Source organism: Streptomyces sp. NPDC085946, assembly GCF_044540485.1.
Classification (GTDB): Bacteria; Actinomycetota; Actinomycetes; order Streptomycetales; family Streptomycetaceae; genus Streptomyces.
The window spans coordinates 1-56,565 of the sequence record NZ_JBITSF010000006.1; the positions used below are offsets into that span (position 1 = coordinate 1).

Here is a 56,565-nt window from a genome sequence, read left to right on the forward strand (position 1 = left end):
GCTGTCCCGGCTCGCCGACCCCGACACCCTGCACCACACCCCGATCGGCGTCCTGCGCTCCGTCGACCGGCCCGTCTACGACGCGCAGATGACCGCCCAGCTCGACACCGCGGTCGAGCGGCACGGCAAGGGCGACCTGGCCGCGCTGCTCGCCGGCGGCGACACCTGGACCGTCGTCGGCTGATCCTGAGCAGAAGGCGGTGGCACCACCGGTCGAACCGGTGGTGCCACCGCCTTCTGTTCGCCCCGGCCGGCCCCGGGTTCCTCCCCGACGGCGGCCGCGAACGTGTCCACGTCCTCCTCGGTGGTGTCGAAGGCGGTCACCCGACGGACCTCACCGGTGCGCTCGTTCCGGACGTGGGACGGCAGCACGTCCGCTCCGGCGTCCGCCGTCATGCCGTACAGGGACACGCCGGGATGGGTTGCCGCGTTCGCGATGCGGGCGCCGTCCCCGTGCACCGGCAGGTCCGGGCCGTGGGCCTGCTCGCGGAGGGCGAGGAGCTCGACGGCGGTGCGGCAGAGCCCGGTCCCGGTGCACCGGGTGAGGGGGACGACCTCGGGCCGTGCCCGGTGCCGGTGGCCGAGGTCCGCCGCGCGGTGGGCGACCGGTTCGGGGTGGGCTCGCCGTCCGGAGCGGGGACGGGCGGCAGCCTGACGCCGCCCGCCCGCTCCGGTGCGCCGCAGTCGTTCGGCGGGGACGTCACCGCCGCAGCCCGGCTGGTGGCCGCCGTCGGCGCGGGCGATCGCCGCCGGCGCCTCGGGGCGGACCCGGGTGTGGTCGTCGCCGGCGAGACCACGCCGGGTGGGACCGTGGAAGGGGCTGTCGTCGTCGTGCGGCCCTTCCGGCCGGGAGCGTGGGGGTGGCGGCCGAAGGCCCCCGCGGTCAGAGGGCCTCGGCGCGGATGGTGCGCGGTACGTCCCGCACCTGTGTCAGGTCCCGCAGTTCCGCCACGGCCGCGGAGAGCGCCCTGTCCGTGGCGCGCTGGGTGGACAGGAACAGCCGGGCGCCGCCGTCGGCACGCGTCTGCCGGAAGTCCTCGACGGACACCCCGTGGCGTTCGAGTACGGCGACCACGGCGCCGACGACGCCCGGCCGGTCCGTCACGTCCAGGGTGATGTGGTAGCGGGTGACGACGTCCCCGATCGGCCGGACCCGGCGTCGTTCGTACGCCGAGTCGCCGGACCCCGTGACACCGGCCAGCCGGTTGCGGCACGCGGCGACGAGGTCGCCGAGCACGGAGGCGGCCGTGGGCGCCCCGCCGGCGCCGGGACCGTAGAACATCAGCTGCCCCGAGGCGTCGGCCTCCACGAACACCGCGTTGAACGCGTCGCGCACCGAGGCCAGTGGATGGCCGGCGGGCAGCATCGCCGGGTGTACCCGGACGGTGATGTCGCCGTCCGGGGCGCGGTCGCAGACGGCGAGGAGTTTGACCACCCGGCCCACGGACCGGGCGGCGGCCATGTCCGCAGCGGTGATGTCGGTGATGCCCTCGCGGTGCACCTGGTCCAGGCGGACCCGGGTGTTGAACGCGAGCCCGGCGAGGATGGCCGCCTTGGCGGCCGCGTCGTGGCCCTCGACGTCGGCGGTCGGATCGGCCTCCGCGTAGCCGAGGGCCATGGCTTCCTTCAGTGCCCTCGGGTACTCCCAGCCGGCGGTGTCCATGCGGTCGAGGATGAAGTTGGTGGTGCCGTTGACGATGCCGAGCACCCGGGTGACCCGGTCGCCGGCCAGGGACTCGCGCAACGGCCGCAGCAGGGGTACGGCGCCGGCCACCGCGGCCTCGTAGAACAGGTCGACGCCGCTGTCGCGGGCGGCGGCGTGCAGGGCGGCTCCCTCGGTGGCGATCAGGGCCTTGTTGGCGCTGACGACGGAGGCGCCGTGGGCGAACACCTTCGTGATCAGGTCGTACGGGCGGTCGACGCCGCCGATGACCTCGATCGCGACGTCGATGTCGCCCCGGGTCACCAGGGCGTCCGCGTCGGTGGTGACGAGGTGGGAGGGGATGCCGGGGCGAGGCAGGTCCGCGCGGCGCACCGCCACCCCGGCGAGCTCCACCCGGGCGCCGATGCGTGCGGTGAGGTCGGCTTCGTGAGCCGCCAGGTACCGTGCGACATCGCTGCCGACGACGCCGCAACCCAGCAGAGCTACCTTCAGAGTGCGCATGTCGGACTGCTCCGTTTCCGAGACCGAAGTGAGAAGGCCGTGGTCGGCCGGGGAGGGGAAAGGGCGTGGACGCCCGGCGGGCGGTCCCGCGTCCACGGTGGCGAGCCCGGGCGGGGCCGGCGGGGGGTGTGCCGGCACCGCCCGGGGCGTGGCCCACGGAGTGACGTGGGCGGTCTACGGGGTGATGAGGCCGGCGATCGCGCCGACGGTCGGATCGTCGAAGAGCTGCCTGATCCGCAGGCGCACACCCGAGCGCTCGTGGATGTCGTTGATCAGCCGGCTGGCCAGCAGGGAGTTGCCGCCGGAGGTGAAGAAGTGCTGCTCGACGCCGACGTCCCGGATGCCGAGAAGCTCGGTGAACAGCTCGGCCACCAGGATCTCCCCCGCCGTGGCCGGTTCACGTCCCACGCGGGCCACCCGGGACTCGGGCCGGGGCAGGGCCGCCCGGTCCAGCTTCTCGTTGGCGGTGAGCGGCAGCCGCTCCAGGACGACGAACGCGCTCGGCACCATGTAGTCGGGCAGCGCCGCTTCGGCCTGCGCGCGCAGCCCGGCCAGGTCGGGGGCCGCGTCGTTCGCGGAGACCACGTACGCCACCAGTCGCTGGTCGCCCGGGGTGTCCTCGCGGACGAGGCAGACCGCCTGGCTGAGCTGCCCGTCGCGCAGCAGGACGGACTCGATCTCTCCCAGCTCGACCCGGAATCCGCGGATCTTGACCTGGTGGTCGAGCCGGCCGAAGAACTCGATGACGCCGTCGGCCCGCCAGCGCGCCGCGTCCCCGGACCGGTACATGCGGGCGCCGGGCCCGCCGTACGGGTCGTCGACGAAGCGCTCAGCGGTCAGGTCGGGCCGGCCCAGGTATCCCTCGGCCAGCTGGACACCGGCGAGGTACAGCTCGCCGGTCACCCCGGGCGGCAGCTGGCGGCGCTGCTCGTCGAGCACGTAGAGGCGGGTGTTCCACACCGGCCGCCCGATCAGCACCGGGCCCGGCTCGGGCTTCTTCGGGCACAGCATCGACGTCACGTCCACGGCCGCCTCGGTGGGGCCGTAGACGTTGAACAGGTCGGCGTCGAGGACCGAGGAGAACCACGCCTGCAGTTCGGCGGGCAGGGCCTCGCCGCCGCACACCACACGGCGCAGGCTCGTGCAGGCGGCGGCGCCCGGCTCCCGCAGGAACACCTTCAGGCCGGAGGGCACGAAGTGCGTGATGGTGATGTTCTCGGTGACGATCGTCTCGGCCAGGTAGGCGGGGTCGCGGTGCCCGTCGGGGTCGGCGACCACGATCGACGCCCCGGCGAGCAGCGGCCAGAACACCTCGCGCACGGTCACGTCGAACCCGGCCGGCGTCTTCTGCAGCAGCCGGTCGTCCGGGCCCAGCGGGATCTGGTGCTGCATGTGGTGCAGCCGGTTGGTGATGGCACGGTGGGCGACCACCACTCCCTTGGGGCGCCCCGTCGAACCCGAGGTGTAGAGCACGTACGCCGGGGAGTCGGGGGTGAGCGGTGCGCGCCGGTCGGCGTCCGTGGGCGGGGCGGGGACGGCCGCCGCGAGCCGGGCCACGGTGTCCGGGGCGTCCAGGACCAGCTGCCGCGCGGGCACCAGGACCGAGTCCGTCAGCTCCCGCACGGTCACCACCTGGGTGACCCCGGCGTCGGCGAGGACCTGGTTGATGCGTTCCACCGGGTAGCTCGTGTCCACCGGCAGGTAGGCGGCGCCCGTCTTGACGATGGCGAGGGCGGTGACGACGTAGTCGACCGACCGCGGCAGCACCATGGCGACGATGTCCCCGTGGCCGGCGCCGTCGGCGATCAGCAGCCGGGCGATCCGGCTGGCGCGCCCGTCCAGCTCGGCGTAGCTGAGCCGCTGGTCACGGTGGCTGAGGGCGGGCCGCTCCGGGTGCGCCGCGGCGTTCGCCTCGACCAGTTCGGGAAGCGTCAGGGTCGGCACCGGGTGCGCGGTGTCGTTCCACACGTGCATGATCTGGTGGTGCTCGGCGGGCGTGAGCAGTTCGACGCCGCCCACCTCGGCCGTCGGGCCGGCCTCCAGGAGGCGCCGGGTGAAGTGGCCGAGACGGTCGGTGTGCGCGGCCACCTCCTCGTCGCTGTGGCGCTCCGGGTTGCCCCGCGCCCAGGCGTTCAGGTGGCCGTCCGCGTCGAGGGCGAGGACGAGGGCGAGGTCGTCCACCGCCACCGGGTCCGCGTCGAGGAGCACCTGTGTGCCGACGGGCGTGGTGGCGGCCTCGGCCGCGACCGGCGAGGTGCGGGCCGCGCGGACCCGCTCCACCAGCTCGGCCAGGGTCGTCGTGGGCTCGACGCGCAGCCTGAGCGGCCCGGGCAGGCCGGCCACCCTGAGCGCCACCTCCCCCTCCGAGGTCAGCCGGTGGCGGTAGGCCGCGGCGCAGGCGAGGGCGTGGTCGGCCCAGTCGGCGGCAGGCGACGCGGTGACGTCGTCGAGGAGGATCCCTCCCGCGGAGGTGGTCCGCGGTGCTTGTGTGTCGTGCACGGTCATGCGCCACGCTCCAGCAGGAATCGGTGTACGGTCTCGGCCACGTCCGGGGTGTCGAGCAAGGCCGCGGTGTCCACGGGGAAGCGCTGCACGGCGCGTGCGTGCACGGCACCCGGACCGCCGTGCGCCGAGGTCAGGGCGAGCGCCGCGGCCCAGCCCTCCTCCGGGTGCAGTTGCCGGGCCGCGTGCAGGTAGGAGACGTAGGACCGGAACAGGCCGAGCAGGTCCTCGCTGGTCTCCTCGTCGAAGCCGAGCAGGTCGAAGGCGGTGCCCGCGACGGTCTCGTAGACCTTGACGACCTGGGCCGCGGTGGCGGTGAAGTCCTCCTCGCCGGCCGCCTCGCAGACGGCCAGGACCTCGGCGACCGCGTCGGAGCGCTCCTGTTCGGGGACCACCGTGAGGGTGTCGACGGTCTTGCGGAAGTCGCGGTACAGGCTCAGCCGGTCCACCGGCTCGGGGTCGAGGAGCAGCAGCGCCGGCCGCTCCCCCTGCTCCTCGGCGATCTCGTCGGCGAGCGTGGCGGCGAACACACCGCCCACGCAGTAGCCCATGACGGTGTCGATGTGCCGGGAGCCCTGCGGGAGCCGGCGCCACCGGCGCAGATAGTCCCGCGCCGACAGCAACTCGCTCTCGGCCTCGGCGGGCTGGGTGGTCTGCCAGATCTCCCGCGGGGTCAGGCGCGCGGCGAGGCGGCGGAAGTCGGCCTCCGGCCTGCCGGTGGAGTCGAAGTCGACCGCCAGGATCGTACGGGCCGGGTCGCCCTCGCCGATCCTGCGCCAGTTGTGCGCGCTCATCGCGGTTCTCCTTCCGGTTTCCGCAGCAGCTCGGCCTCCTCGGCCGGGGTGAGCCCCGCCTCGCGCTCGCGGTCGAGACCGAGACGGCGCTCGTGGGCGAGGACGTCGCCGACGACGTCCTCGACCGGGCGGTGGACGAGACCGGCGGCGACGGCCCGGGTGTGGTCGTGGGCCATGAATCCGCGGTCCTCCGGGGGGACCCACAGCGGCAGCGACTTCGGTCCCCGCCACACCTGCACCCCGGTCCGGTCCAGGTGCTCCTCGGAGACCGGGACGAGGTCGGTGTCCGGTGCGCCGACCGTCTTGACGATCAGGTCGAGCAGCTCGCCGAAGGGCAGGCTCGGGCCGACTCCGTTGTAGGTGCCCGCGATGCCCTGTTCGCCCGCGTCGACGATCCACGCCGCGAGGTCGCGCACGTCGACCACCTGTGTGGGCTGCTCGGGGACGTCCGGTACGGCGACGCGGCCGCCGCGGGAGATCCGCGCGGGCCAGTAGCCGAAGCGGTCGGAGACGTCGCCGGGGCCCACGATGAGCCCGGAGCGCACGATCAGCGCCCGCTCGTCCAGGGCGGCGCGCACCGCGTTCTCGCAGGCGACCTTGATGGCGCCGTACAGATGCGGGTGCTCGATGCGTTCCAGTGCCGCCGCGCCGGACTCGGCGGGCTCGTGCAGGGCCGCGTCTTCGTTCTGCCCGGCGGTGACGGCGTCGGCGTACACGTTGATGGACGACACGAACGTCCAGTGCCGGGCGCGCGTGCCGAGCACCCGCAGCGCCTCCTGGACCCACGGGTACGACATGGTGGCCACGTCCACCACCGCGTCGAAGTCGGTGCCCGCCAGCGGGGCGAGGCCGTCGGGGGCGTCCCGGTCGACCTTGACGAGCGTGGCGCCGTCCGGGACGTTCCCGGAGGTGCCGCGCGCCGCGCAGAGGACCTCGTGCCCTCGGCGTACGGCTTCGGCAGCGACGGCGTGCGACAGGAAGGCCGTACCGCCCAGTACGAGGATCCGCATGGTCAGGAACCCCCGTGGGCGACGGGGCAGCCGGTCATGGCCGGCTCCTCGGAGGCGTCGGCGGCGGAGCGGGGCCGCAGACGCTCGTACGACACCGGCAGCTTCGCCAGTCCGCGGCTGACCGAGTTGTCGTACACCCACTCGGTGTCGGCGGGGTCGATGGCCAGGGTCAGGCCCTCGAGCCTGCGGAGCAGCGTGGGGAAGACGACGTGGCCCTCCAGGCGGGACAGCGGGGCGCCCGGGCAGAAGTGGGGACCGTGACCGAAGGTGAGGTGACGGTTGTTGGTGCGGGTGATGTCCAGGCGGTCGGGGTCCTCGAAGATCTTCGGATCGCGGTTGGCGGCGGCGATCAGCAGGTGGACGAACGCCTCCTTGCCGATGGGGACGTCGTCGATCTCCATGTCCTGCGCGGCGACGCGCAGGGTGCCGCGGTAGCTCGGCGACTCGTAGCGCAGGAACTCCTCGACCGCGGAGACCACCAGGTCGGGCCGGGAGCGCAGCAGGTCGAACTGGTCGCGGTGGGTGAGCAGGGCGTGGACGCCGTTGCCGATGAGGTTGGTGGTGGTGCGCTGGCCCGCGATGATCACCAGTGACATCGTCGAGGCGATCTCGTCGATGGTGAACGTGCCCTCCTCGTCGGCCGCGCGCAGGAGCTGGCTCACCAGGTCGTCGCCCAGGTCGGAGCGGCGGGTCTCCAGGAGATCGAGGATGTACTGCTCGAAGGAGGAACTCACCTGCTTGAGGCGGTTGTTGGCCTCCTCGTCCGCGTACGGGGCACCGCCGAGGATCTTGGACCAGTCGTAGAGCATCTCGCGGTCCGAGACATCCACGCGCAGGTACTCGAAGATGACCATGACGGGCAGGACGCGGGCGAACTCCATCAGGTCGATCTCGCCCGACTCCGGGAACGCGTCGATGAGGTCGTCGGCGATCTCCTGGATGCGCGGGCGCAGCTTCTCCATGCGGCGCGGCACGAAGGACTTGCTGACCAGCTTGCGCAGCCGCGAGTGTTCCGGGGCGTCCGCGATGAGCATGTTGCGGGCCTGGACGGGGCTGTTGTCGAAGAGCTGGTCGCGGAACCACTTCGGCGCGTTGTCCAGGGACTTGGAGATACGGCTGTCACCGAACGCCTTCAGCGCCATCTCGTAGTCCGACACGATGTACGCCTCGGCGCCGGGCGGATGGTTGATGGCGCGCACGGGGCAGGAGGACCGCAGCTGCGCGTAGGTCGCGTTCCGGTCGTCGATCGGGTGCGTGAAGAACTCCGGGGGCAGGGGCTCCGCCTGACCGCCCGGCAGTCCCTCGCCGGCGTCGACCGGGGTGGCCTCGGTGATCTCCTGTGTCATGGCAACTCCTTGATGGTGGTTCGGTTCACATCAGGTCCTGAGCCGAGGCCAGGCTGCGGATGCCCTTGGTCAGGGTGGGCAGGGCGCCGAGGGTGGCGACGGCGCCGATGGTGGCGAAGACCCAGGCCGGGCCCGCGGCCTCGAAGACGGCGCCGATCGCGAGGACGCCGAGGGGCGAGACGATCGTGGAACTGAAGACGATCGCTCCGAGGACTCGGCCCTGGAGCTCGTCGGGCACGACTTTGGCCGTGTAGGTGAGGAACAGCGCGTTGATGATGGGCCCGCGGATGTAGACGCAGGCGACGACGATGCCGAGCGGTACGACCCCGGGCACGGTCGCGAGGAGAACGGCGGCGACCGGCCCGATCCAGTAGCCCGCGATGAACACCGCCGACGGACGGGCTCGCTTGATGACGAACTCCGCCATCAGCGCCCCGGCCAGCCCGCCGGCGCCGGCGATCGCGAGGGTCAGCCCGATGAACGACTCGGACGCTCCGCGCTCGGTCCCGGTGGCGATGACGGCCAGGGAGATCCCGGTCGTGTTGAACGCCAGGTTGGACAGCGTGACACTGACGATCAGCGGACCCAGCACCGGGTGCTTCGCCAGGTAGCGGAAACCGCCGAGGATTTCCTTCTTCCCACCGGGCACCGCGAGCGGCCGTGGCGTCTTGCGGACGAAGAGCATCAGCACGGTCGAGACCGCGAAGGAGATGCTCGCGCCGATGAACGGCAGTACCCGTGTCACCCCGTACAGGGCACCGCCGATGGACGGTCCCGCCGTGATGGCGCCGAACCAGCGGATCTGGTTCTGCGCGGTCGCCTGCGCGAGCTGGTCGGGCCGCACCAGCTGCTTGATCATCGCCATGCCGGCGGGCATCGACAGGCCGAAGCAGGCCGCCGACACGATGGCGATGCCGAGCGTCACGACCACGTTCACCGCGTCCGCGAGGACCAGCAGGGTGAACACGCCGAGCAGTGCCGCCCGCAGCAGGCTGCAGCCGATGAGCAGCCGCTTGCGGTCTACCCGGTCGGCGAGGATGCCGCCCCAGAACGACATCAGGCCCTGGGCGAGCAACTGGGACGAGCCGACGAGTCCGGCGGAGGCCGCCGAACCCGTCGTGGCCAGGATGAGCAGCGGATAGGCGACGCCCGCGGCGTGCTCTCCGACACCGGCGAACGCCTCACTGCTCCACAGCGCCTGAAAGGACCGGTTGCGCAGCAGCTTCGGCCCGGCGGGCGGCCCGGGCGTCGACTCGGGTGTGTCGGCCGTGATGGCCGTCGTCCGGTCACTCGCCATCGTGCCGCTCCTCGACCGGGTCGTCGGCCAGCAGGCCGCCGAGCTTCGCGGCGAGATCACCCACGTGGGGCTCTCGCAGCATCGACCAGTGCTCACCGGCCACCGGCACCACGGTGACGTCGGGCCCGTACAGTCCCCTGAGGCCGAGCCGCAGCTGTCGGGCCTCCCCGGCGCCGACGCCCACCTTGAACACCGCGGTCGGGCAGCCGGCCGGACGGGGCCGGTAGCGCGTCAGGGTACGAAACTTGTCCAGCAGCAGCCTGCGCAGCGCCGGGTTGCGCCGCGCCTGCGCCCCCGCCTCGCCCACTCCGAGTGCGGCGCAGGCCATGAGCCGCAGATGCCCCAGTACGAAGGAGGGGTCGGCGCCGATGCGGCGGCCCGCCCGGCCGGGCATGTACGCGTCCAGGCAGACGAGCAGGTCGACGCGTGCCCCGCGCCGGGCCAGTTGCCTCGCCATCTCGTGGGCCACGACGGCGCCGAAGGACCAGCCGCCGACGGTGTACGGGCCCTCGGTCTGGAGCCCGGTCAGCGTCTCGACGTGGAACGCGGCGATCTCCTCGATCCGCGCCCCGTCGACGCCCCTGGGCTCCAGCCCCAGCACCGGGCGCGTCGTGTCCAGGCCGTCGGCCAGGGCGAGGTAGCTCAGCGTGGAGTCCGCCGCGTCCGCCACCAGGAACACGGGCCTGCCCGAGCCCTCGCGCAGCCGTGTGAAGCGCGGCTCGGGCGGGGTGGCCGCCTCGGTGACGGCGGTCTCGGGCACGGTCTCCCCGAGCGGCCCGTCGCCCAGCTGTTCCTCCGCCACCCGGCGCAGGTGGCCGAAGGTCGGCTCGCGCATGAACTCGGCGACGGGGACGACGACGTGGGCCTTCTCCCGCAGCTGCGTCATCAGGTTCAGCACCACCAGCGACTCACCGCCGAGGTCGAAGAAGTTGTCCGGGTCGGAGGCGGACGTCACGCCCAGCGACCGGCACCACAGCTCCTCGACCCGGCGCCGGGCCGCGGACCCGCGGTCGGCGCCGTCGGCCCGCGCGGTGTCCGTGCGCGGTGCCTCGGTCCCGGGGTCCTGCTCGGCGAAGGGGTGGCCCGGCAGCGAGCACCGGCGGGCGGTGTCCGGCGCGCCGTCGAGGGCCGCGCCGGCCTCGGCAAGGAGGGGGCCGGCGACGTCCAGGCCGCGCTCCCACAGGGCCCCGAGGCCGCGCAGCAGGCCGCGCTCCTCGTCCTGCTCCCTGCCCAGGAGCGGCACCGCGGTGCGGGCCGGGTCCCACTGGGGGGCGAGGCGCAGCGCGCCCAGCATCGTGCTGCCCGGGCCGAGTTCGACGAACGTGTCGCAGTCGGAGCCGAGCAACGTGGCCATACCGGCGTCGAGCTGGACGGGCCTGCGCACATGGGCGCCCCAGTAGTCGGGGCCCGACACGGCGTCGGGGTCGGCCCAGTCGCCGGTGACGTTGGAGACCACCCGCAGCTCGGGCAGCCGGGTGGGCATGGCCGAGATCAGCTCCGCGAGACGGTCCGCGACGGGGGCCTGCAGTTCGCAGTGGGCGGCCCGGTCGACGTTGAGCGGTTTCAGGTCGAGGCCGGCCAACGCGTCGCCCTCGATCAGCTCCGTCATGGCGTGCGCGGGACCGGAGAGCACCACGCCGCCCCGGCTGAACATGGAGACGGTCACCTCGTCGCCCAGGCGCACCCTGCGGGCCACTTCCTCCGCGGGGGCGTTGACCGCGAGCATCCGGCCGGGTGCCGTGGCCCGCAGCCCTTCGGCGCGCTCGTGCACCAGGACGGCCGCGTCGGTCGGCGACCACACTCCGGCGAGCGCGGCGGCGGCGTACTCGCCGACGCTGTTGCCGAAGAGGGCCGCCGGCTTCACTCCCCACTCCTGCAGCTGCCGGGCGAGTGCGTAGCCGAGGGTGTAGAGCCCCAGTTGCTGGTGCGCCCAGTCCTCGAACCAGGCCGTCGCCACGGCGGTCCGCGACACCACCGGGGACAGGTCGATCCCGAAGCGGGCCCTGGCGAAGCCGGCGATCTCGTCGAAGTGCTCCCGGAACGCCGGCAGCAGCCGGTACGGGACCGCACCCGCCGGGTGCCGCAGCACTCCGTGCCCGGGGAAGAGGAACGCCACCTGCGACAGCGACCGCCGCTCGGGTGCGCGCGCACCGCGCAGCAGCCGGGCGGCCTCGGTGCGGTCGCGCGCGACGAGACAGGCCCGGTGCGGGTGTTGCCTGCGGTCCGCCAGGGTCCGCGCCACCGCGTCGAGCGCCGGCGCGGGTGCGGCCTCGAGCCGCTCGGCGAGCCGGTGGCCGTACCGCCCGAGGGCTTCGGGTGTGGCGGCGGAGAGCAGCAGTGCCCGGGCCGACGGGCCCGCGGCGGGTGCCGGGAGCGGGGGCGCGGCGGCGAGGACGACATGGGCGTTGGTACCGCCCACGCCGAAGGCGCTGACCGCGGCCACCGGGGTCCGGTCCGCGGGCCACGGGCGGTTCTCGACGCACACCTCGAAGGGCGAGGTGTCCAGGTCGAGCAGGGGGTTCGGCCTGGTGTAGTGCAGTGTCGGCACCAGTTCCCGGTGTTCGATCATCAGCACCGACTTGATGAAGCCGGCCACGCCGGCCGCCGCGCTGGTGTGGCCGATGTTGCTCTTGACGGAGCCCAGCCAGGTCGGGTGGTCCTGCGCGGTACCGAACACGTCGGTGAGGGCGGCCACTTCGACCGGGTCGCCCATCGGGGTGGCCGTGCCGTGGCACTCGATGTGGTCGATGTCGCCCGGCTCGATCCCGGCGATCCGCTGGGCGTGCCGGATCACCTCGCTCTGGCCGGGGATGGAGGGCGCGGTGAAGCCCAGCTTGTCCGAGCCGTCGTTGTTGAGGGCCGATCCCCGGATCACCGCGGCGATCCGGTCGCCGTCCCGCAGCGCGTCCTCCAGTCGCTTGAGGACGACCACTCCCACGCCCTCGCTGGGCACGGTGCCGGCGGCCTTCTCGTCGAAGGGGCGGCAGTGGCCGTCGGGCGAGAGGATGCTTCCCTGCTCGTGCAGATAGCCCCACTCGCCGGGCGGCGACACGGTGACACCGCCGGCCAGTGCCGCGTCGCACTCGCCGGTCAGCAGCGCCTGGCGCGCCATGTGGATCGCCGTGAGCGACGTGGAGCACGCCGTCTGCACGGTGATCGCGGGGCCGCGCAGGCCGAGTTTGTACGCCACGCGGGTCGCCACGAAGTCCTTCTCGTGGCTCACCATGCGGACCAGCGGGCTGAGTTCGCCGGAGCTGTCGAGCAGGGTCCGGTCGGACCCGGCGTACACCCCGACGCGTCCCTCGAACCGGCCGGCGTCGAGTGCGGCGTCGTCGAGGGCGGTCGCGGCGCATTCGAGGAACACCCGCTGCTGCGGGTCGATGTGCGCCGCCTCGGCCCGGTTGTAGCGGAAGTACGTCCAGTCGAAGTTGCGCGAGCCGTCGAGGACGCCCTTGGCCGGTACGAACTCCGGGCGCAGGACGAGTTCGGGGTCCGCGCCCTTGGCGAGGAGGTCGTCGACGTCGAACCGCGTGATGCCTTCGCGCCCGTCGCGCAGCAGCCGCCAGAACTCATGTACGTCAGCGGCGCCCGGGTAGCGGCACGCCATCCCGACGACGGCTATCGCTTCGGTGGGCCGGGCCACCGCCGCCTCCCTGTTCACCGGCCGTCCGCCCTTCCGCGTTCCGCCACGAGGTGGTGCACATGGGCGGCGGTGGGCGTGAGCAGGAAGTCACGCAGCCGCAGTGTCAGGCCGAACTCCTGCTTGACCAGTCGGATCAGCTGGACCGCGCCCAGCGACGTGCCGCCCATCGCGAAGAAGTCGGTGTCGGCGTCGACCGGTCCCGCGGTCTTCCCGGGGCGGTTGCCGGTGCGCTCGATGGCCGTGGTGAACAGCTCGGCGATCCTCGTCGCCGGGTCGTCGGCGCTCGGCGGCGCGGCGGGTGCGGCCGGGACGGGAGCCCGCCCCGCAGCGGTGGCCACGGCGGCCAGCGCCTTGCGGTCGACCTTGCCGTTCGCGGTCACGGGGATGCGGTCGACGACCGCCCACAGCGTGGGCACCATGTAGTCGGGCAGCGAGGCGGCCAGATACCTGCGCAGCTCGTCCGTGCCGGGGGTGGCCCCGGGATCCGGCACCACGGCCGCCACGAGCCGCTTCTCGGCGCTGTCGGCCCCGGTGACGACCACCACGCAGTCCTTGACCTGCGGGTGCTCCGTCAGCACGTCGCTGATGGCGCTCAGTTCGATGCGGTAGCCGCGCAGCTTGACCTGGTCGTCGGCGCGGCCGAGGAAGGCGAGCCGGCCCCGGGTGTCGAGGCGTACGACATCGCCGGTGCGGTAGAGCCGCTCGGGCACGTCGGGCGAGAACCGTCCGAAGCGCCGCCGGGTCTCGGCCTCGTCGCCGATGTATCCGTCGGCCAGGCCCTCGCCGCCGGTGTACAGCTCGCCCACGGCGCCGGGCGGAACGAGCCTGGCCCGCTCGTCGAGGACATGGACGTGGGTACCGGGCATCGGGGTGCCGATGGGGAGCGGTCCCGACACGTCCTCGGGGCGGGTGACCGTGTGCGTGGTGGTGAACGTGGTGTTCTCGGTGGGCCCGTAGCCGTTGGTGATCACCAGGTGGGGGTGGCGGGCCAGGGCACTGGCGACATGGTCGTGCGGTACGACGTCACCGCCGGTCAGCAGCTGCTTCAGCGCGCCGAACGAGTCCGGCGCGAACTCCTCGACCAGCCGGAACAGGCCCGCCGTCAGCCAGGCGACGGTCACCTCCCGCTCGACGAGGAAGGCGCCCAGCTCGCTCGGGGAGGGCAGCGAGTCGGCGGGGTAGACCTCGAGCGTGGCGCCGGTGAGGAGCGCGCCCCACAGTTCGAGCGTGGAGGCGTCGAAGGGCAGCGGCGACAGCCGCAGCATCCGCTCGCCGGGGCCGGTGCGCACGTAGTCGGCCTGGTGGACCAGTCGGATGACGGCGCGGTGGGGGACGCTGACGCCCTTGGGCTGCCCGGTGGAGCCGGAGGTGAAGGCGACGTAGGCCCGGCGTCCGTTGTCGGCGGCGGGGCGCTCGGTGCCGTCCGCCGCGTCGGCGGAGTCGGCCCAGGTCGCCTCCCAGGGCGCGACGACCGCCACGTCCCGCAGCGCGGCGTGGTCCGCCTTGTCCGCCGGGACGATCACGGCCGCCGGCGCGGCCTTGCCCACGATCAGTTCGGTGTGGGCGAGAGGCAGAGCGAGGTCCACCCCGACGTAGGCGGCGCCGGCGAAGAGCACGCCGAGGACGGCCACGGCCTCGGCGACGGAGCGCTCCACCCCGACGAGGACGGTGTCACCGTCGCGGACACCCTCCTGCCGCAGCAGCCGGGCCTGCCGTTCGGCCGCCCGGGTCAGCTGCGCGTACGTCAGTTCGACGTCTCCCTCGCGCACCGCGACCGCGTCGGGCGAGCGCCGCGCCACCTGGCGGAACAGCTCGTCCATGGAGGTGGCCGGGAACTCCTCGCGTACCTCGTTGACCGCGGACAGCTGCGCACGGCGCTCGGCGGACAGGCAGCGCACGTCCTCCAGCACCGTGTCCGGGGCGGCCGCCAGCGCCTCGGTGGCGGCGCGGAAGTCGGCGATGAACCCGTCGGCCTCGGTCCGTGTCCACACGGCGGTGGCGTACTCGACATGGCCGGCGAGCGTCGGTTCGGCCTGTCCCACCAGCAGGGTGAGGTCGAACTGGGCGCCGCCGCCGTGCCCTTCCTCGATCCGGACGTCGAGCGCGGAGGTGCCCAGACGCCGGGGAACCAGCTGGTCGTGCATACCGAAGCACACCTGGACCAGCGGGTGGCAGCCCACGCTGCGCTCGATGCCGAGACGGGCGACCAGTTCCTCGAACGGCAGCTGACCCGCGTCGATGCTGAGCGTCAGCGAGTGCTGCACGGAGCGCAGGTAGCCGGCGACCGACGCCGAGTCGTCGATGTCGATCCGTACCGGGACGAGGTTGCCCGCCACTCCGACGAGACCCTCGAGCTCGGAGGTGTCCCGGCCGAGCAGCGGTACGCCGACCAGCAGGCTGCGCGCTCCGGTGGTGCGGCCGAGCGTCAGCGCGAACGCGCCGAGCAGCAGGGCGAACGGGGTGATGCCCAGCGCGCGGGACGTCTCGGTGACGGCGGCGCTGGCCGGGCCGCCGAGGTCGAGGGGCCGGCGGTCGCCCGCCGCGTCCTGCACCGCGGGGCGCTGCCGGTCGGCGGGCAGCTCCAGGACGGTCGGCACGGTGTCCAGGTGCCGGGTCCAGAAGTCGGTCTGCCGGTCCCACAGGCCGCCCGCCCGCTGCTCCTCCTGACGCCGGATGAGGGTGGCGAGGGGGACGCCGGGGCCGAAGCCGGCGGGGGCGCCGCCGGCCAGTTCCTCGTAATGGGCGAGCAGTTCCCTGAAGACCAGGCCCACGGCCCAGCCGTCCAGGACCATGTGATGTGCCGTCAGGACGACGGCCCGGCGTCCCGACGCGTGGGTGAAGTACAGGAAGCGCACGGCGGGCGCGGCCTTCAGGTCGAAGGGGCGCCGCGTGTGTGCCTGCGAGGTGCGGCGCACCTCGTCCTCGAAGCCGGCGGCCTCCCCGGTGCAGACGATGCCGGTGAACTCCGGGGTGTGCTCGTCGAGGACCGTGCGGACGACGGCGCCGGTGGCCTCGTCCTCGGTGAAGACGGTGCGCAGCCCTTCGTTGCGGGCGACGGTGCGGCCGATGGCCTCCCGGAGGACCTCGACGTCCAGGTTCCCCTTCTCGACGAAGGCGGTGAACACCAGGTTGTAGGGGGAGCCGCCGGTGATGCTCTCGATGAGCCACATGCCCCGCTGGGTGCGGGACAGTCCGCTCTCGTGCGCCGCCGCGTCGGCGGCGGGCACGACCTCCTGCGCGGCGGCCTCGACCTCGGCCCCGGCCAGGGCGGCGGCCAGCGGCTCGCCGCCGAGCAGGGCCTTCATCGGGATTCTCACGCCCAGCTGTTCCCGGGCCAGGGCGGCGAGCCGCATCGCGCGCAGCGAGTCGCCGCCGAGCTCGATGAAGGTGCGGGCACCGAAAGCGGCGCTGTCCGCGTCCGTGTCCAGGACCGCAGCAGCAAGGTCGTCAAGCGTCATTGATCAGTCTCTTCCCACGGGTACGAGGAGTGGTCGCGGTCGGCGCGCTACGGGAACCGGGGGTCAGCCGCGGGCGGCGCCGAGGATGCGGTCGCGGGCACTGGACGCGGCGGCGGACGTGGTGGGCCCGGCCGGTGCGGCGAGGAGTCCGGCGTGACCGCGTACGGTTCCCGCGCGGAAGAGGTCCATGGTCCTCAGGGTCTGGCCGGAGGCCTGGCTGAGCCGCTCGACGAGCATGATGAGCAGCAGGGAGTCGCCGCCGGCGTCGAAGAAGCTGACGTCGTCGCCCACCTGGTCGTCGGTCTTGAGGACCTCCTGCCACAGGGAACGGACGAGCTCGATACGGGCCTCGGGCGTGGACAGGTCTACGGCAGCGGACTGGTCGGTCACGGTTTCCTCCGGAGAGTCGACGAGTTGGATGGCACAGCGCTGAAGGTCTGCGAGGAGGGCGGCGACGTCGCCCCGGTCGTACAGGGCCTCGATGAAGTCGGCGGACAGCTCCAGTCGCCGGGAGCCCGACTCCTCGGCCAGGGTGACGAACAGGCCCAGGTCGTACTTCATGTGCAGGGAGGGCAGGGGCTGGATGCGGCCCACCACGTCCTCGGCCAGGTGCAGGTCCGCGGGGACCTCCGCCATGTTCACCAGGACCGCGGACAGCGGCGGCCAGATGACCTCCCGCTCGGGCCGCAGTCCGGTGGCGACGGCGTCGAGCGGCACGTCGGCGTCGACGAAGGCCTCCATGGCGGCGAACCGGGTGGTGCGCAGGAGTTCGCGCCAGGTGGTCGTCCCGTCGAGGGTCACCCGGATCATGGCGGTGTTCATGAACATGCCGATGGCGTCGGCGTGGGCGGGGTCGTCACGGCCGGGCCACCCGAAGGCGAAGAGGAAGTCCCGCTGGTCGCCCGTGCGTGCCAGGGAGGCGGCGAACAGGGCCGTGCCGACCATGAACGGGGTGCAGCCCTCGGCCTCGGCCACCGCCAGCAGGTCCTCGGTGAGGCCGGCGTCGAACCGGAGGGCGGTGCTCGCCCCGGACAGGGAGGGGTCGTCGGTCTGCCGGCGGAAGGGGATCCGCACGTCGACGGGAACACCCGTGAGCCGTTCGAGGACCGCGGGCAGCCGTTCCTCCGTCTCCTCGGGTCCCGCCATGGTGACCACTTCGCTGGGGTGCGGGGGCGTGCTCAGGCGGGGTTCGGCACCGGCGAGGCCGGCCCGGTACACCTCGGCGATCTCCGCCATGAGCAGCGTGCGCGACCAGCCGTCGCAGACGATGTGGTGCACGGTGAACACCAGCAGCGTGGTCCGTGCGTCGACGCGGATCACCTCGGCGCGGGCGGGCGCCTCGTCGGCGAGGTCGAAGGGCGTGTAGCACAGGAGGTCCACGAGCCGGTCCAGCTCCTGCGCGGACCAGCCCTCCGCGGCGGCGTCGAGGAAGCCGGCCTCGGCGGGCGGGGCGTCCGTGCGGTACTCGATCCGCTTGTTCCAGGCGTCGAGCCGGAAGCGGGAGCGCAGCGCGGGATGCCGGCCCAGGACCCGTCGTACGGAGGCCACGAGCAGGTCGTGGTCCACCGGTCCCGAGAACCGCACGATGGTGGGGATCAGGCTCGTGGGGCGCAGATGTTCCACCCGGTCCAGGACCCACAGCCCCTTCTGCGCCGCGTTGGCTTCGTACCACTGGGGTTCCGCGGCCGGCCGGGCGGGCGGGAGCGTGTCTTTCGCCGTTTCCATCGGATCCCCTCAGGAGCGCCGACGCGCGGTGATGGGCACGTGCTTGTAGCCGGACGCGAAGTTGGAGATGAGCCGCTCGGGCTTGCCCGCCGGCTCGAAGTCCTCGTAGCGGGCGAAGAGTTCCTCGAACAGGACGCCGACGGTGATGCGGGCGACGCTGTGCCCGACGCAGTAGTGCGGGCCGATGCCGAAGGCGAGGTGTTTGTTGGGCCTGCGCCGGATGTCGAAGGTCTCGCTGTTCTCGAACACCTCCTCGTCGCGGTTGGCGGAGCCGAGCCAGGCGACGACGGCGTCACCGGCGGCGATGCGCGTACCGCGCACGACCGTGTCCCGGGTGGCGTAGCGCAGGACGTGGTTGACCGGTGAGGCCCAGCGCAGTGCCTCCTCGTAAGCCGTCCCGTTGACCTCGGGGTGGGCCGCCCAGTCCGCCATCACGTCGGTGCCGGTGAACTCGGCGAGGAAGAAGGTGGGGGCGTGCGGGGTGGTGACGTTGGCACCCAGCAGCAGGCTGTAGCAGTTCGCGACGATCTCGCTCGCGGACATGTGCCGGCCCTCGAAGCGGGTGGAGATCAGCACGCTGAGCAGGTCGTCACCGAGGTTGTCGCGCCGGTGGCGCATGAGGTCCTGGAAGTAGCCGAACAGCTCGCGGTGCGCCGCCTGCAGCGTCGCCTCCTTGCCGCCCGGGTCCTGGAACTCCGGGTCGTCGGCGGCGATGCACACGGTGGTCAGCCTGCTCAGCCAGGCCCAGTCCGCCTCCGGCAGCCCCATCATCGTGCCGGTGACCGACATCGGCAGCGCCAGCATGGCCGTGCCGAAGTCGAACGCCTGGCCCGAGCCGAGCGGTTCGAGGAGGTCGACGACCTTCCCCCGGATCGTCTCCCGCTGGCGGTCCACCGCCTTCACGGCGAGGGCCTTCTTCAGCCGGGCCTGCCGTTCGGTGTGCCGGGGCGGGTCCGTGACGGCCAGCTGCTGTCCGCCGGCGGGGTCGTCGGTGCCGAGCAGGTCGAGCAGGGTGCCCCGCTCGGAGGTGAAGGTGGCGGAGTCGCGCAGCACCAGATCGGTGTCGGCGTACTTCACCACGGACCAGAAGCCGCGCTCGTCGTCCACCTGGTGCCAGCTGAGACCGTCCTCCTGACGCAACCGGCGCCAGATCTCGTAGGCGTCTCCGCTGCTGTAGAGGGTGGGGTCGATGAGGTCGGCTGATGCCGTGTCGACTGGGCAGCCGGAGGAACGATTTTCGTGCCTGGAGATGGCCCGACTCCTTTCACGGAAGCATCGCGGTACGGACGGCGGACGGCACAGGCCGGCCCGGGCGTCGGACGGAGAGAAAGCACGCCGCCTGCGCATTCGACAGGGAGCGGGGGCGAGTCGCGAGAATCGAGCGGTCTGCCGCCCGCGACCGACATAGCTGGACCGTATCCCCTGGCCGCCCGCACCGGGCAAGCGGCGACGATCCATGCCCCTCCTACTTAAGGAACTTGCCACTCTGGTTCCGGGGCACCGGCCATGTGCTGAACCCGGCCGCGCCCCCGCGTAAGCTCCCGATCCAGCTCGCACACCCACTTTCCCGGATGCTGCCGCACAACCCGCGAGCTGCACGTTCGCATCCGGAGAAACTCCGGACCATTTCGGCAAGTCGACCTTGCAAGGGAGCATGACCATGCGTTACCGCACGCTCGGCGGGACCGGCATGGAAGTGAGCGCGTACTGCCTCGGCACCATGAATTTCGGCTTCGTCGCGAATTCCGACCACGAATCCTGTATTCGCATCGTCCATACGGCCCTCGACCAGGGGATCAACTTCGTCGACACCGCGGACATGTATGCGGCGGGCGAATCGGAGATCATCGTCGGAAAGGCACTCGAGGGACGCCGCGACGACGTGGTGCTCGCCACGAAGGTGCACTTCCAGATGGGTGAGGGCCGCAATCGCAGCGGCAATTCACGGCGCTGGATCACTCGGGCGGTGGAGGACAGCCTCCGCCGGCTGCGGACCGACTGGATCGACCTCTACCAGGTGCACCGCCCCGACTACTCCACCGATGTGGAGGAGACCCTCGGGGTCCTCACCGACCTCGTCCGCCAGGGAAAGATCCGCGCCTTCGGGTGTTCGTCCTTCCCCGTGGAGGACATCGTCGACTCGCACCACGTGGCCGAGCGCCGCGGCCTGATGCGCTTCCGCACCGAGCAGCCTCCGTACTCGCTGCTCGCCCGCGGCATCGAGGCCGATGTGCTGCCCGCCTGTCAGCGCCACCGGATGGGCGTGCTGACCTGGAGCCCGCTCGCCTTCGGGTTCCTGTCCGGCAAGTACCGCAAGGGCGACGCCATCGACCTCACCCAGGGCCGCCCCGCGGTCGTGCCCGCGCGTTTCGACCCGGCGCTGGCCCAGAACGCGGCGAAGTTCGACGCCCTGGAGCAGTTGATCGACCTCGCCGGCGACATCGGCTGCACGCTGCCCGAACTCGCCCTGGCCTTCGTCACCGCGCACCCCGCCGTCACCTCCGCGATCATCGGCCCGCGCACCTTGGACCACCTCGACGGCATCCTCAAGGGGGCTTCGCTCACCCTCGACGACGCGGTCCTCGACCGGATCGACGAGATCGTCCCGCCGGGAACCGACCTCTACGCCCCCCTCGCCTCCTGGCCGCCGCCGGCCCTCGCGACCCCCGCGCTGCGCCGCCGGCCGCCCGGGGACCGGGCCGCGGCCTGACGCGCCACCGCCCTGCCGCGTTCCGGCCGCCGGCCCGGTACGCCGGCGCCGTCACGTCCCTGCGCCCCTGGGGCGTCCATCCCACCCACACCGACCGAAAGCCGAGGTCATCGCAGATGAGTCAGGACGAGCAGCCGTCCGGCGACCACCCCGCCACGCCCGCGCGCACTCCCCTGGGCCCCGTGGAGACCTTCGAGTCCTCCGCAGGGCGCTCGACGCCGTGCCACCACCACACCTGGGACTACGTCCCGGACGGAGAGAGCTGCTCCTTCACCGATCCCATCTCGCTCGGACTGTGACGCGCGGCGGACCCACGCCACGCCGAACCCCACACCAAGGAGATTCCATCGTGAGCCAGGACGAACTCTTGGCGCGCTTGGAGACGGCCGTGGTCGACGCGTACTCCCTGTACCGCATCGCCCTGGGGCACACCCCACGCGGATCCGTCCTGCGAGACGCGGCCCTGACCGGCGACATCCGCCTGGTCGTGCCCGCGTTCAGCTTCGGCGTCGCCTGCGCCATGCGTACCTGCTGGGACGAGGAGTGCGACGAGCGGCACCCGCCCGGCGCCGGGGCGGCGATCCGCCGGTTCCTCGGCGGCCACGGCGTCGAGGCCGCCGAACCCACGCCGGAGGCGACGGTGGCGGCCGGGCAGTTGTACGCGGACTGCGCCCAGCACCGCGTCACGGGCGCCGAGGTCCTCGCCGCCTGCCACACGGTGGTGCTGGCCGGCGACCGCGGGACGCCTCTGGTCTCGGCGGCCCGGGCGTCGTACTGCTACCTGCCGCTGGCCGACCGACGGCCGAGCCTCCGCATCGACTACGTCTGACCCGGTCACCCGCCCCGGTCCGACCCGCCACCACTGAACGGGAGAAGCAACCCCCATGTCGTACGTGATCGCGCAGCCCTGCGTCGACGTCAAGGACAAGGCCTGTCTCGAGGAGTGCCCCGTCGACTGCATCTACGAGGGCGAGCGCGCGCTCTACATCCAGCCCGACGAATGCGTCGACTGCGGCGCCTGCGAGCCGGTGTGCCCCGTGGAGGCCATCTTCTACGAGGACGACGTCCCCGCGGAGTGGCAGGTCTACGTCCAGGCCAACGCGGAGTTCTTCAGCGAGCTCGGATCGCCCGGCGGCGCCTCGAAGCTGGGTCTGATCGAGCACGACCACGCCCTGGTCGCCGCGCGGCCCCAGCAGACCCCGGCCTGAGAGGAAATCGCGAGCATGACTGTCCCGTCCCCCTGGCTCAAGCGCATCGGAGGGCCCGCCCGGGCCGAGGGCGACACGCCCGAGCTGGTGTGCTTCCCGCACTCCGGCGGCGCCGCGAGCTGGTACCGGCCCCTCGCCGCCGAGCTCGGCGACGACGTCCTGACCGTCGCGGTGCAGTACCCGGGCCGGCAGGAACGCCACGACGAGCCGGCCATCACCGATCTGCACGAGCTGGCCGACCGCACCGCCGAGGCGCTCGGCACCGCCGGCACCGGCGTGCCGCGGATCTTCTTCGGCCACAGCATGGGCGCCATCCTCGCCTACGAGGTCGCCCGACGGCTCGGCGAGCGGGGCCCGGCCGCGCTGCTCGCCTCGGGCCGCCCCGCCCCCGACCGCGTCCGGCTGACCACCTCGTACCTCCTCGACGACGCGGCACTGGTCGAGCAGATCTCCTGGCTCGGCGGCACCACGAAGGAACTGCTCGACGACCCCGAGATGCGCTCGCTCCTGCTGCCGGTCATCCGCAGCGACTACCGGGCGAGCGAGACCTACCGCCCCCGCCCGGGCAGCGGTCCGCTGGACTGTCCCCTGATCGCGCTGGGCGGCGACGCGGACCCCGTCGCGCAGCTCGACGACGTCCGGGCCTGGTCCCGCCACACGACCGGCCCGTTCCGCCTGGAGCTGCTGCCGGGCGGCCACTTCTACCTGCTGGACCACTGGGCGGCCGTCGCCGGCCTCGTACGGACCTGCATTCGACCGCTGACGGCGGTGCCTGGGATCCTGCCCGGATGAGCGACACGAACTCCCCGAGCCGGCGCGTCGAGCCGTTCCGCCTGGACATCGCGGAAGCCGATCTGGACGATCTGCGCCGGCGCCTGGACGGCACCCGCTGGCCCGACGAGCTGCCCGGCGCGGGCTGGGACTACGGGGTGCCGCTCGCGCATCTCCAGGAGCTCACCCGGTACTGGCGGCACGACTACGACTGGCGTGCCGCCGAGGCCCGGCTCAACGAGTGGCCGCAGTACACCACCGTGATCGACGGCGCCCGCGTCCACTTCGCGCACATCCGCTCTCCCGAACCCGACGCCACGCCCCTGCTGATGACCCACGGCTGGCCCGGCTCCCTGGTCGAGTTCACCTACGTCGCCGGACCCCTCACCGATCCGGCGCGATACGGCGGGGACCCCGCCGACGCCTTCCACCTGGTGCTGCCGAGCATTCCGGGCTTCGGCCTGTCGGGTCCCACCCGTGAGCGCGGCTGGGAACCGCGCAGGGTGACCGCGGCCTTCGCCGAACTCATGCGCCGGCTCGGCCACGCACGCTACGGGGTGCAGGGCGGGGACTGGGGCGCCGCGATCTCCCGCGAGCTCGGCCGTACGCGCCCCGAGGTGATCGGCGTCCACCTGAACCTCCTGCCCAACGGCTACATGGCGCACGAACCCGGCGACCTCTCCGGACTCCCCCCGCAGGAGGCCGAGAACACCCGCCGGTCCTGGGCCCGCTTCCAGTCCTGGGTACGCGACCGGCAGGGCTACGCGGACATCCAGTCCACCCGGCCGCAGACCCTGGCGTACGGCCTGACCGACTCGCCGGTCGGCCAGCTCGCATGGATCGCGGAGAAGTTCCACGAGTGGGCCGAACACACCGTGGACCGTGACCTCCTGCTCACCAACGTCATGCTGTACTGGCTGACCGCCACCGCCGGCTCCTCCGCGCGCATCTACTACGAGCGCGCGCACGCGGACTACTGGGGCGCCCCGCCCGAGCCCTCCACGGCACCGACCGCCGTCGCCCACTTCCCCCACGACAACTTCGTCCTCCTCAAGCACGTCGCGCAGGAGACGAACAACGTCGTCCAGTGGACGGACCACGACCGCGGTGGCCATTTCCCCGCGTTGGAGGAGCCGGACCTGCTCGTCGACGACATCCGGAGGTTCTTCCGCACCCTGCGCCCCGGAGCGGACGGCAGCTGAGCGTCAGTGCCGCAACGGTGCCCGCCGTGGCGGTACTAGGCTGCTCCCACCCGTCCCAGGTTCACGGAGGAGCCGTCATGCCGCGCGCCGGCCTCACCGCCGACCGTCTCGTCGCGGCCGCCGCCGACCTCGCCGACGAGGCCGGGTTCGAGAACGTCACCCTGTCGGCGCTGGCGCGCCGCTTCGGCGTGAAGGACGCGAGTCTGTACGCGCACGTCCGCGGCCTGCGGGACCTGCGCACGCGGGTGGCGCTGCTCGCCGGCGGGGAGCTGGTGGAGCGGATCGCGGCGGCGGTCGCCGGGCGGTCCGGGAAGGACGCGCTGGCCGCCTTCGCCGGCGCCTACCGGGAGTACGCGCTCACCCGGCCCGGGCGGTACGCGGCGACCCAGATCCGCATCGACCCGGAGCTCGCCGCCGGTTCCGCCGTCCTGCGCCGCACCACCGAGGTCACCCACGGCATGCTCCGGGCCTACGGCCTCCGGGAGCCCGACCTCACCGACGCCGTACGGCTGTTGCGCAGCACCTTCCACGGCTACTGCGCCCTGGAGGCCGCGGGCGGCTTCCAGGCCCCCCGCGACGTGCGTGTCTCCTGGGACAAGGCGATCGACGCCCTGCACATCGCGCTGGTCAACTGGCCGCGCGAGCCGGGCGACGGGCGGGCCTGACCCCCGGCCGGTCACCACGCCGGGGCCCGGTTCGCCCGGCGGCGGGCCGGGTACCCGGCGGGACGTCGAGATCCTCAACTGCCCGCCACGGGGGTGGACATGGACAGCGGAAAGGGAAACGGCGGCGACCGCCCGGAGCGGCGCCCCCAGGACAGCTTATGGGCCATCGGCCTGCTCGCCCTGGCCGTCGGATTCGTGCTGCGGCTGGCCTTCGACGGCATGTCGGCGTGGCCGTACGCCGCCGTGAGCGCCGTGTTCTTCGCCGGCTGGACGGTGTGGCTGGTGCGCCGCCGGCGCCGGCACGACGCCTCGGCCGCGGGGACGGAGCCGGACGACGTCCCGGCCATGGAACGGCAGGTCCTCAAGGGCGAGCCGCCGCCGCGGGACCCGGAGCGGCGGCGGGCGATGGCGGCCTTCGTCGCCTCGCGGCAGGAGCGGCTGCGCCGCGGCCGCTGGTGGGCGCTGCCCCTGCTGGCCGTCCTCTTCTTCGGCATGTCGGCCCTGTGGTTCGCGGCCGGTTCCGTCACCGCGGGCGGCCTGACCCTGGTCCTGGCGGTGGTGTTCATGACCTGGATGACCTGGTGGAGCCGCCGTTACGACCACCGGCTGACCCTGATGCGGCGCCGGCTGCAGAGCTGAGCCGCGGCCGGCGCGAGCGGGTTCCGTCCGGCGGCCGGACGGGGACCGCTCGCGCCGGCCCGGCCCGGCATCCGGCCGCGGCCCGCTCCCCCACCGCCCCGGTCCGGCCTCCCGCGGCACCGGCCCCTCACCCGGTCTCCCGCGACATCGAACTCCTCACCCGGCGTTCCCGGCCCTGGGCCCTGGGCTCCCGGCTTCTGGTCCCCAAGCCCTGGCTCCCGGCTCCTGGCTCCCTGCTCCCTGCTTCCGGCTCCCGGCTCCCGGCTCCCGGCTCCCGGCTCCCGGCTCCCGGCTCCCGGCCAGCCTCGTGCCGACCCCCTCACCCACCGTCCCGGCCCCCAGCCCACCACCGCGCCGGCCCGCTCACCCGGCCTCCCCGTCCCCGGCCCGGTCCCGTGCCGTCCCAGGGCCGGGCGTGTCCCCGCCCCGCACCTCCGCCTCGCCGTCGCCGAGCCGCACCCGCAGCGTGGGCCCGCCGTGCCAGGACACCTCCAGCTCGCCCGGACCCGCGACCCGGACCCGTGCCGCCTCCTCCAGCGGGGCCGGGTCCGGGTCCGCGGTGAGCCGGGCCAGGACGACGAAGAGGCCGTCGCCGCCCTCGCCGGTGACCCCGGTCGGCCCGGCGTCGAGCCCGGCGGAGGGGAGCAGTTCGGCGCGGACGCCCTCCCCGGCCGCCCACCCGGTCACCCGCACCGGCGTCCCCGGAGCCGCTCCGGACACGAGGTGGGCCCGTACCTCCGCGGCCCCGTGCGCCAGCACCGCGCTGGTCACCCGCGCTCCCCCGCCCGCCGTGTGCCACGAGGCGGCCCAGCCGTCGCCCACGCCCAGCGGGACGATCCGCGTACGGCTCGCGTCGCCGCCGACGATCACGCTGTTGTCGCAGGACGGGGAGGGCCGCGTCGCCGTCGAGTACGCGAGCCGCGTGTAGTAGGGGTCGTAGCGCACGTCCTCGCTGCCGTGGTTGTGCAGGCGGACCAGGCCGTCCGAACGGGTCGACTGCAGCAGCCAGTTGGGCGCCGCGACCGGGGTGACCGCGTCGGCGCGCTCCGCCGGGCCCGGTTCCTCGGGCGCCGTCCACACCGGGTGGTCCGGCGGCAGGAGCAGGCCGAGGAACCCCTTGCTCGCCCAGTACGGGGAGGCGGGCCCCGAATACGCCTGAAGCACCGTCTCGTCGGGGCCGTGCCAGCCGAGTGTCAGCAGGCCGCGGTCGTCGACCGCGCCCCGGTCGAGGAAGTGCCTCAGCGCCCCGGAGGCCAGCCGGCGGGTCTCCCCCGGCGGGAGGGGCGTGTGGCCGGTCAGCGCGCCGAGCCACAGCGGGGCCGCCGTCGCGAAGCGGTACGTCAGCGAACGGCCCTGGTGGAGCGGGGCCCCGTCGCCGCCGAACAGGCGGGCGTAGTCGGCGAGGTGGGCCGACAGCCGCGTGCCGTACCGGGACAGCAGCTCCCCGTCGCCCGCCAGCCACGCGTGCAGCACCGGGTACAGGTGCATCGCCCAGCCGTTGTAGTAGTCGAACTTGCGCCCGTCGCCGTCCGTGTACCAGCCGTCGCCCACGTACCACCGCTCGATGCGTTCCAGACCGCGGTCGACCGCCGCCCGGGAGGCGTCGGGCTCGTGGCCGACCTCGGCCAGGAAGCCGCCGACCGTGACCGGGAACAACTCCCAGTTGCAGGGCCAGGGTTCGGCGGTGAGCGCGTCGCCGAGCCAGGCCGCCGCGCGCTGCCGCACGCCGTCGTCCAGGCGGTCCCACAGCAGCTCCCGCGTCAGCCGCAGCGCGAGGGCGACCGACGCCGCCTCCACCAGGGGCTGGCTCCGGTCCGCGACGCGCGGCCAGACGCCGGACACCCCGGCCGCGAGGCCGTCCGCGTACCGCTCCAGGGCGGTGCCCTCCCGGCGGAAGGCCGCCAGCAGCAGGGTGCGGGCGTAGCCCTCCAGGCCGTCGGAGAGCCGGCCGGACCGGCTCACCCGCCCGCCGGGCAGGTGGTACAGCGCGCGGTCCTCGGTGGCGTACGGCTCGACGGCGGCGAGCAGCGCGTCGGCGGCCGCCTCCCAGTGGGCCCGGGTGAAGCCGGTGCGGGGGCTGCGGGCGCGGTCGTCGGGGGGCAGACGCATCAGCGGCGGTCTCCTTCGGGCGGGGCCCGGTGACGGGCGGCGGTCGGTGCGGAACCGGGGCGCCCCGGTTCCGGCCGGGGCACCCGGGGGTTCGTCCCTGTCAGGGGTTCATACCTGTCGGGAATTCATGCCGGTCGGGGTTTCATCCCTGTCCGGGGTTCATCCCTGTAGGAGGTTCATCCCGTCCGCACCTTGCCCTCCGGCACCAGGCCCTGGGCGACGAGCGCGTCGCGGACCAGGCCCGCGTAGACCGTGGCGCCGTGCACGGAGGTGTGCGTGTTGTCCCGCTTCTCGTCGGTGAGGTAGAGCGCCTTGGAGCCCGCCACGCCGAGCGACTCCACGAGTTCCTTCGTGGCGGCCGTCAGGTCGATCAGCGGGACGTCCCCGGCGGCCGCGACGGAGCGGACGACGGCCGGGTGGTCCACGCCCAGGCCGTTGACCAGCAGGGCGGTGCCGTTGTTCAGGGTCCCGTCGGCGTTGAACCAGCGCCGCACGACCGGGGTGACGAGGACCGGCCGGCCGCCCCTGTCCCGGACGCCGGCCACCAGCGCCTCCAGGTTGGCGCGGTAGGTCGCCTCGTCGGTCGTCTTGTCGTTGTGGGCGAGCTGGACGAGGACCAGGTCGCCGGGGCGGATCCGCTGCTGGACCGTCGCCCACAGCAGCGGGTTCTCCCGGTAGGTGACCGTGGACTCGCCGGAGTCGGCGTGGTTGGCGACCGACAGGCCCTTGCGGAGGTACCGCGGCAGCTGCTGGCCCCAGCCGGCGTACGGGGCGCCGGGCTGGTCGCAGACGGTGGAGTCGCCGACCAGGAGGATCCGGCGGGCGTGGCGCGCGGGGGTCACCCTGATGCCGGCCAGCGCGGGGGCCGCGCCGCCGAGGGTCAGGTCGAGGCCGGGCGTGCCCTCGGGACCGGTGGGCTCGCCCTCGGGGGTGCGGACGTCCACGGTGAAGCTGCGGGCGGTCCGTTCGCCGGCCGGGACGGCCGTCTCGCCCAGCAGCGAGCGGCGGGTCTCCCCGCCGATGCTCGTGCTGGACGCGGCGTCGCCGCCGAGCAGGACCGTCACGTCGTACGTGCCGGGCGGGACGTCGAAGTGGCAGGCGGTGGCGGTGCAGTTCTCCGGGCCCGCCGCCGGACGGCCCGGGTGGGCCTGGGCGGGCACGGCGGTGAGGCCGGTGCTCAGGGCGACCGCCGCCAGCAGGGCGGGGGTGAAACGTCTCATACGGCTCCTCCGGCGGGACGACGTGGCCTGGCGGACGGACCGTACCGCGTATGGCAAGCGCTTTCTAGCCCTCGGGCCGTCGCCATGGGACAGGCGCCCTCCTGCCGTGCCGGTCCTTCCGTCGAATCGGTTCAACGGTCGTCGGCCCGGACGTGCGGCCCCCTTGCGGTCGGCCGGCCCGCCCGGGCCGGGGCCTCATGTCCCGCGGTTCCACTGCTGGTTGGTGCCTCCGTTGCAGGGGTGGGTGATGACGGCGGCGGAGTCGGCGGTGGACGCGCCGTTCACGTCCAGGCACTCGCCGGTGGCGCGGGAGCGGACGGTCACGAAGGAGCCGGTGGCGGTCAGCGACCACTGCTGGCCGGCCGCCGAGGCGTCGCAGGCCTCCTGGGTGACCGTGGTCGCGTTCTCCTGGAGGCACAGGGAGCTGTGCCGGGTCACCAGCTGGTGGTGGCCGCCGCCGACGGCCCTGGACCAGTACCGCTGGTTCGCGCCGCCGTTGCAGCCGTACTGCTTGACCTGGGCGCCGGGCCACTGCGACTGGCCGGTGACGTCCGCGCACCTGCCGCTGTGCCGGGCGATGAGGGTGGTGTACGCGGCGCTGGTGCCGGTGACGGTCCCGGCGGCCGTGTCGACCGTGACCTCCGGGGACCAGGACATCGCCATCGACGTGGCGCTGGGGAAGGTCAGCGGCAGCCAGACGTAGCGCGAGTCGTTGACCGTCCCGCCGAAGGAGTTGCCCCAGCGGTCGCCCAGGTAGAGGTACGAGGTGCCCGAGGTGCCCTGCACCGGCAGGACGTACGCGGTCTGCGAGCCGTAGGCGGTGGCGTCGCCGACGGCGCGCATCGCCGACCAGGGGCCGGCGAGGCTGGTGGCGGTGGCGTACTGCTGCTGGTTGGGGCTCCAGCCGGTGGCGCCCGACGTCAGCATGAAGTACACGCCGTTGCGCTTGAACAGGGCGGGGGCCTCGCGGTGGCCGCCGGGCCAGGGGTTGGCGACCAGGGCGGCGACGCCCGTGTGGTCGGCGGTCAGCCGGTAGATGTGCAGGTCGTAGTTCTCCCGGGCGGCGGACACCAGGTAGCCGGTGCCGTCGGTGTCGGTGAACACCGTGAGGTCGCGGGACATGTGCTGCCCGAGCGGGCGGAAGCTGCCGCGCCAGGTGTAGTCGCCGTCGACGGTGCCGGAGACGGCGACGGCGGCGCGGGCCTCGCTGTAGTCGGTGCCGTTCTCCTTGTGCATCCACATGACGAACGTGCCGGTGGACGCGTTGTACATGACCTTGGGCCGCTCGATGTTGGCGGTGGCCAGCTCCGGGTCGCTCGCCTCGGTCAGGACGTGGCGGCGGAACTCCCAGTTCCTCAGGTCGGTGGAGCGGTAGGCGGCCACGGACCGGAAGGTGTTGTCGGCGTTGCGGTGTTCGCCGAACCAGTAGTAGTACGCGCCGACCTTGAGGACGCCGCCGCCGTGGGCGTGCACGGGGTTGCCCGACGTGTCCCGGAACTGGGTGCCGTTGAGCAGCGTCTGCGGTGCGGCGCCCGCCGGGGCCGCGGTCGCCAGGGCGCCGGCGAGCGCGCAGCACAGCACGAGGAGGAGCGCGTACGCGCGCCTCACGTCACATCCCCCGCGCCGCGGTGTCGGCGACGGGGACGCCGAAGTCCGGGGTGCCGTCCGGCTTCCAGCCGAGCTTCTGGACGCGGGTGTGGCGGTTGGGGTCGTCCAGCGGGTCGCCGGTGATCTCCTTGTACGGGCGGGCGTGGTAGACGAGGACGTCGGTGCGGCCGTCCTCGGCGACGGTGAAGCAGTTGTGGCCGGGGCCGTACTGCCCGGTCGCCTCGCTGCTGGTGAACACCGGCACCGGGGACTTGGCCCAGCTCGCCGGGTCCATCAGGTCGCCGTCCTCCCGGGCGGTCAGCAGGCCCATGCAGTAGTGGTGGTCGGTGGCGCTGGCCGAGTACGTCAGGAAGACGCGGCCGTTGCGCCGCAGGACGTACGGGCCCTCGTTGACCTTGAAGCCGACGCACTCCCAGTCGTACTCCGGGGTGGAGAGCCGGATCTGAGGACCCGTGAGGGTCCAGGGGTTCGCCATCTCCGACAGCCACAGGGCGGTGTTGTTGTCCATGCCGGGCTCGTGCTGCGCCCAGCACAGGTAGCGGGTGCCGCGGTGGGTGAAGGTGGTGGCGTCCAGCGAGAACGTCTCCCAGGCGGTCTTGACCTGGCCCTTCTCCACCCAGGTGCCCCGCAGGGGGTCGGGGTGGGCGTTCTCCAGCACCCAGATGCGGATCGCCCACACGTCCTCGGCGGGCGCCGCGGCGAAGTAGACGTACCACTTGCCGCCGATGCGGTGGAGTTCCGGCGCCCAGATGTGCGCGCCCATGGCGCCGGTGGGGTGCGCCCGCCAGATGACGGACTCGGGGGCGCCGGCCAGGCCGTTCAGGGTGCGGGAGCGGCGCAGCACGAGGCGGTCGTACTCGGGGACGGTGGCGGTGAAGTAGTAGAAGCCGTCGGTGTGGCGGTGGACGTGCGGGTCGGCACGGTTGCGGACGAGCGGGTTCACGTAGGGGGCTGCCTTCGGGGATGCGGCGGGGGCGGCGGCTTCGGCGACGCCGGGTACGGCGGCGAGGACGCCGGCGGCCGCGGCGCCCTTCAGCAGCGTGCGTCGGCCGGGGACTCGGGGCAGTTCGTGCTCGCGGCTCATGCGGCCTGCCTCTCGGGGCGGGGACTCGGCGACTCGTTCGAGATACCGGACTGCATCTGTGATTACGAACGGCTGAAAGGTAAGCGGGTGCCCGGGGAAGGTCAACGGGTACGACAGGACAAAGAGTCGGGGGTTCCCGGCGGCTGCCCGGCGCCCGCGGGAGGAGGCGCCGGAGCGGGACGCCGGCGGCTCGACTACCGTCGGCGTCATGACCGGCACCACCTCCTTCGCCGACGCCCTCGCCGCCGGCACCCTCGTCCTCGACGGCGGCATGTCCAACCAGCTGGAGGCGGCCGGGCACGACCTGGGCGACGCGCTGTGGTCGGCACGGCTGCTCGCCGAACGGCCCGAAGCGGTCACCGAGGCGCACCTCGCCTACTTCGCGGCGGGCGCGGACGTGGCGATCACCGCCAGCTACCAGGCCACCTTCGAGGGCTTCGCCCGGCGCGGGACCGGCCGTGAGCGGACGGCCGAGCTGCTGGCGCTGAGCGTGGCGGCGGCGCGCGAGGCGGCCCGCCGGGCCCGGGTCACGCGGCCGCTGTGGGTGGCGGCCTCGGTCGGCCCGTACGGGGCGATGCTCGCGGACGGCTCCGAGTACCGGGGCCGCTACGGGCTCACCGTCGACGAGCTGGAACGCTTCCACCGGCCCCGCATGGAGGTCCTGGCCGCCGCCCGTCCCGACGTCCTCGCCCTGGAGACGGTCCCCGACGCCGACGAGGCCGCGGCGCTGCTGCGGGCCGTGCGCGGGCTGGGCGTGCCGGCCTGGCTCTCGTACACGGTCGACGGCCGCCGCACCCGCGCCGGCCAGCCCCTGGAGGAGGCCTTCGGCAAGGCGGCCGACGTGGACGAGGTGGTCGCGGTCGGCGTCAACTGCTGCGCGCCCGAGGACGTGGCGGACGCGGTGGGGATCGCCGCGCGCGTCACCGGGAAGCCCGTCGTCGTGTACCCCAACAGCGGCGAGTCCTGGGACGCCCGGGCCCGGGCCTGGGACGGCCGCGCCACCTTCGACGCCGGGCGGGTGCGCGGCTGGCGGGCGGCCGGGGCACGGCTGATCGGCGGGTGCTGCCGGGTGGGACCGACGGAGATCGCACGGATCGCGCGGACGCTGGGGGCGCAGTAGCGCGGGGCGGGCGGTACGGAACCGGGCAACCGGCATGGGGCGGCAGCGCGGAGCCTGGGCATCCGGCACGGAGCCAGGACATCCGACACGGGGCCGGCAGCGCGGAGCCTCGGTATCCGGCACGAGGCCAGCGGCACGGAACCGGGCAACCGGCACGAGGCGGACGGCACGGAGCCGGGACATCCGACACGGGGCCGGCAGTGCGAAGCCGGGGCATCCGACACGGAGCCGGCAACGCGGAACCTGGGCATCCGGCACGGGGCGGGCGGCACGGAGCCAGGACAACCGGCATGGGGCCAGCAGCGCGGAACCTGGGCATCCGGCACGGGGCGGACGGCACGGAGCCAGGACAACCGGCACGGGGCCAGCAGCGCGGACCCCGGGCAGCCGGCACGGAGCCGGCACCCGGCACGGTGCGGAGCAGCCGCGGTGCGAGCAGCCGTGGGTCGGGGGCGCGTCAGCCCGAGGTCCCGGCCCTCCAGGCCCGCAGTTTCTCGGGGTTGCGGACGCCCCAGATGCGGCTGATCCGGTCGCCCGTGACCTCGAACGCGATCACCGTCAGGGTGCCGTCGGCCTCCCGGGCCACCAGACCGGGCCGGCCGTTGACCGTGCGCTCCAGGATCGTCACGCCGGACGTCCCGTCGAGGACCCCGGCGAAGAAGCGCGCGATCCGCTCGCCGCCCCGCACCGGGCGCGGCTGGGCGTCGACCAGCCCGCCGCCGTCGCCGACCGCCGTGGCCTCCGGGTCGAGGAGGGCGACGAGCGCGTCGATGTCCCGGGCCTCCCACGCCCGCCCGAACGCCCGCACGACGTCGGCGTGCCGGGCGGACGGCGCCTCGGGCGTGCGGGCGGCGCGCATGCGGCGGCGGGCCGAGGAGGCCAGCTGGCGGCACGCCGCGGGCGTACGGCCGACGATCGCCGCCACGTCGGCGAAGGGGTACCGGAAGACGTCGTGCAGGACGAACGCGACGCGCTCGGCCGGGGTCATCGACTCCAGCACCACGAGGAAGGCCATGGTGAGCGACTCGTCGAGGGTGACCCGGTCCGCCGGGTCGGGCGCGCCGCCGCCCGACCACCCGGTGATCCACTCCCCGCGGCCGGGCAGCGGCTCGGGGATCCATTCGCCCACGTAGCTCTCCCGCCGGGCCCGCGCCGAGCGGAGCAGGTCGAGGCAGACGCGGCCGGCGACCCGGGTCAGCCAGCCGCCGGGCGAGGCGACGGCCTCCCGCTGCCCCGGGGACAGGGCGTACCAGCGGGCGTACGTCTCCTGGACGACGTCCTCGGCGTCGGCCAGGGAGCCGAGCAGCCGGTAGGCGAGGCCGGTCAGCTGCCGCCGCTCGCTCACGATCGCGGTCAGGCCCGGGTCGAGCGAGCCGTCCCCCGGCTCGAAGTGGCTGGTCATGGTGTCGACGGCTCCTTCGGGTCACCTCTGGGCACCTCTGCCCCCACCGGTACGACGAGACGGCGCACCGGAATGTGAGGCGCCTCGGCCCCGGGACGCGGACCAGCGGTGTTCCGCCGCCGCGCGGGCCCCGCCGCGCGCCCTCACATTCCGGTGCGCCGTCTCGTCGTACGTCCGGGACGGGTTCCGCATCCCCGTCCCGCACCCGTACCCGCCCTCGGACAAGGAGTGACCCGGCATGACCACCACGACCGGACTCGGCGAGCTGACCGGCGACTACGTCCTCGACCCCGCCCGGACCCGGATCGGCTTCGTCGCCCGGGCGGCGCTGGTCGCCCGGGTGCGCGGGCACTTCGGCGACGTCGAGGGCAGCGCGCACCTGGACGGCGAGGACCCGGCGCGGTCCGCCGTCCGGCTGAGCGTCCGGGCCGGGAGCGTCGACACCCGCAACCCCAGGCGCGACGCCCACCTGCGCGGCGGCGCCTTCCTGGACGCCGACTGTCATCCGGCCCTCTCCTTCGCCTCGACCGCGGTGGAACGGGTCGGCGCGACGGCCTTCAGGGTGACCGGCGACCTGACCGTCCGCGGGGTGACCGGGCCGGTCACCGTGGACCTCCGCCTGACCGGTGCCGAGCACGACGGCCGGGGTGCCTCCCGGGTCCGCTTCGAGGGCGGGGCGACGCTCTCCCGCGCGGACTGGGGCGTCGGCGGGGGCCGGGGCCTGGTCGGCGGGACGGTGACGGTGGAGTGCGTGGTCGCGGTCGTCCGGCGGTGACGGCCGGCCGGGCCCGCCTGCCCGGTCCGTCCGGACGGCGAGCCGCCCGGTCGGGTGCGCGGGTCAGGGCCGGCGGAGCGCACCGGGGCGGCGGAGCCGCCGTACGACGGACCGTGGTTCCGTCCCGCGCGGGGGCGGACCGCCGGCCGGGCCCGGTGCGGATCCCGCGGGCGGGACGGAGGCGGCCCACAGGGCCAGCTCGGCGTCCCGCGGGCCGTACGCCGTGTACGGCCCGGCGGCCTCCGCGCCCTCCGGTGCGGGGCCGCCCGGCCCGGGCCCGTCGCCGAAGACCCGCACCGGATGCCGGGCGTCCCAGCGCTCCCAGCCCGGGTCGCCCTGCGCGGCGAACCGGACCCACGCCCCGTGCAGGGCGTCGGCGAGCTCCTGCGGGGCGCCCTCCCCGGCCAGCTTGCGCGCCTCCGGGGCCCGCCCGGTGTCGAAGACGAAGCCGAGCTCCAGGGCGTGGCAGGCTTTGAGACCGGGCCGCCGCGAGGGCCAGGCGAACTCGTAGACGTACGACGCCTCCGTGCGGGCGCCGGCCAGTCGGTGCAGCGGGAGCCGGAGCAGGTGGTCGGTGATCATCTGGCCGACCGTCTCGGCGGTGCCCGCCTCCGGGTGCAGGGCGCGGTAGCCGCGCGGGACGTCGCCGCCGCAGCGGCAGCGGGCCATGGCGCCGGCCAGGGCGAGGCCGCCGAGCCGGTCGACGCGTTCCAGCAGCCCGCCGGGCACCAGCCACAGCCGGTACTCGTCGCGGGTCCAGCCCATGAGCAGGCCGACACCGGCGGCCGCGCCGTCCGTGAGCGCCTCCAGCGGATCGCGCGGCACGAGGTCACCGTCGACGACGATGCCGAAGGCCGGTCCGCCGAGCACCGGGCCGGCGAGCCGCCCCGCCTCGGCCTGGGTGCGCAGCAGCAGCCCGCGGTCGACGGCGGCGAAGGCCTCGGCGGTGGCGGGCACCTTCAGCCGGGCCGCCATCCGGCGCACCACGCGCCGTACCCGGTCCCGGTCGCCCGCCTCGGGCGGCCCGCTCTGCAGCACGGCCCGCCGGACCAGGCCGCGGGTCTGCGGGGCAGCGATCAGGGCGGCGGCGCCGATCGCCCCGGCGGACTGGCCGGCCAGGGTGATCCGGCCGGGGTCGCCGCCGAAGGCCCCGATCGCCTCGTGCACCCACAGCAGGGCGGCGAGCTGGTCGCGCAGGCCGGGGTTGGCGGGGGCGTCCGGGAAGAGCCCGTACCCCTCGACGCCGAGCCGGTAGTTCACCGAGACGAGGACGACGCCGTCCCGGGCGAAGGCGTGCCCGTCGTACACGGGCACGGCCGAGGACCCCCGGGTGAGCGCGCCCCCGTGCAGCCACACGAGGACGGGGAGCCGGGCTCCCGGACCCGGCTCCGGTGTCCACACGTTCAGGTTGAGGCAGTCGTCACCGGGCACCACCGGGTCGGACAGGTACGGGGCGAAGGCCTCGGAGTACGGCGGTTTCGGCGCCGTCGGCCCGAAGGAGCCCGCGTCGCGCACGCCGTCCCAGGGCTCGGGCGGCTCGGGGGGCCGGAAGCGGCGGGGGCCGAACGGGGGTGCCGCGTAGGGGATGCCCCGGAACACCGCCACGCCGTTCTCGTACCGCCCGCGCACCGCCCCGTACGGGGTCGCGGCCACCGGGTCCGCCCGGTCACCGGCCAGGGGGTCCGTCCGGTCCGCCGTCATGCGCCACCGCCCTTCGCCGCGTCCGTGCCGCTCGCGCCCCGGACACTCCAGAGCACCACGTCGCCGGCCGGTATTCCGGTCCGGGGCCCGGCCGGGCCGCCGTCCGGCGTACCCGCGGCCGGTCCTGCGGGGTCCGGGGGCGGCCGGTGCGCGCTCCCCCGGCCGCCCGCCGCCCCGTGCTCCCCGTGCTCCCCGGCCGGGACGACGGGCGGCGCGGGGCTTCGTCCGCTCGCGCGGACGCCCCCGTCCCCCGCCCCCGTCCCCGCCTCCGGCACCCGCCCCGCGGCGGTCGCCGGGTGCGCTCGCCTGACCGGCACCTTCCCGCCGCCGTGCCGCAGACCTAAGGTAGGAAGCGCTTTCTGTCGGTCTTGGCCGGGCGACCTCCCGGCCTTGGGGAAGCAGCGCTGGTCGAGACTTTCCACGGCCCTCGGGCGGGCCGGAGAGGTGGGTTCCCGATGGTCCGTACGGGGAGTGCGAGCGTGGCCGCCGGTCCGACGCTGGCGGTCGTGGCCCGCGAGGCGGGGGTGTCCGTGCCGACCGCGTCGAAGGTGGTCAACGGCCGGGAGGACGTGGCGCCCGAGACCCGGCGCCGGGTCACCGAGGCGCTGGACCGGCTCGGTTACGTCCGCAGGCCCCGGTTCGACGCCTCCCGGGCGCCCCGGCTGGTCGACCTCGTCGTGCACTCCCTGGAGAGCCCCTGGTCGGGCGCGGTGCTGCACGGCGTGGAGGAGGCGGCGCACGACGCGGGCCTGGAGGTGGTGGTCTCGGCGGCCCTGACCCGCAGCCGCTCCGGGCGCCCGGAGCGGGGCTGGCTGGACCGGCTGGTCACCCGGGGCTCCTCCGGCGTGCTCTTCAACCTGGCCGAGCCGAGCGAGGCGCAGTACGCCTGGCTGGAGCAGTACCGCATCCCGTTCGTCATGATCGACCCGGTCCTCGAACCGCCGCCGGGCGTGGTGTCGGTGGGCGCGGCGAACTGGCAGGGCGGGGTCACGGCGACCGAGCACCTGCTGGCGCTGGGCCACGAGCGGATCGCCGTGATCGCCGGCCGGCGGCGCACGCCGTGCGACAGCGCGCGGATCGCGGGCTACCGCTCGGCGCTGGCCTCGGCGGGGGTGCGGCAGCGCCCCGAGTACGTCCAGCACGCCGGGTCCGACCGGACGGCCGCCCGCCGCCGCACGCACGAGCTCCTCGACCTGCCCGAGCCGCCGACGGCCGTCTTCGTCTGCTCGGACGGCATGGCGCTCGGGGTCTACGAGGCGGTGGCCGAGCGGGGCCTGACGGTCCCGGACGACCTCAGCGTGGTCGGCTTCGACGACCTGCCCGAGTCGCGCTGGGTCACCCCGGCCCTGACCACGGTCCGCCAGCCGCTGTCGGAGATGGCGGCGACGGCGCTGCGGCTGCTGGTGCGGATGATGGACGGCAGCCGCCCCGAGGCCGACCGCACCGAGCTCTCCACCCGCCTGGTCACCCGCGCGAGCACGGCTCCGCCGCGCGTCCGGCGGCCGTCGGAGGACTGAGCGGCGGCGTACGGAGGCGGCCGTGCCGCTCAGTCCGCCGCTTCTCGGTCCGCCGCTTCCGGGAGGCGGGCGGCCCACCGGATCCCGCCGGACAGGTGGGCGCGGAAGTCCGGGTCGCCGAAGGCCTCGGCGGTGTGCCCGAGGGCCGTGTAGAAGACCCGGCCGGCGCCCTGCTCCCGGCACCACACCAGCGGGTGGTCCTCGCCCATGCCGCCGCCGTCGTACGACGACTCGTCGGCGCGGGCCAGCACCCGGACGGTGCCGCGGGGGTTGGTGCGGAAGTCGTACCACTCGTCGGTGAACTCCCAGACGGCGGGCAGGTGCCGGGTGGCCGGATGGCCGCGGTCCTCGATCACGGCCTTGCCGGGCTGGAGGTCGGGGTGCCGGGCGAAACGGGCGCCGAGCAGCGTGCCGTAGTACGGCCACTCCTCCTCCGTGCAGGCCGCGGCGTGCACGCCGACGAAGCCGCCGCCCGAGTCGACGTACCGGGCCAGGCGGTCACGGCCCGCCGGGGTGAGGACCTCGCCGCTGGTGGAGAGGAAGACGACGGCGGCGTAGCGGCCGAGGGGCTCCTCCAGGGCCGCGGGGTCCTCGGTGGCGGTCACGTCCAGGCCGCCGAGGGCGCGTACGGCGGCGACGCCGGCCGGGATGGAGTCGTGCCGGTAGGCGGTGGTGCGCGTGTAGACGAGGAGACGGGGGACCATGCCGCCGACCCTAGCGGGCGGACGCGGCGCGGCGCCGCCCCTTCCGGGGGTGCGGGCGCGGTCCCGGCGGCGGTGCGCACGGCGCCCGCGCCGGCCCCCCTCGCCCCGGCGCCCCCGGCCGCCACGGGGCCCGCCCTCTGCTCACCGCTCCCTGCTCACCGCCCTCGGCACCGCGCTGCCCTCGTGCCCGGGCCGGCGAGCTTCTTCCTCACGGTGGGGTCCCGTGCGGACCGGGGTCTTCGGGCGAGGCGGCGGCACCGCGCGGGGAACGCCGCCGCGTGCCCCGGCGGGTCCGATTCCTTCAAGACCGGCCGGGGCCGTGCCGCCTAGCGTGACCGCATGACCGCACGATTCGATGCCATCGGCCTCGTCGTCTCCGACATGGCCGCCTCCGTCGCCTTCTACCGCCGCCTCGGACTGCCCTTCCCGGCGGGCTCCGAGCACGCGCCGCACGCCGAGGCCGGACTGCCCGGCGGGCTGCGCCTGCTGCTGGACACCGAGGAGACCGTCCGCTCCTTCCACCCCGGGTGGCGGCCGCCCTCCGGCGGCGGCCGGGCCTCGTTGGCGCTGCGCTGCGAGGGGCCCGCGGAGGTCGACGCGCTGTACGAGGAGCTGGTCGGCGCCGGGTACCACGGGGAGCTCAAGCCCTGGGACGCCTTCTGGGGGCAGCGGTACGCCACCGTGCACGACCCGGACGGCAACGGCGTCGACCTGTTCGCGCCGCTCGCCGGCCAGTAGGTCCCGCAGCGGCAGTCCCGTGAACTCACGCACCTCACGGGAGAGGTGGGCCTGGTCCGCGTAGCCCGACCGGGCCGCCGTCTCGGCGAACGGCACCCCGGCCCGGGCCAGGGCCAGGGCCCGCCGCAGCCGCAGGATCCGGGCGAGGGTCTTGGGGCCGTACCCGAACGCGGCCAGCGAGCGGCGGTGCAACTGGCGCGCTCCCAGCCCGAGCCGGTCGGCCGTCGCGGCGACCGGGCGGCCCGCGGCGAGGGCCGCGACGACCCGCCGCAGCAGCGGGTCCGGCGGGTCCGTCCCGGCCGCCCGGCGCAGCGCCAGCTCCTCCAGCCCGGTCGCCGGGTCGGGGGCGGCGTTCACCCGGGCGGTCAGGCCGCGCACCCGGGACGCGGGCCACAGGTCCGCGAGCGGCACGCGCCGGTCGCGCAGCTCGTGCGCGGGGACGCCCAGCAGGGCGGGGGCGGTACCGGGGAAGAAGCGGACACCGGCCCAGGTCGCGGGCGCCCCGCCGGTGACGTGCGCGCGGGTGTCGGGGCCCGCGACGAGCAGGCGTCCCTCGTGCCACAGCAGGTCCATGCAGCCGTCGGGCAGTACCCGTCCCGCGCCGGGCCCGGACGGGGTGTTGGTCCAGACGACGGCACCGGCCAGCCGCGACGCCCGCTCCGCATACACGTACGCCAGGCTACGCCGCCCGACCCGGCCCTCCAGCAGTCCAGCCTGGTGCTCCCGCGGTCCAGCCCGGTGCTCCCGCCGCCCGGCCCGGTCCTCCCGCGGCCCGGTTCCGTGCGCCCGCCGGAACGCGGCAGGGCGGGTGCACGGCGCGAAGACGCCGCCGCGCCGGCCGCGGCGCGGCGATCACCGGCGGGCCGGGCGGGCGGTCCGGGACGGCGTCCGGCCCGCCCCGGCGTCCTCCCGCGGCATGAGCGGCCTGCCCCGCCCCTCGACGCGAGGGCGGGGGCGCCGGCAGGACGTCCGGCAGCCGCCCGCCCGGCGAGGGGCTCGCGCCGGCCGGCGCCCCTGTGGCGCCGCCGAGCCGGCGCCCGTCACTTCCCGGCCGGAGGCTCCTCGCCCCGGTCGCCCGGCGTGGTCTTCACGTGCGTGTTCTTCACGTGCGTGCTCTTCACGTGGGTCCGCAGCCGCGCCGTCACGTCCTCCGGCGGCAGGAAGCGGGACCACCGCTCCGGGAACTCCGACGGCATGTCGGGGTCGGCCTCCCCGGCGGCCGCGGCACGGGCCACGTACTCGGCGACCTGCGCCCGGCGCAGCCGCTCGTTGGCCTCGCGGGCGGCGGCGGTGGCGGCGGCCGGCCAGACCCGGTCGATGGCCGCGTTGACCGCGGCCCCGACGAGCACCGCGAAGGCGGACACGCCGATCCACAGCAGCACGGCGACGGCGGCGGCGAGGGAGCCGTAGATGGTGGCGCCCTCGATGGTGTTCTGGAGGTAGATCCGCAGCAGGAAGCTGCCCAGCACCCACATGCCGAGGGCGACCAGCGCGCCGGGCACGTCCTCGATCCACGGGGAGCGCACCGGCACGGAGACGTGGTACAGCGTGGTGAGGAAGGCGATCGACAGCAGGATCACCACCGGCCAGTACAGGACCTGCACCACCGTCGTCGACCAGGGCAGGATGTCCACCACCGCGTCCGGGCCCGCCACCATCAGCGGCAGCGCGACCGAGCCGATCAGCAGGGCGACGATGAACAGCAGGAAGGCCAGCAGGCGGGTCTTGACGATGCCCCGGACGCCGTCGAGGCCGTACATCACGGTGATGGTGTCGATGAAGACGTTCACCGCGCGGGACCCCGACCACAGCGCGATCAGGAAGCCGAGGGAGATGACGTCGACCCGGCCGCCCTTCATCACGTCGTGCAGGATCGGCTCCGCGATCTCGCGCACGCCGCGGTCGGACAGCACCGTGCGCGAGGCCTCCAGGAGGTTGTTGCGCAGGCTCTGGATGGTGTCGGCGCCGGTCCAGGCGTCGACGTACCCCAGCAGGCCGATCATGCTCAGCAGCAGCGGCGGCACCGACAGCAGCGTGAAGAACGCGGCCTCGGCCGCCAGGCCCAGGATCCGGTACTCGATGCAGGAGTTGACGGTGTCCTTGAGCAACAGCCAGGCGGTCCGGCGTTTGGAGACGTTCCGGTAGAGGGCTCGGGCCCGGTGGAGGCGGCCGGAGGGCCTGTCGGGGATATCGCTTGCTGGCTGCACGCCCTAAAGGTATCCGCCGCCGCGGGCCGCCCTCACCCCGCAGGCGGAGCCGGGCCGTCCCGCCCCTGGGATGCATGGCCTACCGCGGGGTACGTTCGCAGACATGGCACGCAGCACCCACTCGGTGACCAATCAGCCCCCGCCGCTGGCCGGCTACGACGTCTTCACCGCCGACCGCGCCCTGGTCGCGGCGGTCGAACGGCACCTGGACCCCGCCCTGCGCGAGGAGGCGCGGTCCGAACTGTCGGGGCTCGGGCGCAGCTGCGGCTCGGCCCAGGTGCAGGAGTGGGGGGCCCAGGCCAACGAGTTCCCGCCCCGGCTGCGCACCCACGACCGCTACGGCCACCGCGTCGACGAGGTCGACTTCCACCCGGCCTGGCACCGGCTGCTCGGCAAGGGCGTCTCGGCCGGGCTGACGGCGGCCTGGAACCGGCCGGGCGGGCACGTCCGGCGGGCCGCCGCGTTCCTGCTGTGGACCCAGGTCGAGGCCGGCAACGGCTGCCCGCTGTCGATGACGCACGCGGCGGTGCCCGCGCTGCGCACGGACCCGGCCCTCGCCGCCGAGTGGGAGCCGCGGCTGACCTCGACGGTGTACGACCGGGAACTGCGGCCCGCGCGGCAGAAGGCCGGCGTGCTGTTCGGGATGGGCATGACGGAGAAGCAGGGCGGCAGCGACGTCCGCGCCAACACCACCGCCGCCCGGCCGCTCGCCGAGGAGGGCGCCTACGAACTGACCGGCCACAAGTGGTTCTGCTCGGCGCCGATGTCGGACGGCTTCCTGGTGCTCGCCCAGGCACCGGAGGGCCTGACCTGCTTCCTGGTGCCGCGGGTGCTGGAGGACGGCACCCGCAACACGTTCCTCCTCCAGCGCCTCAAGGACAAACTGGGCAACCGCTCCAACGCCTCCGCCGAGGTCGAGTTCGACGGGACCTGGGCGCGCCGGGTCGGCGAGGAGGGGCGCGGGGTGCGCACCATCATCGGCATGGTGGCGGCCACCCGGCTGGACTGCGTGCTCGGCTCGGCGGGCCTGATGCGGCAGGCCGTCGCGCAGGCGGTGCACCACTGCGCGCACCGGGAGGCGTTCGGCGCCAGGCTCGTCGACCAGCCGCTGATGCGCAACGTGCTCGCCGACCTCGCCCTGGAGTCCGAGGCGGCGACGACCCTGGCCCTGCGGCTGGCGGCGGCGTACGACGACGGGGGCGAGCAGGAACGGGCGTTCCTGCGGCTGGCGCTCCCGGCCGCCAAGTACTGGGTGACCAAGCGCTGCGCCCCGCTCGTCGTGGAGGCGGCCGAGTGCCTGGGCGGCAACGGGTACGTCGAGGAGTCCGGGATGCCCCGGCTGGTGCGCGAGTCGCCGCTGAACTCGATCTGGGAGGGCGCGGGCAACGTCCAGGCGCTGGACGTGCTGCGCGCGCTGCAACGGGAGCCGCAGGCCCTCGACGCCTACCTCCGGGAGGTCGGGCGGGCGCGCGGCGCCGATCACCGGCTGGACGCCGCGATCAAGCACCTGCTGACCGACCTGGCCGACCTGGACGCCGTCGAGGGGCGGGCGCGGCGGCTCGTGGAGCGGCTCGCGCTCGTGCTCCAGGGCGCCCTGCTCGTCCGGTACGCGCCGCCGGAGGTCGCCGACGCGTTCTGCGCCGGCCGCCTCGCCGGCGACGCGGGCTCGTCCTTCGGCACCCTGCCGCACACCCTGGACCTGGCCTCGCTGGTGGAACGGGCACGGCCGGTGTCCTGACCCGCGCGCACGGCGGGCGCGACCGGTGCCCCGGGCACGGGTCGCGGGGGTGGTGCTGCGCCGACACGGCACCACCCCCGCCGCACTGGCCCGTTCGAGCCGTGGACGCCGCTCGGGACGGCGTCGCTCAAGTTTCAAACACCGCGGGGCCGTCCACCAGGGTTGCAGGGGGTTGCAACTTGCTGGTGACTGTGTGCGGACTGTGCCTGGCGGACCCGTGCAGACGGCAGTATGAGACGCACAGTCGGATCAGCACGGACCTCGGGGGCGGCGGCCGGCCGTGACGACCAGTGCTGCCCTCCGAGCCCTCGTTCCAGGAGGACCAGTGGCGCTCTCGCCGATGGACGTGACGCAGCTCGCCGCCGTCGACACGGCGCGTGCGGCCCGGGTGCTCAGCGACGTCCGCTCCGCCACCCTGTCCGGACGGCGCGCCCCGGTGGCGCCGCGGCCGGTGATCGGGCAGTCCTGGGCCCGGATGCTGCGCAGCGGCGTCGACCCCGACCACGACTTCCGCTCCGGACTGCTGCCCCGCGACGAGGTGCAGCGGCGGCGCGAGACGTCGGCGCTGCGGCACGTGCTGCCGGTGCTGCGCGAGGGCCTGCTGTCGGTCGCGGACGTCGCCCACCACATCATGGTGGTCGCGGACGAGGAGGGCCGGGTGCTGTGGCGCGAGGGCAGCGCGCCGGTGCTGCGCAAGGCGGACGGCCTCGGCTTCGAACTCGGCGCGGACTGGCGGGAGGACGTCGTCGGCACCAACGGCGTGGGCACGCCCGCGGTCACCCGCCGTCCCGTCCAGGTGTTCGCCGCCGAGCACTTCGTCCGCTCGCACGCCGCCTGGACCTGCGCCGGCGCCCCGCTCACCGATCCGCGCGACGGCCGGCTGATCGGCGTGGTGGACGTCAGCGGCCCGCTGGAGACCATGCACCCGGCGACGCTCGCCTGGGTCGACTCGGTGGCCAAGCTGGCCGAGGCGCGGCTGCGCGAGATGCACCTGGAGTCGCTGGAGCGGCTGCGCGCGGTGGCGGCGCCGGTGCTGGCCCGGCTCACGGGGCGGGCCCTGGTGGTGGACCGGGACGGCTGGACCGCCGCGCTGACCGGGATGCCGTACACGAAGCGCGTCGCGCTGCCCAAGTCGCCGTCCCCGGGCCGGACCTGGCTGCCGGCGCTGGGGCTGTGCTCGGTGGAGCCGCTGGCCGGGGGCTGGCTGGTGCGGCCCGCCGACGAGCCGGTGCCGCGCGGCGCCACCCGGATCGTGCTGGACCTCGGGCACGCGCGCCGCTGGTCGGTGGAGGTGTCCGGCGCCGCGGGCGGCTGGTCGCGGGAACTGAGCCCGCGGCACGCCGAGTTGCTGTACCTGCTGGCCGTGCACCGCTCCGGGCGCAGCGCCGCGGAGCTGGCCGCGGACGTGTTCGGGGACCCGGCCCGCACGGTGACGGTGCGGGCGGAGATGTCGCGGGTGAGGCGGTACCTCGGGGGACTGCTGGAGCACCGGCCCTACCGGTTCCGCGACGACGCGGACGTCGAGGTGCTCGTGCCCGACGACCCGGCGGACCTGCTGCCCCACTCGGCGGCGGTGGCGAACCGGCGGGCGGGCGTCCGCGCCCCCTGACCCGTGCCCGGCACCGGACCCGGCCCCGCACCCGGCAGGCAGGCACCCGGCGGGGAACCCGACATGGGCCCCGGCGTCGGACATGCGTACGGGGTGGCGAAGGGTGGCACCTTCGGCGTATTTGCGGGTCCGCGGCCCGGGCGCCGCCCGCCTGCCGTAGCATCCCCTACGGGTCACCCCACCTGCTCCTCGGTCAACCCGCGGATCAAAAGGCGCAGTTGGCCCGCCTCGGGAGGATGTCATGAAGCATCGCGGCAGACACCGTCGACGCAGGCGGGGCAGGGCGCTGCGCGCCGCGCTGGCCGGAGCCGCCCTCGCGCTCACCGGCGCCGCCACCCTGATCAGCACCTCGCAGGCCACCGTCGCCGACGACCCGGGGGCGCTCAAGCCGCTCACCCGGTCCACCGCGACCTCCGCGCTGCGGCTGGCCGAGGAGCGGGTGCCGGGCCCCTGGCTGGACCGGCTCTCCTCCGCGATGGGCCGGCCCGTCGACGCCGCCGCCGTCCTGGCCGGCACCGACCGCCGCCTGCGCGAGGCGGCCGACTGCCCGCGCGCCGACCGGGACGCCCTGCCCGTCGAACCGGCCGCCACGCGCGCGTACTGCTGGGCGGAGGCCGACACGCGCGGCCTGCGGCCCGGCGCGGTCACCACCTCCGGGGACGCCGACGACGACGGCCGCTGGGGCGGGAAGCGGGTGATCCTCTCCGCGTGGTCCCGCGGCGACGGCCCGGACGCCGGCGGCACGGCCCGCGTCGCGTTCATCGACGCGGACGACCCGGCGCGGCTCTCCTACGCCTGGGCGCTGCTCGCCGTCCCCGTCGACGAGGGCCGCGACTACCGGGAGCTGCGCTCCCCGGTGACCGGCATGGTCTGGTACCAGGACAAGCTGCTGGTCACGGCCGGCGGGCCGGACGGCGGGACGCTGTACGTGTACGACGTGCACCGCGTGCACCGGGCCGGCGTCGACGCGAGCGCCGTCGGCCGGGTGGCCGGCGGCTGGTCGGCGGCCGGCTCGCGGTTCGTGCTGCCCGCCGTCGCCTCCTACCGGCTGCCCGGCGGTGCGGACGCCCCCCGGCTCGGCGGCATCTCCCTCGACCGCAGCACCGCGCCCGACAGTCTGGTCGCGAGCGAGCGGGTGCCCGCGGACCACGACCGGCCGACCCGGCTGTGGCGCTACCCGTTCAGCGACGACCCGGCCCGTTCCGGCCTGCTCGCCACCGACGCGGCCGGACAGGCCCCCGCGCTGGAGGCGTACGAGACGAGGACGCCCGAGGTCGCGGGGGTGCTGTCGTACGGGTCGGACTGGTACCTGGCCCGCGCGGCCGGGGACCCGGACGGGCGCGGCACGCTCTGGCGGCAGGACACCGACGGCGCGCGGGCCGCGCGGTGCGGCGCGGACGGGACGCGCCGCTGCTGGAGCGGAGGGGCCTCGCCCCTGTCCTACTGGGAGGAGACCGGCGAGGTCTGGTCCCAGTCCGGCCGGATGCTCTTCGCGCTGCCGCTGGCCTCGGTGGGCCGGTCCCTGGACTGACGGCCCGGCCGGGCGTTCGACAGATCTCGCCGCCGGATGGTTCCCTGGCCGGCATGACCACCATCGCCGTGACCACCTGGTCCCTGGAGCAGACCGCGCCGGGCGACCTCCTGCCGACCGCCGCCCCCGAGGGGGACGTCCGGATCGTCCGCTCCGAGGTGCCCTCGCCCGAGTTCAGCCGTTTCCTGTACGCCTCGGTCGGCGGCGACATCCTCTGGACCGACCGGCTGGGCTGGCCGTACGCGCGGTGGCGGGAGTACCTGGAGCGGCCCGGCGTGGAGACCTGGGTGGCCTACGACCGCGGCACGCCCGCGGGGTACGTGGAGCTGGAGGCCCAGGACGACGGCGCGGTGGAGATCGTCTACTTCGGGCTGCTGCCCGCCTTCCGGGGCCGGCGCATCGGCGGGCACCTGCTGTCGTACGGCACGGCCCGCGCCTGGGACCTCGCGGACCGGTGGCCGGGGCTGCCGCAGACCAAGCGGGTCTGGCTGCACACCTGCAGCAAGGACGGCGAGCACGCGCTGGCCAACTACCGGCGCCGGGGCTTCGCCCTGTTCGACACCAAGGTCGAGGAGGAACCGGACGCGGCCACTCCGGGTCCCTGGCCCGGGGCCTACCCCTCCTGACCTGCGCGGACAAGACCGTCCGCACGCCTTGTGACCAAGGACACCCTTGTCTCGCCCTGCGAGACAAGGGTGTCCGCATGATGGACGAAGCTGGACTGTGTCCAGATCGCCATGCCACGCTTCCGTCATGTCTGGAACTGGAATTGCCTTGGTGAGTCGGCGGCACGTCGACCTGGGCCGCATGTCCAGCGCCATCTGTCCGGCGCGCTGAGAGTACTCCAGCCACGCCCGGCACCCCCTTTCCCGCCTCATTCCCGCGCAACGAAGCGCACGTCTGCCCGTGCGCCCGTACGCGCAGGTCAGCGCCGCATTCCCGCCTGTCCCGAAGGACGTGTCCCCCATGGCCGCCACCCCGCAGAACCCTGCCGCCGCGACTCCCCGCCGCAAGGTGAGCCGTCACCGCGGCGAGGGTCAGTGGGCCGCGGGTCACTTCACCCCGCTCAACGGCAACGAACAGTTCAAGAAGGACGACGACGGTCTCAATGTGCGGACACGCATTGAGACGATCTACTCCAAGCGGGGCTTCGACTCGATCGACCCCAACGACCTGCGCGGCCGCATGCGCTGGTGGGGCCTGTACACCCAGCGCAAGCCCGGCATCGACGGCGGCAAGACCGCGGTGCTGGAGCCGGAGGAGCTGGACGACGAGTACTTCATGCTGCGGGTCCGCATCGACGGCGGCGCGCTGACCACCCGCCAACTGCGGGTGATCGGCGAGGTCTCCCAGGAGTTCGCGCGCGGCACCGCCGACATCACCGACCGGCAGAACGTCCAGTACCACTGGATCCGGATCGAGGACGTGCCGGAGATCTGGAACCGGCTGGAGGCCGTGGGCCTGTCCACGGTGACCGCCTGCGGCGACACCCCGCGCGTGATGATCGGCTCCCCGGTCGCGGGCATCGCCGAGGACGAGATCATCGACGGCACGCCGGCGCTGGAGGAGATGAAGCGCCGGGTCCTGAACAACCCGGCGTACTCGAACCTCCCCCGGAAGTTCAAGACGGCCATCTCGGGCTCGCCGCTGCTGGACGTGGTGCACGAGATCAACGACGTCGCGTTCGTCGGCGTCCGCCACCCCGAGCACGGCCCCGGTTTCGACGTGTGGGTCGGCGGCGGCCTGTCCACCAACCCCAAGCTGGGCGTGCGGCTGGGCACCTGGGTCTCGATCGACGACGTCCCGGACGTCTACGAGGGCGTCATCTCGATCTTCCGCGACTACGGCTACCGCCGGCTGCGCAACCGCGCCCGCCTGAAGTTCCTGGTCGCCGACTGGGGCGCGGAGAAGTTCCGGCAGGTCCTGGAGGACGAGTACCTGAAGCGCAAGCTGGTCGACGGGCCCGCACCGGAGCAGCCGTCCCAGCAGTGGCGCGACCACATCGGCGTGCACCGCCAGAAGGACGGCCGCTTCTACGTCGGTTTCGCGCCGCGCGTCGGCCGCGTCGACGGCACGACCCTGACGAAGATCGCCGACCTGGCGGAGGCGCACGGCTCGGGCCGGGTGCGCACCACCGTCGAGCAGAAGATGATCATCCTCGACGTCGAGGAGGGGCAGGTCGACTCGCTGGTCGACGCCCTGGAAGCGCTGGACCTGACCGCCAAGCCCTCCCCCTTCCGGCGCGGCACCATGGCGTGCACCGGCATCGAGTTCTGCAAGCTCGCCATCGTCGAGACCAAGGCGCGCGGCTCCCAGCTGATCGACGAACTGGAGCGCCGCATCCCGGACTTCGACGAGCCGATCACCATCAACCTCAACGGCTGCCCGAACGCCTGCGCCCGCATCCAGGTGGCGGACATCGGTCTCAAGGGCCAGCTGGTCCTGAACGACCGGGGCGAGCAGGTCGAGGGCTACCAGGTGCACCTGGGCGGTGCGCTCGGTCTGGAGGCGGGCTTCGGCCGCAAGGTGCGCGGCCTGAAGGTCACCTCCGAGGAGCTGCCCGACTACGTCGAGCGGGTCCTGAAGCGGTTCCAGGCGGAGCGCGAGGACGGCGAGCGGTTCGCCGCCTGGGCGGCCCGGGCCAGCGAGGAGGCCCTGTCGTGAGCGAGCGTGCGGCTCCCTTCTACTGCCCCTACTGCGGCGACGAGGACCTGCGTCCCGGCGAGCAGGGCCACGGGGCGTGGGAATGCGCGGCGTGCAATCGAGCCTTCTCGCTGAAGTTCCTCGGGCTGCTGGCCCGGGGGCTGGAGCGAGCCGACGACGGAGGGGCACGGACATGACGGCCATGCAGGAAGAGCGCGCCACCGAGGACCTGAAGGCGCTCGCCGAGCGGGCGGGCCGCGACCTGGAGGACGCCTCCGCGCCGGAGATCCTGCGGTGGGCGGCGGAGACGTTCGGCAAGCGCTTCTGCGTGACCTCCTCGATGGAGGACGCGGTGGTCGCCCACCTCGCCTCCCGCGTGATGCCCGGCGTCGACGTGGTGTTCCTGGACACCGGCTACCACTTCGAGGAGACCATCGGCACCCGCGACGCGGTGGAGGCCGTGATGGACGTCAACGTCATCACGCTGACCCCGCGTCAGACGGTCGCCGAGCAGGACGCGCAGTACGGCCCGAAGCTGCACGACCGCGACCCCGACCTGTGCTGCAAGCTCCGCAAGGTCCAGCCCCTGGAGGAGGGCCTGGCGGGCTACCTGGCCTGGGCGACCGGCCTGCGCCGCGACGAGTCCCCGACCCGGGCGAACACCCCGGTGGTCGGCTGGGACGACAAGCGGCGGAAGGTCAAGATCTCCCCGATCGCCCGCTGGACCCAGGACGACGTCGACGCGTACGTCGCCGAGCACGGCGTCCTGACCAACCCGCTGCTCATGGACGGCTACGCCTCCGTCGGCTGCGCCCCCTGCACCCGCCGCGTCCTGGCGGGCGAGGACGCCCGCGCCGGCCGCTGGGCGGGCCGCGCCAAGACCGAGTGCGGACTGCACGGATGACGGCGTCCACAGGAACGCACACGGCGTCCACAGCTCCCGCCGGTACACCTGTCACCGACGAGACCACCGCAACCCAGGAGAATGACGTGACGAGCGGAGCCACCGTCTGGCTCACCGGTCTGCCGAGCGCCGGCAAGACCACCATCGCGTACGAGCTGGCCGGCCGGCTGCGCGCGGAGGGCCGGCGCGTGGAGGTGCTCGACGGAGACGAGATCCGCGAGTTCATCTCGGCGGGCCTCGGCTTCAGCCGCGAGGACCGGCACACCAACGTGCAGCGCATCGGCTTCGTCGCCGAACTGCTCGCCCGCAACGGCGTCCTGGCGCTCGTCCCGGTGATCGCGCCCTACACCGACAGCCGGGAGGCGGTGCGCAAGCGCCACCAGGCGAACGGCACCCCGTACGTCGAGGTGCACGTGGCGACGCCGGTCGAGGTGTGCTCGGTGCGCGACGTGAAGGGGCTGTACGCCAAGCAGGCCGCGGGCGAGCTCTCGGGGCTGACCGGGGTCGACGACCCGTACGAGGAGCCGTCGGACCCGGACCTGCGCGTCGAGTCCCAGAACCAGACCGTCCAGGAGTCCGCCGCCGCGGTGTACGCCCTGCTCAGCGAAAGGGGACTGGCATGACGACCGCCGCCACCATCTCCGAGGAGACCGCCGGCCCGTACGCCCTGTCCCACCTCGACGCCCTGGAGTCCGAGGCGGTGCACATCTTCCGCGAGGTCGCGGGAGAGTTCGAGAACCCGGTGATCCTGTTCTCCGGCGGCAAGGACTCCATCGTCATGCTGCACCTGGCGCTGAAGGCCTTCGCCCCGGCGCCGGTCCCCTTCACGCTGCTGCACGTGGACACCGGGCACAACTTCCCCGAGGTCCTGGACTACCGGGACCGCACGGTCGCCCGGCACGGGCTGCGGCTGCACGTCGCCTCCGTGCAGGACTACATCGACCGGGGCGTGCTCAAGGAGCGCCCGGACGGCACCCGCAACCCGCTGCAGACGCTGCCGCTGACGGAGAAGATCCAGCAGGAGAAGTTCGACGCCGTGTTCGGCGGCGGGCGCCGCGACGAGGAGAAGGCCCGCGCCAAGGAGCGCGTGTTCTCCCTGCGCGACGAGTTCTCCCAGTGGGACCCGCGCCGCCAGCGCCCCGAGCTGTGGAACCTGTACAACGGCCGGCACGCGCCCGGCGAGCACGTCCGCGTCTTCCCGCTGTCCAACTGGACCGAGCTGGACGTCTGGCAGTACATCGCCCGCGAGGGCATCGAACTGCCCGAGATCTACTTCGCGCACGAGCGCGAGGTCTTCCGGCGCGGCGGCATGTGGCTGACCGCCGGCGAGTGGGGCGGCCCGCGGGAGGACGAGACGGTCGAGAAGCGGCGGGTCCGCTACCGCACCGTCGGCGACATGTCCTGCACCGGCGCCGTCGACTCCGACGCCGACACCATCGAGAAGGTGATCACCGAGATCGCCGCCTCCCGGCTCACCGAGCGCGGCGCCACCCGGGCCGACGACAAGCTCTCCGAGGCCGCGATGGAAGACCGCAAGCGCGAGGGGTACTTCTAAGCATGAGCACCACCACGACCGAGGAGCTCTCGGCGACCACCCTGCTGCGGTTCGCCACCGCCGGCTCCGTCGACGACGGCAAGTCCACCCTGGTGGGCCGTCTGCTGCACGACTCCAAGTCGGTGCTGACCGACCAGCTGGAGGCGGTGGCGCGGGTCTCCGCGAGCCGCGGCCAGGAGGGCCCGGACCTCGCGCTGCTCACCGACGGCCTGCGGGCCGAGCGGGAGCAGGGCATCACCATCGACGTGGCGTACCGCTACTTCGCGACCCCGCGCAGGCGGTTCATCCTCGCCGACACGCCGGGCCACGTGCAGTACACGCGCAACATGGTCACCGGCGCCTCGACCGCCGAGCTGACCGTGATCCTCGTCGACGCCCGCAACGGCGTCGTCGAGCAGACCCGCCGGCACGCCGCCATCGCCGCCCTGCTGCGCGTCCCGCACGTGGTCCTCGCGGTGAACAAGATGGACCTCGTCGGCTACGAGGAGGGCGTCTTCGCGGCGATAGCCGAGGAGTTCACGGCGTACGCCACCGACCTGGGCGTCCCGGAGGTCACCGCCATCCCGATCTCGGCGCTGGCCGGCGACAACGTGGTGGAGCCGTCCGCGACCATGGACTGGTACGGCGGCCCGACCGTGCTGGAGCACCTGGAGACCGTCCCGGTCAGCCACGACCTGGCGCACTGCCACGCCCGGCTGCCCGTGCAGTACGTGATCCGCCCGCAGACCGCCGAGCACCCCGACTACCGGGGCTACGCCGGCCAGATCGCCGCGGGCACCTTCCGGGTCGGCGACGCGGTGACGGTCCTGCCGTCCGGCCGCACGACGACGATCACCGGGATCGACCTGCTGGGCGAGCCGGTCGACGCCGCCTGGACCCCGCAGTCGGTCACCCTCCTGCTCCAGGACGACATCGACATCTCGCGCGGCGACCTGATCGTGCCGAGCAAGGACGCGCCCGCCACCACGCAGGACGTCGAGGCGACCGTGTGCCACGTCGCCGACCAGCCGCTGACCGTCGGCCACCGCGTGCTGCTCAAGCACGGCACCCGCACGGTCAAGGCGATCGTCAAGGACATCCCGTCCCGGCTCACGCTCGACGACCTGTCCCTGCACCCGCACCCGGGACAGCTCGTCGCCAACGACATCGGCCGGGTGAAGATCCGCACCGCCGAACCGCTGCCGGTCGACTCCTACGCCGACTCGCGGCGCACCGGCTCGTTCATCCTGATCGACCCCAGCGACGGCACCACGCTCACCGCGGGCATGGTCGGCGAGTCCTTCGCCTCCCCGGAGCCGGTCAAGGACGCGTCCGACGACGACGGTTGGGACTTCTGACGTGAATTCCCCCGACTTCTACTCCACGTTCGCGAAGGAGGGCGGCCGGGTCGGCAGCGGCGCCCTCGGCAGCGGGCAGGGCGGAGTGGCGCGATGTGTGCGCTGACGTACGCGCACCGCTTGCGCGCCCTCACCCCCCACCGCCGTAGACCTGCCGATCTCCCGGCCACGACCTGAGAGACCGTGACCGCCGGGCCAACGAGAGGAAAGCCTCCCGTGCCTGCCACCCGCTCCATTTCGCTGCGCCGTGCCGCAGCGGCCCTCGCCGCTCTTCCCCTCCTCACCCTCGCCGCCTGCGGCTACGGCTCCGAGGCCAAGGAGGAGGGCGCCAACCAGGAAGTCGCCGCCGGGGCGAAGAAGATCGACGGTCTCGACACCGTGAAGATCGGTTACTTCGGCAACCTGACCCACGGCACCGCCCTCGTCGGCCGCGAGCAGGGCTTCTTCCAGAAGGCGCTGGGCGCCACCAAGGCGGAGTACGCCACCTTCAACGCGGGTCCGTCCGAGATCGAGGCGCTGAACTCCGGCTCCATCGACATCGGCTGGATCGGCCCCTCCCCCGCGATCAACGGCTACACCAAGTCCGCCGGCAAGAACCTGCGCATCATCGGCGGTTCGGCGTCCGGCGGTGTGAAGCTCGTCGTCAACCCGGCGAAGATCAAGTCCCTGAAGGACGTCAAGGGCAAGAGGATCGCCACCCCGCAGCACGGCAACACCCAGGACGTGGCGTTCCTGAACTGGGCCACGGAGCAGGGCTGGAAGGTCGACGCCGAGAGCGGCAAGGGCGACGTCACGGTCGTCCGCAGCGACAACAAGGTCACCCCGGACGCCTACAAGGCCGGCTCGATCGACGGCGCCTGGGTGCCGGAGCCGACCGCGTCGAAGCTGGTCGCCGAGGGCGGCAAGGTGCTGCTCGACGAGAAGACGCTGTGGCCCGACGGGAAGTTCGTGATCACGAACATCATCGTGTCGCAGAAGTTCCTCAAGGAGCACCCGAAGGCCGTCGAGGCGGTGCTGAAGGCGTCGGTCGAGACCAACGCGTGGATCAAGGCCAACCCCGACCGGGCCAAGGCGTCCGCCAACAAGCAGCTGGAGGTGGACTCCGGCAAGGCGCTGCCGGCCAAGGTGCTGGACCCGGCGTGGGAGTCGATCGACTTCATCAACGACCCGCTGGCCGCCACCCTCAACACCGAGGCGGAGCACGCGGTCAAGGCCGGCCTGCTGGAGAAGCCGAACCTGGACGGCATCTACGACCTCACGCTGCTCAACAAGGTCCTCGCGGCCGCGGGTGAGAGCCGGGTCGACGACGCCGGTCTCGGCGCGAAGTAAGCCGTTCCCGATCGTTCCCAGGAGGTGACGACCATGGCCACGACCCTCGCCAAGGCCGGCGACGGCACCGCGACGGCCACCCACGCCGCCCGCATCGAGCACGTCTCGAAGTCCTTCCCGGGCCCCGCCGGGCAGCAACTCGTCCTGGACGACATCAGCCTCGATGTCGCGCCCGGCGAGTTCGTCACCCTCCTGGGGGCCTCGGGCTGCGGCAAGTCCACCCTGCTCAACCTGGTGGCGGGCCTGGACCGGCCCACCGCCGGCGAGATCACCACGGACGGGCGGCCCGCCCTGATGTTCCAGGAGCACGCCCTGTTCCCGTGGCTGACCGCGGGCAAGAACATCGAACTCGCCCTGAAGCTGCGGGGCGTCGCCAAGGACGAGCGGCGCGAGCGGGCGGAGGAGCTCCTGGAGCTCGTCCGGCTCAAGGGCGCCCACGGCAAGCGGGTGCACGAACTGTCCGGCGGCATGCGCCAGCGCGTCGCGCTGGCGCGTGCGCTGGCGCAGGAGAGCAACCTGCTGCTGATGGACGAGCCGTTCGCGGCGCTCGACGCGATCACCCGTGACGTGCTCCACGACGAGCTGACCCGCATCTGGCGGGAGACGCAGGTGTCCGTCCTGTTCGTCACGCACAACGTGCGCGAGGCGGTCCGTCTCGCGCAGCGGGTGATCCTGCTGTCCTCCCGTCCCGGGCGCATCGCGCGCGAGTGGACGGTGGACATCCCGCATCCGCGCCGCATCGAGGACACCGCCGTGGCGGAGCTGTCCGTCGAGATCACCGAACAACTGCGGGGGGAGATCCGCCGACATGGCCAGCACTGACACGACGGCCGCCACCAAGGACGGCAACGACCTCGCCGGTCTGGAGGCGGGCCTCGACGCGCTGGAGACGGTGCAGCAGACCCGCAAGCCGTTCGGGCAGGTCCTCCGGGAGAAGGTCCTGCCGCCCCTCACCGCCATCGCCCTGGTGCTGGTGGTGTGGCAGGCGCTGGTCTCGTTCGAGATCGTCGACGACCCGAGCAAGCTGCCCTCGCCGGGCGCGGTGTGGGACGTGGTGCAGCAGGCGTGGCTGGAGGGCGAGCTCCTCGGCTACATCTGGACCAGCGTCTCGCGCGGCCTGCTCGGCTTCTTCTTCGCCCTGCTCATCGGCACCCCGCTGGGCCTGCTGGTGGCGCGGGTGAAGTTCGTGCGGGCGGCGATCGGGCCGATCCTGTCCGGACTGCAGTCGCTGCCCTCGGTGGCGTGGGTGCCGCCGGCGGTGATCTGGCTGGGCCTGAACAACTCGATGATGTACGCGGTGATCCTGCTCGGCGCGGTCCCGTCGATCGCCAACGGCCTCGTCTCCGGCGTCGACCAGGTCCCGCCGCTGTTCCTGCGGGCCGGCCGCACCATGGGCGCGACCGGGCTGAAGGGCACCTGGCACATCGTGCTGCCGGCCGCCCTGCCCGGTTACGTGGCGGGCCTGAAGCAGGGCTGGGCGTTCTCCTGGCGCTCGCTGATGGCCGCGGAGATCATCGCGTCCTTCCCGGACCTCGGCGTGGGCCTCGGCCAGTTGCTGGAGAACGGCCGCAACGCCAGCGACATGGCCATGGTGTTCGAGGCGATCCTGCTCATCCTGATCGTGGGCATCGCCATCGACCTGCTGATCTTCAGCCCGCTGGAGCGGTGGGTGCTGCGCAGCCGCGGCCTGCTGGTGAAGAGCTGACGCCATGACCCAGCAGCCGGTCCTCCTCGTCATCGCCCACGGCAGCCGCGACCCGCGGCACGCCGCGACCGTGCACGCCCTGGTGCGCCGGGTGCGGTCGCTGCGCCCGGACGTCCGCGTGGAGACCGGCTTCCTGGACTTCAACGTCCCCTCGGTGCAGGGGGTGCTGGAGTCGCTGGCGGTCCAGGGCGTGCGGGACGTGGTGGCCCTGCCGCTGCTGCTCACCCGCGCCTTCCACGCGAAGGCGGACATCCCGGCGGTCCTCGCGGACGCCCCCGCGCAGCTGCGGATCCGCCAGGCGGAGGTGCTGGGCCCCTCGCCGCTGCTGCTGTCGGCGCTGGAACGCCGGCTGTACGAGGCGGGGCTGAGCCCCGCCGACAAGTCCTCGACCGGGGTCGTCCTGGCCTCGGCGGGGTCCACCGACCCGGAGGCGATCGCAGTGATCGCTGACATCGCGCGGGAGTGGCGGCACACCGGCTGGTGCGCCGTGCGGCCTGCGTTCGCCTCCGCGTCCCTTCCCCGTACGCAGGACGCGGTACGGGAACTGCGGGCGCTGGGCTGCGCCCGTGTCGCGGTCGCCCCGTACGTCCTGGCCCCCGGCTTCCTGCCGGACCGCATCGCGCGGGGCGCGGCGGAGGCGGACGTCCTCGGCGGTGTGCTCGGCGCCGCGCCGGAGGTCGCCCGGGTGCTGCTGGAGCGGTACGACGCGGCGCGCGTGCCGGTGCTGGCGGCGGTCGGGGCCTGACCGCTTTCCGGTCCTCCCTCCTGACGGCCGGCGCCCGGCCCGTGCCGGTCCTCGGTCCCGCGGTCCGGCGGTCCGCTTCAGCTCGCGCGCTCGGCCTCGTCGCACAGCCGCGCCAGTTCCTCCAGGGGCAGGGAGCCCGGGGCCCGGCGC

Annotated in this window: 46 protein-coding genes and 3 pseudogenes (1 of these 49 only partly in view); 28 read left to right on the plus strand and 21 right to left on the minus strand. The window is 74.0% G+C overall.

What is annotated here, in order from left to right; genetic code table 11:
- A pseudogene (locus ACIF8T_RS14320) lies at positions 1-184 on the plus strand (2-oxoacid:ferredoxin oxidoreductase subunit beta); the annotation flags it as partial.
- Between the two features lie 212 nt (positions 185-396).
- Here the strand turns inward: ACIF8T_RS14320 and ACIF8T_RS14325 are convergent.
- From ACIF8T_RS14325 to ACIF8T_RS14375, 11 genes and pseudogenes are all read right to left on the minus strand, one after another.
- Positions 397-744: pseudogene (locus ACIF8T_RS14325) on the minus strand (beta-eliminating lyase-related protein); the annotation flags it as partial.
- Between the two features lie 139 nt (positions 745-883).
- Positions 884-2,164, minus strand: a complete 1,281-nt coding sequence (locus ACIF8T_RS14330; protein WP_400034733.1) for a homoserine dehydrogenase — start codon at positions 2,162-2,164, stop codon at positions 884-886.
- Between the two features lie 174 nt (positions 2,165-2,338).
- Positions 2,339-4,669 carry an amino acid adenylation domain-containing protein gene (locus tag ACIF8T_RS14335; RefSeq protein ID WP_400034735.1) on the minus strand — a complete coding sequence of 777 codons (2,331 nt, stop codon included), beginning with the start codon at positions 4,667-4,669 and terminating at the stop codon, positions 2,339-2,341.
- A complete protein-coding gene (locus tag ACIF8T_RS14340) occupies positions 4,666-5,460 on the minus strand; it encodes a hypothetical protein (protein WP_400034737.1) in 795 nt (264 codons plus the stop codon). Before ACIF8T_RS14340 ends, ACIF8T_RS14335 begins: the two co-directional genes overlap by 4 nt.
- Complete coding sequence (locus ACIF8T_RS14345) at positions 5,457-6,470, minus strand: NAD-dependent epimerase/dehydratase family protein (RefSeq protein ID WP_400034739.1); 1,014 nt, start codon at positions 6,468-6,470, stop codon at positions 5,457-5,459. The genes ACIF8T_RS14340 and ACIF8T_RS14345 overlap by 4 nt, the downstream gene beginning before the upstream one ends.
- Before the next feature lie 2 nt (positions 6,471-6,472).
- A complete protein-coding gene (locus tag ACIF8T_RS14350; RefSeq protein ID WP_400034741.1) occupies positions 6,473-7,816 on the minus strand; it encodes a cytochrome P450 in 1,344 nt (447 codons plus the stop codon).
- A gap of 25 nt (positions 7,817-7,841) precedes the next feature.
- On the minus strand, positions 7,842-9,113 hold the full coding sequence (locus tag ACIF8T_RS14355; RefSeq protein WP_400034743.1) for an MFS transporter: 1,272 nt from the start codon (positions 9,111-9,113) through the stop codon (positions 7,842-7,844).
- Positions 9,103-12,756, minus strand: coding sequence for a type I polyketide synthase (locus ACIF8T_RS14360; RefSeq protein WP_400034745.1), 3,654 nt, complete (start codon positions 12,754-12,756; stop codon positions 9,103-9,105). The genes ACIF8T_RS14355 and ACIF8T_RS14360 overlap by 11 nt, the downstream gene beginning before the upstream one ends.
- A 14-nt stretch (positions 12,757-12,770) precedes the next feature.
- Complete coding sequence (locus ACIF8T_RS14365) at positions 12,771-16,214, minus strand: amino acid adenylation domain-containing protein (protein WP_400034747.1); 3,444 nt, start codon at positions 16,212-16,214, stop codon at positions 12,771-12,773.
- A 63-nt stretch (positions 16,215-16,277) separates the two neighbouring features.
- Complete coding sequence (locus tag ACIF8T_RS14370; protein ID WP_400034749.1) at positions 16,278-17,939, minus strand: condensation domain-containing protein; 1,662 nt, start codon at positions 17,937-17,939, stop codon at positions 16,278-16,280.
- A 9-nt stretch (positions 17,940-17,948) separates the two neighbouring features.
- Positions 17,949-19,046 carry a cytochrome P450 gene (locus tag ACIF8T_RS14375; RefSeq protein ID WP_400034751.1) on the minus strand — a complete coding sequence of 366 codons (1,098 nt, stop codon included), beginning with the start codon at positions 19,044-19,046 and terminating at the stop codon, positions 17,949-17,951.
- 553 nt (positions 19,047-19,599) lie between these two features.
- On the opposite strand from ACIF8T_RS14375, the gene ACIF8T_RS14380 reads away from it, so the two are divergent.
- The 8 genes from ACIF8T_RS14380 (at position 19,600) to ACIF8T_RS14415 (ending at position 25,134) form a co-directional block, all read left to right on the plus strand.
- Positions 19,600-20,649 carry an aldo/keto reductase gene (locus ACIF8T_RS14380; RefSeq protein ID WP_400034753.1) on the plus strand — a complete coding sequence of 350 codons (1,050 nt, stop codon included), beginning with the start codon at positions 19,600-19,602 and terminating at the stop codon, positions 20,647-20,649.
- 116 nt (positions 20,650-20,765) lie between these two features.
- Entirely contained in the window at positions 20,766-20,948 is a 183-nt protein-coding gene (locus ACIF8T_RS14385; RefSeq protein ID WP_400034755.1) for a hypothetical protein, read from the plus strand.
- Positions 20,949-20,998: 50 nt separating this feature from the next.
- On the plus strand, positions 20,999-21,478 hold the full coding sequence (locus ACIF8T_RS14390) for a hypothetical protein (protein ID WP_400034757.1): 480 nt from the start codon (positions 20,999-21,001) through the stop codon (positions 21,476-21,478).
- Between the two features lie 55 nt (positions 21,479-21,533).
- Positions 21,534-21,857 (plus strand): ferredoxin, encoded by a 324-nt coding sequence (gene fdxA / locus ACIF8T_RS14395; RefSeq protein WP_400034759.1) that lies wholly within the window; start codon positions 21,534-21,536, stop codon positions 21,855-21,857.
- A 15-nt stretch (positions 21,858-21,872) separates the two neighbouring features.
- The gene (locus ACIF8T_RS14400) at positions 21,873-22,649 is read left to right on the plus strand and encodes a thioesterase II family protein (RefSeq protein WP_400034761.1); all 777 of its coding nucleotides are present in this window, start codon (positions 21,873-21,875) and stop codon (positions 22,647-22,649) included.
- A complete protein-coding gene (locus ACIF8T_RS14405; RefSeq protein WP_400034763.1) occupies positions 22,646-23,830 on the plus strand; it encodes an epoxide hydrolase family protein in 1,185 nt (394 codons plus the stop codon). The genes ACIF8T_RS14400 and ACIF8T_RS14405 overlap by 4 nt, the downstream gene beginning before the upstream one ends.
- Before the next feature lie 77 nt (positions 23,831-23,907).
- On the plus strand, positions 23,908-24,495 hold the full coding sequence (locus tag ACIF8T_RS14410) for a TetR/AcrR family transcriptional regulator (RefSeq protein ID WP_400034765.1): 588 nt from the start codon (positions 23,908-23,910) through the stop codon (positions 24,493-24,495).
- Between the two features lie 99 nt (positions 24,496-24,594).
- Complete coding sequence (locus ACIF8T_RS14415; RefSeq protein WP_400034767.1) at positions 24,595-25,134, plus strand: hypothetical protein; 540 nt, start codon at positions 24,595-24,597, stop codon at positions 25,132-25,134.
- A gap of 363 nt (positions 25,135-25,497) precedes the next feature.
- On the opposite strand, the gene ACIF8T_RS14420 is transcribed toward ACIF8T_RS14415, so the two are convergent.
- The 4 genes from ACIF8T_RS14420 to ACIF8T_RS14435 form a co-directional block, all read right to left on the minus strand.
- A complete protein-coding gene (locus tag ACIF8T_RS14420) occupies positions 25,498-27,243 on the minus strand; it encodes a DUF2264 domain-containing protein (protein WP_400034769.1) in 1,746 nt (581 codons plus the stop codon).
- A 176-nt stretch (positions 27,244-27,419) separates the two neighbouring features.
- On the minus strand, positions 27,420-28,463 hold the full coding sequence (locus ACIF8T_RS14425; RefSeq protein ID WP_400034770.1) for a rhamnogalacturonan acetylesterase: 1,044 nt from the start codon (positions 28,461-28,463) through the stop codon (positions 27,420-27,422).
- 195 nt (positions 28,464-28,658) lie between these two features.
- A complete protein-coding gene (locus tag ACIF8T_RS14430) occupies positions 28,659-30,071 on the minus strand; it encodes an RICIN domain-containing protein (protein ID WP_400034772.1) in 1,413 nt (470 codons plus the stop codon).
- A 1-nt stretch (position 30,072) separates the two neighbouring features.
- Positions 30,073-31,155: a family 43 glycosylhydrolase gene (locus ACIF8T_RS14435; protein ID WP_400034774.1), complete on the minus strand. Its 1,083-nt coding sequence runs from the start codon at positions 31,153-31,155 to the stop codon at positions 30,073-30,075.
- 208 nt (positions 31,156-31,363) lie between these two features.
- Here ACIF8T_RS14435 and mmuM point away from each other — a divergent pair, with 208 nt between their 5' ends.
- Positions 31,364-32,275 (plus strand): homocysteine S-methyltransferase, encoded by a 912-nt coding sequence (gene mmuM, locus ACIF8T_RS14440; RefSeq protein ID WP_400034776.1) that lies wholly within the window; start codon positions 31,364-31,366, stop codon positions 32,273-32,275.
- Positions 32,276-32,732: 457 nt separating this feature from the next.
- Here mmuM and sigJ read toward each other — a convergent pair whose 3' ends face one another.
- The gene (gene sigJ, locus ACIF8T_RS14445; protein WP_400034778.1) at positions 32,733-33,677 is read right to left on the minus strand and encodes an RNA polymerase sigma factor SigJ; all 945 of its coding nucleotides are present in this window, start codon (positions 33,675-33,677) and stop codon (positions 32,733-32,735) included.
- 238 nt (positions 33,678-33,915) lie between these two features.
- Here sigJ and ACIF8T_RS14450 point away from each other — a divergent pair, with 238 nt between their 5' ends.
- Entirely contained in the window at positions 33,916-34,452 is a 537-nt protein-coding gene (locus ACIF8T_RS14450) for a YceI family protein (RefSeq protein ID WP_400034780.1), read from the plus strand.
- 63 nt (positions 34,453-34,515) lie between these two features.
- Here ACIF8T_RS14450 and ACIF8T_RS14455 read toward each other — a convergent pair whose 3' ends face one another.
- Complete coding sequence (locus ACIF8T_RS14455) at positions 34,516-36,153, minus strand: carboxylesterase/lipase family protein (protein WP_400034782.1); 1,638 nt, start codon at positions 36,151-36,153, stop codon at positions 34,516-34,518.
- A 455-nt stretch (positions 36,154-36,608) separates the two neighbouring features.
- Between ACIF8T_RS14455 and ACIF8T_RS14460 the strand changes: the two genes are divergently transcribed.
- On the plus strand, positions 36,609-37,670 hold the full coding sequence (locus ACIF8T_RS14460) for a LacI family DNA-binding transcriptional regulator (protein WP_400034784.1): 1,062 nt from the start codon (positions 36,609-36,611) through the stop codon (positions 37,668-37,670).
- 29 nt (positions 37,671-37,699) lie between these two features.
- On the opposite strand, the gene ACIF8T_RS14465 is transcribed toward ACIF8T_RS14460, so the two are convergent.
- Positions 37,700-38,374: a ThuA domain-containing protein gene (locus tag ACIF8T_RS14465; RefSeq protein WP_400034786.1), complete on the minus strand. Its 675-nt coding sequence runs from the start codon at positions 38,372-38,374 to the stop codon at positions 37,700-37,702.
- Positions 38,375-38,713: 339 nt separating this feature from the next.
- Here ACIF8T_RS14465 and ACIF8T_RS14470 point away from each other — a divergent pair, with 339 nt between their 5' ends.
- On the plus strand, positions 38,714-39,112 hold the full coding sequence (locus ACIF8T_RS14470) for a VOC family protein (RefSeq protein WP_400034788.1): 399 nt from the start codon (positions 38,714-38,716) through the stop codon (positions 39,110-39,112).
- Here ACIF8T_RS14470 and ACIF8T_RS14475 read toward each other — a convergent pair.
- A pseudogene (locus ACIF8T_RS14475) lies at positions 39,101-39,781 on the minus strand (helix-turn-helix domain-containing protein); the annotation flags it as partial. The gene ACIF8T_RS14470 and the pseudogene ACIF8T_RS14475 sit on opposite strands and share 12 nt — an antisense overlap.
- A gap of 371 nt (positions 39,782-40,152) precedes the next feature.
- Positions 40,153-41,319 (minus strand): YihY/virulence factor BrkB family protein, encoded by a 1,167-nt coding sequence (locus ACIF8T_RS14480; protein WP_400034790.1) that lies wholly within the window; start codon positions 41,317-41,319, stop codon positions 40,153-40,155.
- 103 nt (positions 41,320-41,422) lie between these two features.
- Between ACIF8T_RS14480 and ACIF8T_RS14485 the strand changes: the two genes are divergently transcribed.
- From ACIF8T_RS14485 to ACIF8T_RS14555, 15 genes are all read left to right on the plus strand, one after another.
- Positions 41,423-43,057: an acyl-CoA dehydrogenase family protein gene (locus ACIF8T_RS14485; protein WP_400034792.1), complete on the plus strand. Its 1,635-nt coding sequence runs from the start codon at positions 41,423-41,425 to the stop codon at positions 43,055-43,057.
- Positions 43,058-43,397: 340 nt separating this feature from the next.
- Complete coding sequence (locus ACIF8T_RS14490; RefSeq protein ID WP_400035321.1) at positions 43,398-44,666, plus strand: GAF domain-containing protein; 1,269 nt, start codon at positions 43,398-43,400, stop codon at positions 44,664-44,666.
- Positions 44,667-44,907: 241 nt separating this feature from the next.
- Entirely contained in the window at positions 44,908-46,197 is a 1,290-nt protein-coding gene (locus ACIF8T_RS14495; RefSeq protein WP_400034794.1) for a hypothetical protein, read from the plus strand.
- Between the two features lie 53 nt (positions 46,198-46,250).
- Positions 46,251-46,823, plus strand: a complete 573-nt coding sequence (locus ACIF8T_RS14500) for a GNAT family N-acetyltransferase (protein WP_400034796.1) — start codon at positions 46,251-46,253, stop codon at positions 46,821-46,823.
- Positions 46,824-46,950: 127 nt separating this feature from the next.
- Positions 46,951-47,034 (plus strand): putative leader peptide, encoded by an 84-nt coding sequence (locus tag ACIF8T_RS14505; RefSeq protein ID WP_310591794.1) that lies wholly within the window; start codon positions 46,951-46,953, stop codon positions 47,032-47,034.
- Between the two features lie 129 nt (positions 47,035-47,163).
- A complete protein-coding gene (locus ACIF8T_RS14510) occupies positions 47,164-48,861 on the plus strand; it encodes a nitrite/sulfite reductase (RefSeq protein ID WP_400034798.1) in 1,698 nt (565 codons plus the stop codon).
- Positions 48,858-49,037, plus strand: a complete 180-nt coding sequence (locus ACIF8T_RS14515) for a hypothetical protein (protein WP_400034800.1) — start codon at positions 48,858-48,860, stop codon at positions 49,035-49,037. The genes ACIF8T_RS14510 and ACIF8T_RS14515 overlap by 4 nt, the downstream gene beginning before the upstream one ends.
- Entirely contained in the window at positions 49,034-49,744 is a 711-nt protein-coding gene (locus tag ACIF8T_RS14520) for a phosphoadenylyl-sulfate reductase (protein WP_400034802.1), read from the plus strand. The genes ACIF8T_RS14515 and ACIF8T_RS14520 overlap by 4 nt, the downstream gene beginning before the upstream one ends.
- Positions 49,741-50,367 carry an adenylyl-sulfate kinase gene (gene cysC / locus ACIF8T_RS14525; protein ID WP_400034804.1) on the plus strand — a complete coding sequence of 209 codons (627 nt, stop codon included), beginning with the start codon at positions 49,741-49,743 and terminating at the stop codon, positions 50,365-50,367. Before ACIF8T_RS14520 ends, cysC begins: the two co-directional genes overlap by 4 nt.
- Positions 50,364-51,299, plus strand: coding sequence for a sulfate adenylyltransferase subunit CysD (cysD, locus tag ACIF8T_RS14530; protein ID WP_400034806.1), 936 nt, complete (start codon positions 50,364-50,366; stop codon positions 51,297-51,299). The genes cysC and cysD overlap by 4 nt, the downstream gene beginning before the upstream one ends.
- Before the next feature lie 2 nt (positions 51,300-51,301).
- The gene (locus ACIF8T_RS14535; RefSeq protein ID WP_400034808.1) at positions 51,302-52,636 is read left to right on the plus strand and encodes a sulfate adenylyltransferase subunit 1; all 1,335 of its coding nucleotides are present in this window, start codon (positions 51,302-51,304) and stop codon (positions 52,634-52,636) included.
- 216 nt (positions 52,637-52,852) lie between these two features.
- Positions 52,853-53,965 (plus strand): aliphatic sulfonate ABC transporter substrate-binding protein, encoded by a 1,113-nt coding sequence (locus tag ACIF8T_RS14540; RefSeq protein WP_400034810.1) that lies wholly within the window; start codon positions 52,853-52,855, stop codon positions 53,963-53,965.
- Positions 53,966-53,998: 33 nt separating this feature from the next.
- A complete protein-coding gene (locus ACIF8T_RS14545; protein WP_400034812.1) occupies positions 53,999-54,787 on the plus strand; it encodes an ABC transporter ATP-binding protein in 789 nt (262 codons plus the stop codon).
- Positions 54,774-55,670 carry an ABC transporter permease gene (locus tag ACIF8T_RS14550; RefSeq protein WP_400034814.1) on the plus strand — a complete coding sequence of 299 codons (897 nt, stop codon included), beginning with the start codon at positions 54,774-54,776 and terminating at the stop codon, positions 55,668-55,670. Before ACIF8T_RS14545 ends, ACIF8T_RS14550 begins: the two co-directional genes overlap by 14 nt.
- A gap of 4 nt (positions 55,671-55,674) precedes the next feature.
- Positions 55,675-56,415 carry a sirohydrochlorin chelatase gene (locus ACIF8T_RS14555; protein WP_400034816.1) on the plus strand — a complete coding sequence of 247 codons (741 nt, stop codon included), beginning with the start codon at positions 55,675-55,677 and terminating at the stop codon, positions 56,413-56,415.
- 77 nt (positions 56,416-56,492) lie between these two features.
- Here ACIF8T_RS14555 and ACIF8T_RS14560 read toward each other — a convergent pair whose 3' ends face one another.
- Positions 56,493-56,565, minus strand: the 3' end of a protein-coding gene (locus tag ACIF8T_RS14560; protein WP_400034818.1) for a ketopantoate reductase family protein. 941 nt of this gene lie beyond the right edge of the window; 73 of the gene's 1,014 nt are visible here — the last part of the coding sequence; its start codon lies beyond the right edge, outside the window; it ends in the stop codon at positions 56,493-56,495.

What these genes read in the sequence shown, in the direction of transcription:
- ACIF8T_RS14330 (WP_400034733.1), bottom strand. Translation starts at nt 2,164, where the DNA reads ATGCGCACTCTGAAGGTAGCTCTGCTGGGTTGCGGCGTCGTCGGCAGC.
- ACIF8T_RS14335 (WP_400034735.1), bottom strand. Translation starts at nt 4,669, where the DNA reads ATGACCGTGCACGACACACAAGCACCGCGGACCACCTCCGCGGGAGGG.
- ACIF8T_RS14340 (WP_400034737.1), bottom strand. Translation starts at nt 5,460, where the DNA reads ATGAGCGCGCACAACTGGCGCAGGATCGGCGAGGGCGACCCGGCCCGT.
- ACIF8T_RS14345 (WP_400034739.1), bottom strand. Translation starts at nt 6,470, where the DNA reads ATGCGGATCCTCGTACTGGGCGGTACGGCCTTCCTGTCGCACGCCGTC.
- ACIF8T_RS14350 (WP_400034741.1), bottom strand. Translation starts at nt 7,816, where the DNA reads ATGACACAGGAGATCACCGAGGCCACCCCGGTCGACGCCGGCGAGGGA.
- ACIF8T_RS14355 (WP_400034743.1), bottom strand. Translation starts at nt 9,113, where the DNA reads ATGGCGAGTGACCGGACGACGGCCATCACGGCCGACACACCCGAGTCG.
- ACIF8T_RS14365 (WP_400034747.1), bottom strand. Translation starts at nt 16,214, where the DNA reads ATGACGCTTGACGACCTTGCTGCTGCGGTCCTGGACACGGACGCGGAC.
- ACIF8T_RS14370 (WP_400034749.1), bottom strand. Translation starts at nt 17,939, where the DNA reads ATGGAAACGGCGAAAGACACGCTCCCGCCCGCCCGGCCGGCCGCGGAA.
- ACIF8T_RS14380 (WP_400034753.1), top strand. Translation starts at nt 19,600, where the DNA reads ATGCGTTACCGCACGCTCGGCGGGACCGGCATGGAAGTGAGCGCGTAC.
- ACIF8T_RS14385 (WP_400034755.1), top strand. Translation starts at nt 20,766, where the DNA reads ATGAGTCAGGACGAGCAGCCGTCCGGCGACCACCCCGCCACGCCCGCG.
- fdxA (WP_400034759.1), top strand. Translation starts at nt 21,534, where the DNA reads ATGTCGTACGTGATCGCGCAGCCCTGCGTCGACGTCAAGGACAAGGCC.
- ACIF8T_RS14400 (WP_400034761.1), top strand. Translation starts at nt 21,873, where the DNA reads ATGACTGTCCCGTCCCCCTGGCTCAAGCGCATCGGAGGGCCCGCCCGG.
- ACIF8T_RS14405 (WP_400034763.1), top strand. Translation starts at nt 22,646, where the DNA reads ATGAGCGACACGAACTCCCCGAGCCGGCGCGTCGAGCCGTTCCGCCTG.
- ACIF8T_RS14410 (WP_400034765.1), top strand. Translation starts at nt 23,908, where the DNA reads ATGCCGCGCGCCGGCCTCACCGCCGACCGTCTCGTCGCGGCCGCCGCC.
- ACIF8T_RS14415 (WP_400034767.1), top strand. Translation starts at nt 24,595, where the DNA reads ATGGACAGCGGAAAGGGAAACGGCGGCGACCGCCCGGAGCGGCGCCCC.
- ACIF8T_RS14420 (WP_400034769.1), bottom strand. Translation starts at nt 27,243, where the DNA reads ATGCGTCTGCCCCCCGACGACCGCGCCCGCAGCCCCCGCACCGGCTTC.
- ACIF8T_RS14425 (WP_400034770.1), bottom strand. Translation starts at nt 28,463, where the DNA reads ATGAGACGTTTCACCCCCGCCCTGCTGGCGGCGGTCGCCCTGAGCACC.
- ACIF8T_RS14435 (WP_400034774.1), bottom strand. Translation starts at nt 31,155, where the DNA reads ATGAGCCGCGAGCACGAACTGCCCCGAGTCCCCGGCCGACGCACGCTG.
- mmuM (WP_400034776.1), top strand. Translation starts at nt 31,364, where the DNA reads ATGACCGGCACCACCTCCTTCGCCGACGCCCTCGCCGCCGGCACCCTC.
- sigJ (WP_400034778.1), bottom strand. Translation starts at nt 33,677, where the DNA reads ATGACCAGCCACTTCGAGCCGGGGGACGGCTCGCTCGACCCGGGCCTG.
- ACIF8T_RS14450 (WP_400034780.1), top strand. Translation starts at nt 33,916, where the DNA reads ATGACCACCACGACCGGACTCGGCGAGCTGACCGGCGACTACGTCCTC.
- ACIF8T_RS14455 (WP_400034782.1), bottom strand. Translation starts at nt 36,153, where the DNA reads ATGACGGCGGACCGGACGGACCCCCTGGCCGGTGACCGGGCGGACCCG.
- ACIF8T_RS14460 (WP_400034784.1), top strand. Translation starts at nt 36,609, where the DNA reads ATGGTCCGTACGGGGAGTGCGAGCGTGGCCGCCGGTCCGACGCTGGCG.
- ACIF8T_RS14465 (WP_400034786.1), bottom strand. Translation starts at nt 38,374, where the DNA reads ATGGTCCCCCGTCTCCTCGTCTACACGCGCACCACCGCCTACCGGCAC.
- ACIF8T_RS14470 (WP_400034788.1), top strand. Translation starts at nt 38,714, where the DNA reads ATGACCGCACGATTCGATGCCATCGGCCTCGTCGTCTCCGACATGGCC.
- ACIF8T_RS14485 (WP_400034792.1), top strand. Translation starts at nt 41,423, where the DNA reads ATGGCACGCAGCACCCACTCGGTGACCAATCAGCCCCCGCCGCTGGCC.
- ACIF8T_RS14490 (WP_400035321.1), top strand. Translation starts at nt 43,398, where the DNA reads ATGGACGTGACGCAGCTCGCCGCCGTCGACACGGCGCGTGCGGCCCGG.
- ACIF8T_RS14495 (WP_400034794.1), top strand. Translation starts at nt 44,908, where the DNA reads ATGAAGCATCGCGGCAGACACCGTCGACGCAGGCGGGGCAGGGCGCTG.
- ACIF8T_RS14500 (WP_400034796.1), top strand. Translation starts at nt 46,251, where the DNA reads ATGACCACCATCGCCGTGACCACCTGGTCCCTGGAGCAGACCGCGCCG.
- ACIF8T_RS14505 (WP_310591794.1), top strand. Translation starts at nt 46,951, where the DNA reads ATGTCTGGAACTGGAATTGCCTTGGTGAGTCGGCGGCACGTCGACCTG.
- ACIF8T_RS14510 (WP_400034798.1), top strand. Translation starts at nt 47,164, where the DNA reads ATGGCCGCCACCCCGCAGAACCCTGCCGCCGCGACTCCCCGCCGCAAG.
- ACIF8T_RS14520 (WP_400034802.1), top strand. Translation starts at nt 49,034, where the DNA reads ATGACGGCCATGCAGGAAGAGCGCGCCACCGAGGACCTGAAGGCGCTC.
- cysC (WP_400034804.1), top strand. Translation starts at nt 49,741, where the DNA reads ATGACGGCGTCCACAGGAACGCACACGGCGTCCACAGCTCCCGCCGGT.
- cysD (WP_400034806.1), top strand. Translation starts at nt 50,364, where the DNA reads ATGACGACCGCCGCCACCATCTCCGAGGAGACCGCCGGCCCGTACGCC.
- ACIF8T_RS14535 (WP_400034808.1), top strand. Translation starts at nt 51,302, where the DNA reads ATGAGCACCACCACGACCGAGGAGCTCTCGGCGACCACCCTGCTGCGG.
- ACIF8T_RS14545 (WP_400034812.1), top strand. Translation starts at nt 53,999, where the DNA reads ATGGCCACGACCCTCGCCAAGGCCGGCGACGGCACCGCGACGGCCACC.
- ACIF8T_RS14550 (WP_400034814.1), top strand. Translation starts at nt 54,774, where the DNA reads ATGGCCAGCACTGACACGACGGCCGCCACCAAGGACGGCAACGACCTC.
- ACIF8T_RS14555 (WP_400034816.1), top strand. Translation starts at nt 55,675, where the DNA reads ATGACCCAGCAGCCGGTCCTCCTCGTCATCGCCCACGGCAGCCGCGAC.